53 protein-coding genes (2 of these 53 running past the window's edge) are annotated in these 57,671 nt (G+C 67.0%); 38 read left to right on the top strand and 15 right to left on the bottom strand.

Going from position 1 to position 57,671, the window contains the following annotated elements:
- On the bottom strand, positions 1 to 105 hold the 5' end (the start) of the coding sequence (locus tag ACZYZ7_RS00855; protein ID WP_450069245.1) for an aldo/keto reductase. It extends 723 nt beyond the left edge of the window; 105 of the gene's 828 nt are visible here — the first part of the coding sequence; its start codon is at positions 103 to 105; its stop codon lies off the left edge, out of view.
- A 13-nt stretch (positions 106 to 118) separates the two neighbouring features.
- On the opposite strand from ACZYZ7_RS00855, the gene ACZYZ7_RS00860 reads away from it, so the two are divergent.
- The 10 genes from ACZYZ7_RS00860 (at position 119) to mutM (ending at position 10,371) form a co-directional block, all read left to right on the top strand.
- Positions 119 to 1,255, top strand: coding sequence for an alpha/beta hydrolase (locus tag ACZYZ7_RS00860; protein WP_450068733.1), 1,137 nt, complete (start codon positions 119 to 121; stop codon positions 1,253 to 1,255).
- A gap of 27 nt (positions 1,256 to 1,282) precedes the next feature.
- On the top strand, positions 1,283 to 2,116 hold the full coding sequence (locus tag ACZYZ7_RS00865) for a DsbA family protein (protein ID WP_450068734.1): 834 nt from the start codon (positions 1,283 to 1,285) through the stop codon (positions 2,114 to 2,116).
- Positions 2,113 to 2,736: a vitamin K epoxide reductase family protein gene (locus ACZYZ7_RS00870; RefSeq protein WP_450068735.1), complete on the top strand. Its 624-nt coding sequence runs from the start codon at positions 2,113 to 2,115 to the stop codon at positions 2,734 to 2,736. The genes ACZYZ7_RS00865 and ACZYZ7_RS00870 overlap by 4 nt, the downstream gene beginning before the upstream one ends.
- Positions 2,737 to 2,770: 34 nt before the next feature.
- Entirely contained in the window at positions 2,771 to 6,190 is a 3,420-nt protein-coding gene (locus tag ACZYZ7_RS00875) for a pyruvate carboxylase (protein ID WP_450068736.1), read from the top strand.
- Positions 6,187 to 6,741, top strand: a complete 555-nt coding sequence (gene rsmD, locus ACZYZ7_RS00880; protein ID WP_450069246.1) for a 16S rRNA (guanine(966)-N(2))-methyltransferase RsmD — start codon at positions 6,187 to 6,189, stop codon at positions 6,739 to 6,741. Before ACZYZ7_RS00875 ends, rsmD begins: the two co-directional genes overlap by 4 nt.
- A gap of 38 nt (positions 6,742 to 6,779) precedes the next feature.
- Positions 6,780 to 7,256 (top strand): pantetheine-phosphate adenylyltransferase, encoded by a 477-nt coding sequence (gene coaD, locus ACZYZ7_RS00885; protein WP_135453603.1) that lies wholly within the window; start codon positions 6,780 to 6,782, stop codon positions 7,254 to 7,256.
- Positions 7,257 to 7,392: 136 nt separating this feature from the next.
- Positions 7,393 to 8,130, top strand: a complete 738-nt coding sequence (gene sepIVA, locus ACZYZ7_RS00890) for a cell division protein SepIVA (protein WP_135453604.1) — start codon at positions 7,393 to 7,395, stop codon at positions 8,128 to 8,130.
- A 67-nt stretch (positions 8,131 to 8,197) separates the two neighbouring features.
- Positions 8,198 to 8,809, top strand: a complete 612-nt coding sequence (locus tag ACZYZ7_RS00895; RefSeq protein WP_450068737.1) for a YceD family protein — start codon at positions 8,198 to 8,200, stop codon at positions 8,807 to 8,809.
- Positions 8,806 to 9,498 carry a ribonuclease III gene (gene rnc / locus ACZYZ7_RS00900; RefSeq protein WP_135453606.1) on the top strand — a complete coding sequence of 231 codons (693 nt, stop codon included), beginning with the start codon at positions 8,806 to 8,808 and terminating at the stop codon, positions 9,496 to 9,498. The genes ACZYZ7_RS00895 and rnc overlap by 4 nt, the downstream gene beginning before the upstream one ends.
- A gap of 6 nt (positions 9,499 to 9,504) precedes the next feature.
- Positions 9,505 to 10,371, top strand: a complete 867-nt coding sequence (mutM, locus tag ACZYZ7_RS00905; RefSeq protein ID WP_135453607.1) for a bifunctional DNA-formamidopyrimidine glycosylase/DNA-(apurinic or apyrimidinic site) lyase — start codon at positions 9,505 to 9,507, stop codon at positions 10,369 to 10,371.
- 10 nt (positions 10,372 to 10,381) lie between these two features.
- Here the strand turns inward: mutM and ACZYZ7_RS00910 are convergent, their stop codons facing one another.
- Positions 10,382 to 11,128 carry an Rv0361 family membrane protein gene (locus ACZYZ7_RS00910; RefSeq protein WP_463740037.1) on the bottom strand — a complete coding sequence of 249 codons (747 nt, stop codon included), beginning with the start codon at positions 11,126 to 11,128 and terminating at the stop codon, positions 10,382 to 10,384.
- Between the two features lie 214 nt (positions 11,129 to 11,342).
- On the opposite strand from ACZYZ7_RS00910, the gene ACZYZ7_RS00915 reads away from it, so the two are divergent.
- Genes ACZYZ7_RS00915 through smc form a run of 3 tightly spaced genes read left to right on the top strand, consistent with a single transcriptional unit; the run spans position 11,343 to position 15,669 of the window.
- Complete coding sequence (locus tag ACZYZ7_RS00915) at positions 11,343 to 11,750, top strand: OsmC family protein (protein WP_135453609.1); 408 nt, start codon at positions 11,343 to 11,345, stop codon at positions 11,748 to 11,750.
- The gene (locus ACZYZ7_RS00920; protein WP_135453610.1) at positions 11,747 to 12,055 is read left to right on the top strand and encodes an acylphosphatase; all 309 of its coding nucleotides are present in this window, start codon (positions 11,747 to 11,749) and stop codon (positions 12,053 to 12,055) included. Before ACZYZ7_RS00915 ends, ACZYZ7_RS00920 begins: the two co-directional genes overlap by 4 nt.
- Before the next feature lie 26 nt (positions 12,056 to 12,081).
- Positions 12,082 to 15,669, top strand: a complete 3,588-nt coding sequence (smc, locus tag ACZYZ7_RS00925) for a chromosome segregation protein SMC (RefSeq protein WP_135453611.1) — start codon at positions 12,082 to 12,084, stop codon at positions 15,667 to 15,669.
- An 8-nt stretch (positions 15,670 to 15,677) separates the two neighbouring features.
- Here smc and ACZYZ7_RS00930 read toward each other — a convergent pair whose 3' ends face one another.
- Both ACZYZ7_RS00930 and ACZYZ7_RS00935 read right to left on the bottom strand, forming a co-directional pair.
- Entirely contained in the window at positions 15,678 to 16,208 is a 531-nt protein-coding gene (locus tag ACZYZ7_RS00930) for a hypothetical protein (RefSeq protein WP_167857795.1), read from the bottom strand.
- 331 nt (positions 16,209 to 16,539) lie between these two features.
- On the bottom strand, positions 16,540 to 18,138 hold the full coding sequence (locus ACZYZ7_RS00935) for a PE-PPE domain-containing protein (RefSeq protein ID WP_463740038.1): 1,599 nt from the start codon (positions 18,136 to 18,138) through the stop codon (positions 16,540 to 16,542).
- A 401-nt stretch (positions 18,139 to 18,539) separates the two neighbouring features.
- Here ACZYZ7_RS00935 and ftsY point away from each other — a divergent pair, with 401 nt between their 5' ends.
- The 7 genes from ftsY to ACZYZ7_RS00970 all read left to right on the top strand — a co-directional run bounded on the left by ftsY (position 18,540) and on the right by ACZYZ7_RS00970 (position 27,751).
- The gene (gene ftsY, locus ACZYZ7_RS00940) at positions 18,540 to 19,895 is read left to right on the top strand and encodes a signal recognition particle-docking protein FtsY (RefSeq protein WP_463740039.1); all 1,356 of its coding nucleotides are present in this window, start codon (positions 18,540 to 18,542) and stop codon (positions 19,893 to 19,895) included.
- A 183-nt stretch (positions 19,896 to 20,078) separates the two neighbouring features.
- On the top strand, positions 20,079 to 21,434 hold the full coding sequence (locus ACZYZ7_RS00945; RefSeq protein ID WP_463740040.1) for an ammonium transporter: 1,356 nt from the start codon (positions 20,079 to 20,081) through the stop codon (positions 21,432 to 21,434).
- A gap of 6 nt (positions 21,435 to 21,440) precedes the next feature.
- Positions 21,441 to 21,779, top strand: coding sequence for a P-II family nitrogen regulator (locus tag ACZYZ7_RS00950; RefSeq protein ID WP_003881099.1), 339 nt, complete (start codon positions 21,441 to 21,443; stop codon positions 21,777 to 21,779).
- Positions 21,780 to 21,860: 81 nt separating this feature from the next.
- Entirely contained in the window at positions 21,861 to 24,359 is a 2,499-nt protein-coding gene (locus ACZYZ7_RS00955) for a [protein-PII] uridylyltransferase (RefSeq protein WP_463740041.1), read from the top strand.
- Positions 24,360 to 24,387: 28 nt separating this feature from the next.
- Complete coding sequence (locus ACZYZ7_RS00960) at positions 24,388 to 25,119, top strand: hypothetical protein (protein ID WP_463740042.1); 732 nt, start codon at positions 24,388 to 24,390, stop codon at positions 25,117 to 25,119.
- A 9-nt stretch (positions 25,120 to 25,128) separates the two neighbouring features.
- Entirely contained in the window at positions 25,129 to 26,682 is a 1,554-nt protein-coding gene (gene ffh / locus ACZYZ7_RS00965) for a signal recognition particle protein (protein WP_463740043.1), read from the top strand.
- Positions 26,683 to 26,686: 4 nt separating this feature from the next.
- Complete coding sequence (locus ACZYZ7_RS00970) at positions 26,687 to 27,751, top strand: metal-dependent hydrolase family protein (RefSeq protein WP_463740044.1); 1,065 nt, start codon at positions 26,687 to 26,689, stop codon at positions 27,749 to 27,751.
- 78 nt (positions 27,752 to 27,829) lie between these two features.
- Here ACZYZ7_RS00970 and ACZYZ7_RS00975 read toward each other — a convergent pair whose 3' ends face one another.
- The 3 genes from ACZYZ7_RS00975 to ACZYZ7_RS00985 form a co-directional block, all read right to left on the bottom strand.
- A complete protein-coding gene (locus tag ACZYZ7_RS00975) occupies positions 27,830 to 29,395 on the bottom strand; it encodes a diflavin oxidoreductase (protein WP_463740534.1) in 1,566 nt (521 codons plus the stop codon).
- Between the two features lie 89 nt (positions 29,396 to 29,484).
- Positions 29,485 to 30,312, bottom strand: a complete 828-nt coding sequence (locus ACZYZ7_RS00980) for a D-alanyl-D-alanine carboxypeptidase (protein WP_135453618.1) — start codon at positions 30,310 to 30,312, stop codon at positions 29,485 to 29,487.
- 78 nt (positions 30,313 to 30,390) lie between these two features.
- Positions 30,391 to 31,293 carry a D-alanyl-D-alanine carboxypeptidase family protein gene (locus ACZYZ7_RS00985; protein WP_463740045.1) on the bottom strand — a complete coding sequence of 301 codons (903 nt, stop codon included), beginning with the start codon at positions 31,291 to 31,293 and terminating at the stop codon, positions 30,391 to 30,393.
- 41 nt (positions 31,294 to 31,334) lie between these two features.
- Here ACZYZ7_RS00985 and ACZYZ7_RS00990 point away from each other — a divergent pair, with 41 nt between their 5' ends.
- The 5 genes from ACZYZ7_RS00990 (at position 31,335) to trmD (ending at position 33,915) form a co-directional block, all read left to right on the top strand.
- Positions 31,335 to 31,754: a nuclear transport factor 2 family protein gene (locus ACZYZ7_RS00990; RefSeq protein ID WP_450068757.1), complete on the top strand. Its 420-nt coding sequence runs from the start codon at positions 31,335 to 31,337 to the stop codon at positions 31,752 to 31,754.
- A gap of 195 nt (positions 31,755 to 31,949) precedes the next feature.
- Positions 31,950 to 32,429, top strand: a complete 480-nt coding sequence (gene rpsP / locus ACZYZ7_RS00995; protein WP_135453621.1) for a 30S ribosomal protein S16 — start codon at positions 31,950 to 31,952, stop codon at positions 32,427 to 32,429.
- 8 nt (positions 32,430 to 32,437) lie between these two features.
- Positions 32,438 to 32,680, top strand: a complete 243-nt coding sequence (locus tag ACZYZ7_RS01000; RefSeq protein WP_003881089.1) for an RNA-binding protein — start codon at positions 32,438 to 32,440, stop codon at positions 32,678 to 32,680.
- Positions 32,681 to 32,690: 10 nt separating this feature from the next.
- Positions 32,691 to 33,218: a ribosome maturation factor RimM gene (rimM, locus tag ACZYZ7_RS01005; RefSeq protein ID WP_135453622.1), complete on the top strand. Its 528-nt coding sequence runs from the start codon at positions 32,691 to 32,693 to the stop codon at positions 33,216 to 33,218.
- Positions 33,219 to 33,231: 13 nt separating this feature from the next.
- Positions 33,232 to 33,915: a tRNA (guanosine(37)-N1)-methyltransferase TrmD gene (gene trmD / locus ACZYZ7_RS01010; RefSeq protein ID WP_135453623.1), complete on the top strand. Its 684-nt coding sequence runs from the start codon at positions 33,232 to 33,234 to the stop codon at positions 33,913 to 33,915.
- Here the strand turns inward: trmD and ACZYZ7_RS01015 are convergent.
- Complete coding sequence (locus tag ACZYZ7_RS01015) at positions 33,912 to 34,868, bottom strand: serine hydrolase (protein ID WP_450068758.1); 957 nt, start codon at positions 34,866 to 34,868, stop codon at positions 33,912 to 33,914. The genes trmD and ACZYZ7_RS01015 overlap by 4 nt on opposite strands.
- A 325-nt stretch (positions 34,869 to 35,193) precedes the next feature.
- Here ACZYZ7_RS01015 and rplS point away from each other — a divergent pair, with 325 nt between their 5' ends.
- The 5 genes from rplS to ACZYZ7_RS01040 all read left to right on the top strand — a co-directional run bounded on the left by rplS (position 35,194) and on the right by ACZYZ7_RS01040 (position 38,848).
- On the top strand, positions 35,194 to 35,535 hold the full coding sequence (rplS, locus tag ACZYZ7_RS01020) for a 50S ribosomal protein L19 (RefSeq protein ID WP_029111328.1): 342 nt from the start codon (positions 35,194 to 35,196) through the stop codon (positions 35,533 to 35,535).
- Between the two features lie 67 nt (positions 35,536 to 35,602).
- Positions 35,603 to 36,463, top strand: coding sequence for a signal peptidase I (gene lepB / locus ACZYZ7_RS01025; RefSeq protein ID WP_450068759.1), 861 nt, complete (start codon positions 35,603 to 35,605; stop codon positions 36,461 to 36,463).
- 22 nt (positions 36,464 to 36,485) lie between these two features.
- Positions 36,486 to 37,271 carry a ribonuclease HII gene (locus ACZYZ7_RS01030; RefSeq protein ID WP_286175278.1) on the top strand — a complete coding sequence of 262 codons (786 nt, stop codon included), beginning with the start codon at positions 36,486 to 36,488 and terminating at the stop codon, positions 37,269 to 37,271.
- A complete protein-coding gene (locus ACZYZ7_RS01035) occupies positions 37,268 to 37,573 on the top strand; it encodes a DUF2469 domain-containing protein (protein ID WP_003881082.1) in 306 nt (101 codons plus the stop codon). Before ACZYZ7_RS01030 ends, ACZYZ7_RS01035 begins: the two co-directional genes overlap by 4 nt.
- A 72-nt stretch (positions 37,574 to 37,645) precedes the next feature.
- Complete coding sequence (locus tag ACZYZ7_RS01040; RefSeq protein WP_135459962.1) at positions 37,646 to 38,848, top strand: amidohydrolase; 1,203 nt, start codon at positions 37,646 to 37,648, stop codon at positions 38,846 to 38,848.
- On the opposite strand, the gene ACZYZ7_RS01045 is transcribed toward ACZYZ7_RS01040, so the two are convergent.
- The 4 genes from ACZYZ7_RS01045 to ACZYZ7_RS01060 are packed head-to-tail and all read right to left on the bottom strand — an operon-like array spanning position 38,835 to position 42,198.
- Positions 38,835 to 39,539, bottom strand: a complete 705-nt coding sequence (locus tag ACZYZ7_RS01045) for a dienelactone hydrolase family protein (protein ID WP_450068760.1) — start codon at positions 39,537 to 39,539, stop codon at positions 38,835 to 38,837. The two genes, ACZYZ7_RS01040 and ACZYZ7_RS01045, sit on opposite strands and share 14 nt — an antisense overlap.
- Positions 39,540 to 39,563: 24 nt before the next feature.
- Complete coding sequence (locus tag ACZYZ7_RS01050; protein ID WP_463740046.1) at positions 39,564 to 41,018, bottom strand: protein adenylyltransferase SelO; 1,455 nt, start codon at positions 41,016 to 41,018, stop codon at positions 39,564 to 39,566.
- A gap of 19 nt (positions 41,019 to 41,037) precedes the next feature.
- Positions 41,038 to 41,424 carry a DUF2237 family protein gene (locus ACZYZ7_RS01055; RefSeq protein WP_450068762.1) on the bottom strand — a complete coding sequence of 129 codons (387 nt, stop codon included), beginning with the start codon at positions 41,422 to 41,424 and terminating at the stop codon, positions 41,038 to 41,040.
- Between the two features lie 33 nt (positions 41,425 to 41,457).
- Complete coding sequence (locus tag ACZYZ7_RS01060; protein WP_463740047.1) at positions 41,458 to 42,198, bottom strand: IclR family transcriptional regulator; 741 nt, start codon at positions 42,196 to 42,198, stop codon at positions 41,458 to 41,460.
- 135 nt (positions 42,199 to 42,333) lie between these two features.
- Between ACZYZ7_RS01060 and ACZYZ7_RS01065 the strand changes: the two genes are divergently transcribed.
- Together ACZYZ7_RS01065 and ACZYZ7_RS01070 are read left to right on the top strand one after the other, a co-directional pair.
- Positions 42,334 to 43,686, top strand: a complete 1,353-nt coding sequence (locus ACZYZ7_RS01065) for an SLC13 family permease (protein WP_463740048.1) — start codon at positions 42,334 to 42,336, stop codon at positions 43,684 to 43,686.
- 36 nt (positions 43,687 to 43,722) lie between these two features.
- Complete coding sequence (locus ACZYZ7_RS01070) at positions 43,723 to 45,135, top strand: acyl-CoA synthetase (protein ID WP_463740049.1); 1,413 nt, start codon at positions 43,723 to 43,725, stop codon at positions 45,133 to 45,135.
- Between the two features lie 5 nt (positions 45,136 to 45,140).
- Here the strand turns inward: ACZYZ7_RS01070 and ACZYZ7_RS01075 are convergent, their stop codons facing one another.
- Positions 45,141 to 46,745, bottom strand: a complete 1,605-nt coding sequence (locus tag ACZYZ7_RS01075; RefSeq protein ID WP_450068765.1) for a PucR family transcriptional regulator — start codon at positions 46,743 to 46,745, stop codon at positions 45,141 to 45,143.
- Positions 46,746 to 46,858: 113 nt separating this feature from the next.
- Here ACZYZ7_RS01075 and ACZYZ7_RS01080 point away from each other — a divergent pair, with 113 nt between their 5' ends.
- The 6 genes from ACZYZ7_RS01080 (at position 46,859) to ACZYZ7_RS01105 (ending at position 54,869) form a co-directional block, all read left to right on the top strand.
- Complete coding sequence (locus ACZYZ7_RS01080) at positions 46,859 to 48,352, top strand: CoA-acylating methylmalonate-semialdehyde dehydrogenase (RefSeq protein WP_135453632.1); 1,494 nt, start codon at positions 46,859 to 46,861, stop codon at positions 48,350 to 48,352.
- Between the two features lie 13 nt (positions 48,353 to 48,365).
- Positions 48,366 to 49,751, top strand: a complete 1,386-nt coding sequence (locus ACZYZ7_RS01085; protein WP_450068766.1) for an aspartate aminotransferase family protein — start codon at positions 48,366 to 48,368, stop codon at positions 49,749 to 49,751.
- A gap of 144 nt (positions 49,752 to 49,895) precedes the next feature.
- Entirely contained in the window at positions 49,896 to 50,669 is a 774-nt protein-coding gene (locus ACZYZ7_RS01090; protein WP_135453634.1) for an HAD-IIA family hydrolase, read from the top strand.
- Between the two features lies 1 nt (position 50,670).
- Positions 50,671 to 52,818, top strand: coding sequence for a thiamine pyrophosphate-dependent enzyme (locus ACZYZ7_RS01095; protein WP_450068767.1), 2,148 nt, complete (start codon positions 50,671 to 50,673; stop codon positions 52,816 to 52,818).
- Positions 52,819 to 52,830: 12 nt separating this feature from the next.
- Positions 52,831 to 54,060: a CoA transferase gene (locus tag ACZYZ7_RS01100; protein WP_450068768.1), complete on the top strand. Its 1,230-nt coding sequence runs from the start codon at positions 52,831 to 52,833 to the stop codon at positions 54,058 to 54,060.
- On the top strand, positions 54,057 to 54,869 hold the full coding sequence (locus ACZYZ7_RS01105; protein ID WP_463740050.1) for an acyl-CoA thioesterase: 813 nt from the start codon (positions 54,057 to 54,059) through the stop codon (positions 54,867 to 54,869). The genes ACZYZ7_RS01100 and ACZYZ7_RS01105 overlap by 4 nt, the downstream gene beginning before the upstream one ends.
- On the opposite strand, the gene ACZYZ7_RS01110 is transcribed toward ACZYZ7_RS01105, so the two are convergent.
- Positions 54,753 to 57,314, bottom strand: coding sequence for an AMP-binding protein (locus ACZYZ7_RS01110; RefSeq protein WP_463740051.1), 2,562 nt, complete (start codon positions 57,312 to 57,314; stop codon positions 54,753 to 54,755). The two genes, ACZYZ7_RS01105 and ACZYZ7_RS01110, sit on opposite strands and share 117 nt — an antisense overlap.
- Positions 57,311 to 57,671, bottom strand: the 3' portion of a protein-coding gene (locus tag ACZYZ7_RS01115) for an ABC transporter ATP-binding protein (protein WP_463740052.1). The gene runs 698 nt beyond the window's last position; 361 of the gene's 1,059 nt are visible here — the last part of the coding sequence; its start codon lies off the right edge, out of view; it ends in the stop codon at positions 57,311 to 57,313. Before ACZYZ7_RS01115 ends, ACZYZ7_RS01110 begins: the two co-directional genes overlap by 4 nt.

Here is a 57,671-nt window from a genome sequence, read left to right on the forward strand (position 1 = left end):
GGCTGCGGTCACCGCGCGTTCGGTCTCCTCGGCAGGGGTCTGCCAAACCCCCAACCCGACCTGCGGTATCGAATTACCGTCGTTGAGCGTGACACGAGGACTCACAGAGGGAGCAGCCATGACTGAAAGTCTGCCAGGCGGACAAGCCGGAGGCGGACCTGACGGTCATCGCCGGGACACGGTCAAACACGTGCTGCTTGAGCGGGCGACCGGGTTGACCTTGGCCGCGATTCCCAGGATTTCGGATCGGACCAAGCGGCTGCTGCTCGGTGGGCGTTCGGTGACCGTCGACGGCAACACCCTGGACACCACCCTGCAATTCACCTTGGCGGCCGAACACGCGGCCGGAGTCGGCGGCCTGGTCGCCGATTACAGTCCGGAGTCCGGTGTCGCCGTCTCGCGGGCCGCGCTGCGAGCCACGGCGGCCATGATGAAGGCCCGGATCCGAGCGGATGTCACCGACATTTCGATTCCCGGGCCGGCCGGGCCGATCCCGGCGCGACGGTACGTCCCCGATGGGACCGGGTCCCCGGCGATCTCGGCGCTGCTGCTGTACTTCCACGGCGGCGGCTTCGTGATCGGTGACCTCGACACCCATGACAGCCTCTGCCGGCTGATCTGCCGGGACGGCGGAATCCAGGTGATCGCCGTCGACTATCGGCTCGCGCCCGAGCACAAGGCGCCGGCCGCAGTCGACGACGCCTACGCGGCCTACCGCTGGGCACTCGACCACGCCGCCGGCCTGGGGGCCACGCGCATCGTCGTCGGGGGAGACAGCGCGGGCGGCAACCTGGCCACCGTCGTGGCCCAACAGGCCCGTGACTCCGAACTGCCGCTGCCTGCGCTCCAGCTGCTGCTCTACCCGGTCACCGACTGGTCGAGTGAGACGCGATCCAAGACGCTGTTCTCCGACGGCTATTTCCTGGGGAAGCGTGACATGGACTGGTTTGCCGGGCACTACCTCGACGGCGCCGAGGTATCGGCCGAGGATCCGCTGGTGTCACCGTTGCTCAGTGAAGATCTCTCCGGCCTGCCGCCCGCGCTGGTGGTCACTGCCGGGTTCGATCCGTTGCGGGACGAGGGCAACCGATATGCCGGGGCGATGCGCGACGCCGGGGTGGTCGTGGACCTCCGGGAAGAGCGGTCGCTGATCCACGCGTTCGCCAACTTCTTCCCGCTGGGAGGCGGCAGCGCCGCCGCCACGGGCGCAATGATCTCTGCGCTGCGCGCACATCTCAGCCACGCCGAAAGTTGACCTGTCGACGCCGGTACGCTTGTCGACGTGGCCAAACCGAAGAAGACCGCGAAGTACGACCTCAAGGCGGCTGACCGCAAGCGCAACCTGTTCGTTCAGATCGGGCTGACAGCCGTTGTCGTGCTGTTCGCCGTCGGCCTGGTGCTCTACATCGTGACGACGGGCCACAAGCGGCCGGCCTCCGGGGAGGCCAGGGCGGTGCACGTCGCTGCGCCCGGTGTGATCACCAAAGAGGGCACCACTGAGCCCAAGGTGACGCTGAGCATGTACGAGGATTTCCTGTGCCCGGCGTGCGGTCATCTGGAACAGCAGTTCGGCCCGACGATCAACAAGCTGATCGACGCCGGCGCGGTGGCCGTCGACTACCACATGGTGGCGATCCTGGACAAGATGGGCAACGGCTACTCGTCGCGGGCCGGCGGCGCCGGCTACTGCGTCGCCGACGAGTCCGTCGAGGCGTTCCGGCGTTTCCACTCGGCGCTCTTCACGCCCGGAATCCAGCCTGCGGAAGGCGGCGGTGTCTACCCGGACAACGCCCGGATCATCGAACTTGCCCGCCAGGCCGGCGCTGCCGGTGAGGTGCCCGACTGCATCACCAAGAGCCGCTACGTGGAGATGGTGCAGGGCATGGCCGCGGCCACCGGAATCAACTCCACGCCGACCATGCGGTTCAACGGCGAGGAATACAGCCCGACCACTCCTGACGCGCTGATCGCGAAGGTCAAGGAGATCGTCGGCGACCTGCCCGCGCTGAAGGGCCCGGCCCCCGGCCCCGCTGCCCCCGCAGAGCCTGCCCCGGCGGCGCCTGCCGCGCCGGCCCCCGCACCTGCAGCACCCGCTCCGGCGCCGGCCAACCCATGAGCGACACCGCCGCCGAGCTGGACGAACTGGGGACCGAGGAGTCCCCGGGCGTAGCCGTCGGCAAGGCCAGTGCCGTCTGGATACTGATCGCAGGTGTCCTCGGTCTGGCGGCGTCGATGGCGCTCACGATCGAGAAGATCGAGCTGCTGATCGATCCGTCGTACGTTCCGACCTGCAGCCTGAACCCGGTGATCTCCTGCGGCTCGGTGATGACCCGCGAGCAGGCATCGGTCTTCGGATTTCCCAACTCGCTGATCGGACTGGTCGCCTTCACGGTCACCCTGGTCACCGGCGTGCTGGCCGTGGCAGGCGTTCGGCTGCCCCGGTGGTACTGGGCCGGGCTGGCGACGGGGACACTGCTCGGTGCCGTCATGGTGCACTGGCTGATCTTCCAGAGCCTCTACACCATCGGCGCCCTGTGCCCGTACTGCATGGTGGTGTGGTCGGTGACCATCCCGCTGCTGGTGGTGTCGAGTTCCATCGCGCTTCGACCGCTGCAAGCCAACGGGGTCGCCCGGGCGATCTACCAGTGGCGGTGGTCGCTCGTGGCGCTCTGGTTCACCTCACTCGTGCTGTTGATCTTGGTGCGTTTCTGGGAATACTGGTCAACGCTCCCGTAACACCCACGCAATAACTTGTCGGTTAGGTCTACCCGTGATTTCCAAGCTGTTAGTCGCCAATCGTGGCGAGATTGCAATCCGTGCATTTCGTGCTGCCTATGAGATGGGTATCGCGACGGTGGCTGTGTATCCGTATGAGGATCGCAATTCACTGCACCGTCTGAAGGCCGACGAGTCGTATCAGATCGGCGAGATCGGCCATCCGGTTCGGGCGTACCTGTCAGTCGAGGAGATCATCCGGGTCGCCAGGCACTCCGGCGCGGATGCGGTGTATCCGGGCTACGGGTTCTTGTCGGAGAACCCGGAATTGGCGTCGGCCTGCGCGGAGGCGGGAATCACCTTTGTGGGGCCCTCGGCGCACGTTCTGGAATTGACCGGCAACAAGGCGCGGGCGATCGCGGCGGCGAAGGCAGCTGGATTGCCGGTGCTGGCGTCCTCGGCGCCGTCGTCGTCGGTGGATGAATTGGTCGCTGCGGCACGGGATATGGAGTTCCCGTTGTTCGTCAAGGCGGTATCGGGTGGTGGTGGTCGCGGCATGCGCCGGGTGACCGATCCCGATGCGCTGCCCGAGGCGGTGGAGGCGGCGTCGCGTGAGGCGGAGTCGGCGTTCGGCGATCCGGCGGTGTATCTGGAGCAGGCCGTCATCAACCCGCGTCACATCGAGGTACAGATCCTCGCCGATACGCAGGGCAACGTGATGCACCTGTTCGAGCGCGATTGCAGTGTGCAGCGGCGCCACCAGAAGGTGATCGAGCTGGCGCCGGCGCCGAATCTGGATCCTGCGCTGCGCGAGAAGATCTGCTCGGATGCGGTGGCCCTGGCTCGCCAGATCGGCTACAGCTGTGCCGGCACGATCGAGTTCCTGCTCGACGAGCGCGGACATCACGTGTTCATCGAGTGCAATCCACGGATCCAGGTGGAGCACACGGTGACCGAGGAGATCACCGATGTGGACCTGGTGGGCTCACAGTTGCGGATCGCGGCCGGGGAGAGCCTGGCCGATCTGGGTTTGAGCCAGGACTCGTTGGTGATCCGCGGGGCGGCGATGCAGTGCCGGATCACGACCGAGGATCCGGCCAACGGATTCCGTCCGGACACCGGGCGGATCACCGCCTACCGGTCACCCGGCGGTGCCGGTATCCGCCTGGACGGCGGATCCAACCTGGGTGCGGAGATCTCCGCGCACTTCGATTCGATGCTGGTCAAGCTGACGTGCCGGGGACGGGACTTCTCCACGGCGGTGTCGCGGGCCCGGCGTGCGCTGGCGGAGTTCCGTATCCGGGGCGTGTCGACGAACATCCCGTTCCTGCAGGCGGTGATCGACGACCCGGACTTCCGTGCCGGACGGGTCACCACCTCGTTCATCGATGATCGCCCGCAGCTGCTGACCTCGCGGTCGCCTGCCGATCGCGGTACGAAGATCTTGAATTACCTGGCCGACATCACGGTGAACAAGCCGAACGGGGAGCGTCCGACTGGGGTGTATCCGCAGGACAAGCTGCCTGCGTTGGATCTGTCGACGGTACCGCCGGCGGGTTCCAAGCAACGTCTGGTCGAGCTGGGCCCCGAAGGGTTCGCGCGCTGGATGCGTGACAGCAAGGCCCTCGGGGTCACCGATACGACGTTCCGTGATGCCCATCAGTCCTTGTTGGCCACCCGCCTGCGTTCCACCGGCCTGCTCAAGGTGGCGCCGTATGTGGCTCGGACGATGCCGCAGTTGCTGTCCATCGAGTGTTGGGGTGGGGCGACTTACGATGTGGCGCTTCGGTTTTTGAAGGAAGATCCGTGGGAGCGGTTGGCCGCCCTGCGCGAGGCGGTCCCCAATATCTGCCTGCAGATGTTGTTGCGGGGCCGGAACACCGTGGGGTACACGCCCTATCCGGAACTGGTGACATCGGCATTCGTCGACGAGGCGACCCGCACCGGGATCGACATCTTCCGGATCTTCGACGCGCTGAACAATGTCGAGTCGATGCGTCCGGCGATCGATGCGGTCCGTGAGACGGGCACGGCGATCGCCGAAGTGGCGATGTCCTACACCGGGGATCTCAGTAACCCCAACGAGAACCTGTACACGCTGGACTACTACTTGAAGCTGGCCGAGCAGATCGTCGACGCCGGTGCGCATGTGCTGGCGATCAAGGACATGGCCGGGTTGTTGCGTCCGCATTCGGCGCACACCCTGGTGTCGGCGTTGCGGTCGCGGTTCGACCTGCCGGTGCATGTGCACACCCATGACACCCCGGGTGGACAGTTGGCGACGTACCTGGCCGCCTGGCAGGCCGGCGCGTCGGCGGTCGACGGCGCAGCCGCGCCCCTGGCCGGCACCACCAGTCAGCCGGCGTTGTCCTCGATCGTGGCCGCCGCCGCGCACACCGAGTACGACACCGGTCTGTCCCTGGATGCGGTCTGCGATCTGGAGCCCTACTGGGAGGCACTGCGGAAGGTTTATGCACCGTTCGAGTCGGGGCTGCCTGCGCCGACCGGGCGGGTGTACACCCACGAGATCCCCGGCGGGCAGTTGAGTAACCTGCGCCAGCAGGCCATCGCCTTGGGGCTGGGGGACCGGTTCGAGGAGATCGAATCCAACTACGCCGCGGCCGACCGGGTGCTGGGCCGGTTGGTGAAGGTGACCCCGTCGAGCAAGGTGGTCGGGGATCTGGCGCTCGCGTTGGTGGGCGCCGGGGTCAGCGCGCAGGAGTTCGCCGCCGATCCCGCCCGCTACGACATCCCCGACAGCGTGATCGGGTTCCTGCGTGGTGAACTCGGTGATCCTCCGGGCGGATGGCCGGAACCGTTGCGCACCAAGGCTCTTGAGGGCCGGGGGCCCGCCAAGCCGATCCAGGAGCTCTCGGCGGAGGACGAGGCGCTGCTGGCCGCGCCGGGGCCCAAACGTCAGGCGGCATTGAACCGGTTGCTGTTCCCGGCGCCGACCAAGGAGTTCGAGGCGCACCGCGAAACGTACGGCGACACGTCGAGTCTCAGTGCCAACCAGTTCTTCTACGGGCTGCGCTACGGCGAGGAGCATCGTGTCGAACTCGAGCGCGGTGTGCAGTTGCTCATCGGTCTTGAGGCGGTCTCCGACGCCGACGAGCGCGGGATGCGCACGGTGATGTGCATTCTCAACGGGCAGCTGCGTCCCATCACGGTACGTGACCGCAGCATCGCCAGTGAGGTCCCGGCGGCGGAGAAGGCTGACCGCAACAACCCGGCTCATGTCGCGGCGCCGTTCGCCGGTGTCGTCACCGTCGGTGTCGCGGTAGGGGACACGGTGGAGGCCGGCGCCACGATCGCCACCATCGAGGCGATGAAGATGGAAGCCGCGATCACCGCACCCAAGGCCGGCACCGTCGAACGTGTCGCGGTGGCTGCCACGGCCCAGGTCGAGGGCGGTGACCTCCTGGTGGTGGTCGGTTCGGCGGGCAGGAGCGAAGCGACCGGGGAATCAATCTGACCCGCATCATTGCGGGGACGCTCGGCGGCCGTCGGATTGCGGTGCCCCGCAGCGGTACCCGGCCGACGTCCGATCGGGTCAGGGAGGCCGTGTTCAACGCGTTGACGGCGCGGCTGGATTTCACCGGATTGTCGGTGCTGGATCTGTACGCCGGTTCGGGAGCGCTCGGCCTGGAAGCGCTTTCACGAGGTGCGACCTCGGCGACCTTTGTCGAGGCCGATGCTCGCGCGGCGGCGGTCATCGCCGAGAACATCGCCTCCCTCGGCGTCCGCGCCGCCACGGTGCGCCGCGGCAGTGTCGAGGTGGTGTTGGCCGGGGGTGCCACGCGGCCAGTGGATCTGGTGTTCGCAGACCCGCCGTACGACCTCGACGATGCCGCGGTCGATGCGATGCTCGTCGTGTTGGCCGAAGCGGGCTGGGTGACCGTCGGCAGCGTCGTCCTGGTGGAGCGGCGCTCGTCGAGTGGGCCGGTGAGTTGGCCGGCGGGCTGGGATGAGCTGAGTAGCCGACGCTACGGCGATACCCGGGTGGAACTCGCCGAAGTGGGCTGAAGCACCCGTCGATGCGGCGGCCTGTAGCGTCGTCACCCATGAGTGGCGCGGTATGCCCCGGCTCCTTCGACCCGGTGACCCTTGGCCATGTCGACGTATTCGAACGTGCGGCCGCGCAGTTCGATGAGGTCGTGGTGGCGGTTCTGGTGAATCCGAACAAGAAGGGCATGTTCGACCTCGACGAGCGCATGGCGATGATCGCCGAATCCACGACACACCTGCCGAATCTGCGGGTCGAGTCCGGTCAGGGCCTGGTGGTCGACTTCGTCAAGGCACGCGGTTTGACCGCGATCGTCAAGGGTCTGCGTACCGGCACCGACTTCGAGTACGAGCTGCAGATGGCACAGATGAACAAGCATGTGGCCGGCGTCGACACCTTCTTCGTAGCCACCACACCGCAGTATTCGTTCGTGTCGTCGTCGTTGGCCAAGGAGGTTGCGTCGTTGGGCGGCGACGTTTCGGAGTTGCTGCCCGAGCCGGTGAACCGCCGGCTGCAGGAGAAGCTGAGCGGCTAGCGCATCGGGTACCCGCGCTTCGGCGACCTCCGGACTCTCCGGCGGCTTGCGGGCGACACACCGATTGTGCTCCCAAGTCACAGGCGTAACACCAGGCACACTAGTCACTGACAACGACGACCTGGAGGGTTTTGCCGTGTACCGAGTTTTTGAAGCGCTCGACGAGCTCGGCGCGATCGTCGAAGAAGCGCGTGGTGTGCCGATGACCGCCGGTTGCGTGGTCCCGCGCGGTGACGTGCTGGAACTGATCGACGACATCAAGGACGCGATCCCCGGTGAGCTCGACGATGCGCAGGACGTGCTCGACGCACGCGATTCGCTGCTGCGCGAGGCCAAGGATCACTGCGAGTCGGTGATGTCGAAGTCCAACGCCGATGCCGACGGCATGCTCAATCACGCCAGAGGCGAGGCTGATCGCTTGCTCGCCGACGCCAAGGCGCAGGCCGACCGGATGGTCGCCGAGGCCCGTCAGCACAGTGAGCGCATGGTCGTCGAGGCTCGTGAAGAGGCGGCGCGGGTCGCGACCGCGGCGAAACGCGAGTACGACGCGACCACGGGCCGTGCCAAGGCCGAGGCCGATCGTCTGACCGAAAACGGCAACATCTCCTACGAGAAGGCCGTGCAAGAAGGCATCAAGGAACAGCAACGCCTGGTGTCGCAGACCGAGATCGTCTCGACGGCGACCGCCGAGGCCACCCGGCTCGTCGACGCGGCGCACGCCGAAGCCGACCGGTTGCGCGGCGAGTGCGACATCTACGTCGACAGCAAACTGGCGGAGTTCGAGGACTTCCTCAACGGCACGCTGCGCTCCGTCGGCCGCGGACGTCACCAGCTACGCACGACCGCCGGCACGCACGACTACGCCACCCGCTGACACCCCTGTGCAGTTCTCGGCGCGCACTGCGTCGTGGTGCGATCTGACGCCGCCGTAGGATCGATTCATGGCGACGCATGCAAGATCGGGCAGGCATGGCGCGGGACACGGTGATTCGCGATCGCCGCTGGTGATCGATGTCTCGCGACTGGGCCGGCGGCCGGGTTCGTTCCTGGCCCACCAGGAGACGGTGCCGAGTCCAGTGCGGATCGGGGCCGAGCTGGTCGCCATCGAGAAGGGCGCCCCACTGGAACTCGACCTGCAGTTGCAGTCGGTGTCGGAGGGTGTGCTGGTCAGTGGGACCGTATCGGCCCCCACAGCCGGCGAATGTGCGCGCTGCCTGACCGAACTCACCGGTGACGTCGAGATCGACCTCACCGAGCTGTACGCGTACCCGGACAGCACCACCGACGAGACCACCGAGGCCGACGAGATGGGTCGGGTCGGCGCCTCCGGCCAGGCCGACACGGTCGACCTGCAACAGCCGATCATCGACGCTGTCGGATTGGCATTGCCGTTCTCCCCGTTGTGCCGCCCGGATTGCCCGGGCCTGTGCCCCGAATGCGGAGTGGCGCTTGCTACCGCCGAGCCGGGACACCACCACGACAAGATCGATCCCCGCTGGGCCAAGCTGGCTGCGATGCTTCCCGACGACGAGCGGCCCAGGGGCGACGAGTGACCGACTCGCGTGAGGCGCTGCTGGACGCACTCGGCGTCGAACTTTCCGCCGAACTGCTCACCATCGCGTTGACACATCGCAGTTACTCCTACGAGAACGGCGGCGTGCCGACAAACGAGCGGCTGGAGTTTCTCGGCGATGCCGTGCTCGGGTTGACGATCACCGAGGAGCTCTATCACCGCCACCCCGAACGCTCGGAGGGTGACCTGGCGAAGCTTCGGGCCAGCATCGTCAACACCCAGGCGCTGGCCGATGTCGGCCGTGGCCTCACCGACGGCGGCCTCGGCAGTCACCTGCTGTTGGGCAAGGGCGAAGAGAACTCCGGTGGTGCCGACAAGTCCAGCATTCTCGCCGATGGTGTCGAATCCCTGCTCGGCGCAATCTATTTGCAGCACGGACTGACCACTTCGCGTGAGGTGATCCTGCGGTTGTTCGGTGAGCTGCTCGACACCGCGCCGACGCTGGGAGCCGGGCTGGACTGGAAGAGCAGCCTGCAGGAGCTGACCGCCTCCCGTGGGCTCGGCGCCCCCAGCTACGTGGTGACCTCCACCGGACCCGACCACGACAAGGAATTCTCGGCGGTCGTGGTGGTGGCCGATGTCGAGTACGGCAGAGGTGTGGGGCGCAACAAGAAAGAGGCCGAGCTCAAGGCTGCGGCCGCGGCCTGGAATGCACTCGACAATGCGTGAGGACCGATGCCCGAACTGCCCGAGGTAGAGGTAGTCCGCCGGGGCTTGCAGGAACACGTTGCGGGCAAGACGATTTCAGCGGTACGTGTGCATCATCCGCGTGCCGTACGCCGTCACGAGGCCGGTCCCGCCGATCTGACGGCGCGACTCCTGGGCGCCCGCATCACCGGAACCGGCCGCCGGGGTAAGTACCTCTGGCTGACGCTGGGGGAGGACGGCAGCGAGGACGCGACCGATGCCCTGGTGGTGCATCTGGGGATGAGCGGCCAGATGCTGTTGGGGCCGCTGCGCGACGACCGGCATCTGCGAATCGCCGCGCTTCTCGACGACGGGACGGCCCTGAGCTTCGTCGACCAACGGACGTTCGGGGGCTGGCAGTTGGCCGATCTGGTGACGGTCGACGGCGCCGCGTTGCCTCAGCCTGTCGCTCACATCGCGCGCGATCCGCTCGACCCGCTGTTCGATCGAGACAGCGTGGTTACCGTGCTGCGGCGCAAGCACTCTGAGATCAAGCGTCAGCTGCTCGACCAGACCGTGGTGTCCGGTATCGGCAACATCTACGCCGACGAGGCGCTGTGGCGGACCAAGATCAATGGCGCCAGGACCGCCGCGCTGCTGCCGCGCCGCCGACTGGCCGAGGTGCTCGACGCCGCCGCCGAGGTGATGACCGATGCGCTGAGCCAGGGCGGGACGTCATTTGATTCGCTGTATGTGAACGTCAACGGCGAATCCGGTTACTTCGAACGGTCTTTGGACGCCTATGGCCGCGAAGGGGAGCCGTGCGGGCGGTGCGGAGCGGTGATGCGCCGTGAGAAGTTCATGAACCGGTCGTCGTTCTACTGCCCGAAATGTCAGCCCCGCCCGCGGGGCTGACCGGAACCGATCACGGCATGCTGGGCATGCCCGGCATGTCGGACATGCAGATCTTCCACGATCCGCTTTCCTTGCGCAGGTACAACTTGCCGGGGCCCGCGCTGCTGGAGATGTCGACGACCGCCTTGCTGCCGTTCACCGTGATCTTGGTGATCTCCGCCGACCCGCTGGAGTTGGTGGTCTTCGGAATGTCGATCGCATCCAGCCCACCGATCTTGTCGAACAGATCCTGATCTGCCTGGCAGAAATAGGGCAGGGCTTCGCTGAGGTCGCTGGAGCTGGACATCACCTCATCGAGGAAGTCGCGGACTTCCTGCTCGGCATCGCTCCCGCTGGACTGCGAGGAGCCGGCGCTGGTGCGGCCGCCGTTCGATTTCGAATCGCCGCTCAATGCGAAGATGACGCCGCCACCGACCAGTGCCAGCACCACGATCACCGCAGCGGCGATCGCGAACCACTTGCCGTTGCCGCCTTTGGGTGGCTGCGGCGTGGGGTAGCCGTAGGGCTGCTGCGGCGCACCATACGGCTGCTGCGGCGCACCGTAGGGCTGCTGGACCCCGTAGGGCTGTTGCGGCGCTCCATACGGCGTGCCGTAGGGCTGCTGCTGAGGCTCACCGTAGGGCTGCTGAGGCGCTCCGTACGGGGATCCGTACGGCTGCTCGGCGTTCGGATACCCCTGAGGCCCGCCCGGCTGCTGGGGGTATGGCTGTTGCCAGGGGCCGGTGGGGCCCGTCGGCGGAATGGGCGGATACGTCACGGTGCTCCTCAAGCGAAGTCGGTTGCGCCGAGTCTATCCCCGGCACAACGGTGTGGGGCGGTGGCGAAACGGTCACCCGTGGGCGCATGCACTCATTTCCCAGGTCTGGCGGACATACAGACCTTCCACTCGTCACCCTCGTTGCGGAAGTAGAGGTCGCCGCCGGACGATTACCGCTGGAATAACCGTGTGCCGCGACGTGTAGAAATACCGCATGACCGAACTTTGGGTTGATCGCACCGGTGTGCGCAGGTATGTCGGGCGCAGTTCGCGCGGTGCAGAGGTACTCATCGGCAGTGAGGACGTCGAGGGCGTGTTCACCCCGGGGGAACTGATGAAGATCGCCCTCGCGGCGTGCAGTGGGATGTCCAGCGATCAGCCGCTGCGTCGCCGCCTGGGCGACGACTATCCGGCGACGATCCGGGTGTCAGGGCCGGCGGACCGGGAGCAGGAGCGTTACCCGCTGCTGGAGGAGAAACTCGAAATCGACGTGTCGGGCCTTTCGGAGGCCGAGGTGGCCAGGCTGTTGACCGTGGTCGAGCGCGCCATCGACCAGGTCTGCACAGTGGGCCGCACGCTGAAATCCGGCACCGAGGTGAAGTTCGAGGTCGCCACTCGATGACCGGACCGGAACTCCCCGCCGCCGGGCCCGAATCCGAGGTACGCCTGAGCGCCTGGGTACACGGTCAGGTACAGGGCGTGGGGTTCCGCTGGTGGACCCGGTCACGGGCGCTTGAGCTGGGTCTGGCCGGGTTTGCTTCCAATCGGCCCGACGGCCGGGTGCATGTCGTGGCGCAGGGCCCGCGGGATAAGTGCCAGCGATTGCTTGAGCTGTTGCAGAGCGGTCAGACCCCGGGGTCAGTCGATAACGTCGTCGCAGATTGGGCGGATGCCGACGCCCCGATGGCGGGGTTTCACGAACGGTAGCCGAGTCGGCGGTAGGGTAAGACGCCGTGCACCTCAAGAGTCTGACGCTGAAGGGCTTCAAGTCCTTCGCTTCGCCGACGACTCTGCGCTTCGAACCCGGCATCACCTGCGTCGTCGGCCCCAATGGGTCGGGCAAGTCGAACGTGGTCGACGCCCTGACCTGGGTCATGGGCGAGCAGGGCGCCAAGACGTTGCGCGGCGGCAAGATGGAGGATGTCATCTTCGCCGGCACGTCCTCGCGGGCGCCGCTGGGTCGCGCCGAGGTGACGCTGACCATCGACAACTCCGACAACGCACTGCCGATCGAGTACTCCGAGGTGTCGATCACCCGTCGGGTGTTCCGTGACGGCGCAGGCGAATACGAGATCAACGGCAGCAGCTGCCGACTGATGGACGTCCAGGAGCTGCTCAGCGACTCCGGTATCGGCCGGGAAATGCACGTCATCGTCGGCCAGGGCAAGCTCGCCGAGATCCTGGAGTCGCGCCCCGAGGATCGCCGCGCCTTCATCGAGGAGGCTGCCGGCGTTCTCAAGCACCGCAAGCGCAAGGAAAAGGCGGTGCGCAAGCTCGACTCGATGGCGGCGAACCTGGCCCGCCTGACCGACCTGACCACAGAGTTGCGGCGCCAGCTCAAACCGCTGGGCCGACAGGCCGAGATGGCCCGGCGCGCGGCGACGATCCAGGCCGATCTGCGCGACGCCCGTCTCCGGCTCGCCGCCGATGACCTGGTGAGACGGCAGGTCGAGTTCCACAACACCAACCAGGCCGAGACCACGCTGCGCCGCGAGCACGACGAGGCGACCGTTCGGCTGGAAACCTCGACTGTCGAACTGCAGGCACACGAGGCCGCGGTGGCCGAACTGACCCGCCGCGCCGAGGCGGCCCAGCAGACCTGGTTCCGGGCGTCGGCCCTGGCCGAACGGCTCAGCGCCACCGTGCGTATCGCGACCGACCGCGCGCAGCTGTTCGAGTCCCAGGCAGAGGTTTCCACCGGGCAGGACCCCGAGGCGCTGGAGGCCGAGGCCGACGAGGTTGCCGAGCTGGAGATGGAGCTGCTCGGCGAGCTCGAAGAGTCGCGCATCGTCTTGGAGAGCGCCCGCGCCGAGCTGGCCGAACGTGAACAGATCGCCGCTGAGGCCGAGCGGGCGCACCTGGCCGCGGCCAGGGCTGAGGCCGACCGTCGTGAAGGGCTGGCCCGGTTGGCCGGGCAGGTCGACACGATGCGTACCCGGGTCGAGTCGATCGACGACGGGGTCATGCGGATGTCGGTCAACATCGAGGAAGCCGCCGCCAAAGCCCAACTGACACAGGCCGAGTTCGAGACCGTGCAGAGCCGGGTCAGCGAACTCGACGCCGGAGAAGTGGGCCTGGACGAGCAGCACGACCGTTCGGTGGCGGCGCTGCGGCTCGCCGATGAGCGAGTGGCCGAACTGCAGTCGGCCGAGCGCGCCGCCGAACGGCAGGTGGCCTCGCTGCGGGCCCGCATCGAGGCCCTCTCCGTCAGTCTGGACCGACGAGACGGTGCCGCCTGGTTGCAGAAGAACCACAGTGGCCCAGGACTTTTCGGCACCATCGGGGAATACCTGAAAGTCCGGCCGGGTCATGAGGTGGCGGTGGCCACGGTGCTGGGTGCGGCTGCCGACGCGTTGGCCGCCGAGGATTTCGGTGTCGCTGCCGCCGCGGTGGCCGCGCTCAAGCAATCCGACGGTGGCCGGGCGGCGCTGTTGCTGGGGGACTGGAAGGTCAACGGCTCGGAACCATCGGGAGTACTGCCCGAAGGCGCGATCTGGGCCAACGAGGTGGTCTCCGTCCCGGACCGGCTGAGTGGGGCGATTACCGCGATGCTCGCCGGGGTGGCCGTGGTGACCGATCTACCCGCCGGGGTGCAACTGGTGACGGCACGACCGGACCTGCGTGCGGTGACCGCGGAAGGTGACCTGGTCGGTGCCGGCTGGATCAGTGGTGGGTCCGACCGCAAGCCCTCCACACTGGAGATCAGTTCCGAGATCGACAAGGCCCGACGCGAACTGGAAATCGTCGAGCGGCAGACCGGTGAGCTGGCGGCCGCATTGTCGGGTGCGTTGACCGAGCAGGCGGCCCGACAGGAGTCGGCCGAAGAGGCGATGGCCGCGCTCAACGAATCCGACGCCGCGATCTCGGCCATCTACGAGCAACTGGGCCGGCTGGGGCAGGATGCCCGTGGTGCCGGTGACGAGTGGAAGCGGCTGATCCGCCAACGCGACGAACTCGAGGCCGGGCGTACCTCGACGGTCGAGGAACTCACCGAACTTGAATCGCGGTTGCACAACGCCGAACAGCTTCCGATGTTCGAGGCCGAGCCGGTGGACCGTCAGGCCTCGATGGCTGCCGCGGAGGCGGCCCGTTCGGTCGAGGTGGAGGCCCGGCTGTCGGTGCGTACCGCCGAGGAACGAGCGAATGCGGTTCGCGGACGGGCTGATTCACTGCGCCGGGCCGCTGCTGCCGAGCGCGAGGCCCGGGTACGTGCACAACGGGCTCGCGAGGCCCGCGAACATGCGGCGCGGGTGGCCGCCGCGGTGTCCGAGTCGGGACGCATTGTGGCCCAACGGTTGAGCGCGGTCGTGTCGGTCGCCTCGCGGATGCGTGACGAGCTGGCCACCGAGCGTCAACTGCGTGCGACGGCGTTGTCACAGGTGCGTGAGGTGGTCACCGAACTCAACGCGAGGATCAACAAGCTCACCGATGCGCTGCACCGTGATGAGATGGCCAAAGCGCAAGCCTCACTTCGTATCGAGCAGCTCGAGGCGCAGGTGCTCGAGCAGTTCGGCATGCCCGCCGCCGACCTGATCGCCGAGTACGGTCCGCAGATTGCGTTGCCGCCCAGCGATTTGGAGATGGCGGAATACGAGCAGGCGCGTGAGCGGGGCGAGCAGGTTATGGCGCCCGCGCCGATGCCTTTCGACCGGCCGACCCAGGAGCGTCGGGCTAAGAAGGCCGAACGTGAGCTCTCAGAGTTGGGTCGGGTCAATCCGCTTGCGCTGGAAGAGTTTGCTGCCCTGGAGGAGCGCTACAACTTCCTGTCAACGCAACTTGAGGACGTCAAAGCCGCGCGCACCGATCTGCTCGATGTGATCGCCGATGTCGACACGCGCATCCTGCAGGTGTTCACCGAGGCCTATGTCGATGTCGAGCGCGAGTTCGAGCAGGTGTTTTCCACGCTGTTCCCCGGCGGCGAGGGCCGGCTGCTACTGACCAACCCCAGTGACATGCTGACCACCGGCATCGAGGTCGAGGCCAGGCCGCCGGGCAAGAAGATCAAGCGACTCTCGCTGCTGTCCGGCGGCGAGAAGTCCCTGACGGCGGTGGCCATGCTGGTGGCGATCTTCCGGGCTCGCCCGTCCCCGTTCTATGTGATGGACGAGGTCGAGGCGGCACTCGATGATGTGAACCTGCGCCGGCTGATCAGCCTGTTCGAGCAGCTGCGGGAACGTTCCCAGCTGATCGTGATCACCCACCAGAAACCCACCATGGAGGTCGCCGACGCGCTCTACGGTGTGACCATGCGCGGTGACGGCATCACCACCGTGATCTCGCAGCGGATGCGGGGACAGGAACTGGCGTCCAGTTCAGGCTGATTCGGGAGCTACTCCGATCGGTATACCGCGGGCGGTCCCCAGCCGGGCTCGGTGGTGCAAGCGGGGACGGAATTGGCGGGGCAACCGCTGCCCTGTCCCGGTTGTGGTGTCGGTGCCGGCTGTGATGGGTCGAGCTTGAACATGATGCGCGACGACTTCATGATCCCGCTGGATGTGAGGGGCCGCTCCCGGTAGAACGCCTTGACCTCGAATGGTTTCGGGATCTGCTGGTCGCTGGTGGCCACTACGTTCCATTTGCCGTCGGTGACATCCGTTTCGGCCGTCACGAGAGGTTCTTTGGCGTTCGGCGCGCTGACCTCTACCCGTACGGCCTCCACGGACGGACTCGCGGAACCCCAGAGTGCAAGCGCTTTTTGCGAGTCACTGAGTTTGGCATCTTCGACGGCAACGCGGTCGGAAGGTTGGGTCGCGGTGATGGGTGTCGACGGAATGCTGCCGGGCTTGTCGAAGAAATTCGGCAGCTGCGTGATCAACGCCGTGCCGAGGGTGCCGACCAGTCCGATGATGGCCGCGGTCATTGCGTTCGGCTTCTTGATGGTGCTTGAGCGGCGGCGTTTCGGGCGCGACTGCGTCGTGGTGCCGACGGCTGGTGAGTTCGTAGTCATGGCCGTGTGCCTTGTGTGTCGTTGAACCTGTCCGCCGACGGTTGTCGGTTCGGTACAGAAATGATCACGCCATGATCACGCGCAGCGCATGAGTAGTGGACTACTCGAATGTCCCGATCGCGCGCGGGATGTCAGAAGCCCGCGCGCTGGGATCACCGTCAGGAAAAACTGTGCCGAGTGTGCGGACAGGGCCCGGATTCCCCCGTGGATCCGGGCCCTGTCCGCATGCTCGACCGATGCGCCCCTATGCGGCGTCGGAGTGCCCGGAACGGGCTTGGGCGCGGCGGGGTTTGACTTGCGTGCCGCCGTCTTTGGTGTGCTTGGCGTCGGGTTTCGGCTGGGCCGAATCGTTCTGGCCGGAGCGGCGGATCGTGCGGGGAGGACGCGGGCCGTCTTGTGGCGCATCTGCTTTCGCCTGGAAGGCATCGTCAGACGGCTTGTCGGGCATGAGCGCCTGCCGGATTGACTGCCGGATGAGCTCAGGCTTGGACTTCGGCTGCCGCTCGGGCGGCGCTAGTTGCCGAGTCGTCGGCGACTCGGTTTTGGTCTTGGTGTCGGTCTCGGGTTGGGCCGTGGTGTCGGTCTCGGTCTCAGTCTTTATCTCGGGGTCCTGTGCCTTGGGACCGGACTGCGGGGTATCGGTGTCACGGGTGAGGGCGTCGGCCCCGGTTGCAGGGTGCATGCCGGCCAGTTCCGGACGAGTGTGTTCCAGCCGTGATCTGTCGGGCACCGAGGTGTCGAGCGCCACCTTTGTAGGAGCCGACTTATCAAGTGTGGCAATGGTTTCTGTGTGGCGGTCGGTAAGGTCGGCGGTCTTGATGCCCAAGCCGGCGAGCGCATTGCGCACGCCCTCCTCGGCCGCGGCCCTCAGATCCGACGCCAACTTGTCGAGGTCGATGTGGGGTATCAGCCCGGCACGGGTGGGGACACCCATGTTGGCCGGCGTGCGGTCGTAGGCGAGCTCGATCAGCACCCGCAGGGTGGGCTCAACCAGGTCGATCACCGGCGCCGGGATTCCGATGTCGCGGAACGGCTGCAGCAGCGGAAGGTGCTCGGTGTGCATCAGATAGTAGGTGGTGTTGCCGGAGGTATAGGACGAGTACTTACTCGGATCGTTCAGGTCGACCACCGATGACCCGTAGTTCGGATGCAGGTAGACGTAGCCCATCAGGGCGTTGAGATCGGCCAGCAGGTTGAGTGGATATTTGGGAAAGTCGGCGATCAGGTCGTACTGGCGGGCGACGTCGATCGTCTTGTATTCGTCATCGGGGGTGGCGCCGTCGAAGCTGACGCCGAGGATCGGGATGTAGAGGCCCTCGAACCGGGCCAGGATTCCACCGTTGGGCCGGTTGGGGTTGGCCACGAACACGAATGACAACTCGTCAGGGGAGGGCACCGGGGCGCCCTGGGCGCGAAGCTCGGCCAGATTGCGCTTCTCCCGGGTGGCGATGTTGGCACTCTGTGAGTAGCCGACGACGACTTTTTCTCCCGGTGTGTTCAGTACGGCGTTATTGAGGCTGAGGACGCCGCGGGCGACCGAGGTGTCGAAGCTGATGTCGGTCAGGCCGGTCGCGGGCCAGAACTGCTCCGGTGTCTGCACCCACTTCAGGTCGTCCTCGTCGAGGTGCCGGTCGGACAGATACGTGTTGTTCACCTGGTCCATATAGGTACCGGCACCCCATTGGTGCGGGTCGCCCAGTGCTTTCATCCCGGTTCCGCCCATGATGAGCGCCGTTGCCGCCAGCTGAACCAATGTGGTCATGCTTGCCGTCAGCACGAGTCCGACGGTGCCGACCAGGGCGACCAGCGTCAGTGCTGCCCCCCGAAGCACACGAATGTGCATCCTTGTCCTCCCTTTCGTGAAAATCCCAAGGGAAGGACCACACGCCGACCACACGCAGAAGTCATTCCCGACCCGTGTGGATCGTGGACCATCGCAATGCCGGTTGTCAGCGAATTGGTAAAACTGCGCAGAAATGTTCAAGGCCGCAGTTGAATCGCGATTTATCGCCGAAATATCGGCCAATGCAGCTAAGCCGTAGATGAAATCTACGGCTGGCGTCGGCGCGTTGGAGCGATGGTGCGGTGAGGAGGAAATACTGCTGTGGTACGTGAGTGTACCGCTATTCTGGGCGATCCGGAATGCCTATCTTTCCGGCCGAATCGGCATGTGCGGACCTCGCCGGACACGGGCCGGGAACGGGGCCGGTCGTTGCCGGTCCGCTGCCCTGCGACAATGACGGCGTGACAGAAGGTGCGTTGTTGGGTCTGTGGATCGCTATCGCGGTCGTCGCCGTTCTCGTTGTCGTCGCGCTCACCGTCGGATTGGTGCGTTACCGGCGGCGGCGGATCAACCTGTCCGAGCGTGACGCGACGAAACCGATCGACCGTTCCGGCGGCTACACGGCTTCCTCGGGCATCACGTTCAGCCAGTCGGGCACCGCGACGGTCGAGCGCATCGACACCAGTGGGCTGCCCGCGGTCGGTGATGACGCCACCATTCCCCGGGACGCACCCAAGCGCACCATCTCCGATGTTCAGCTGCCCGAACCTCCGGCCGAGCCGGCCGCGCCGCAGAAACCGGTCGAACCGGCCGAGCCGGAAGTGGTCGCCGAGCCGGAACCTGTCGTCGAACCGATCGATACCCCCGATCCGGTCGCCGCTGCTGTCGACGACATCGCCCCGGCCGAAGGCCGGATGGACCGGCTGCGCGGCCGCCTCGCCAAATCCCAGAACGCATTGGGCCGCAGCATGCTCGGGCTGCTCGGCGGCGGCGATCTCGACGAGGACTCATGGGAGGCCATCGAGGACACCCTGTTGATCGCCGACCTCGGCCCGGTGGTCACCGAATCCGTCGTCGCGGCATTGCGTGAGCGGATGGCCAGCAAGAGCGTGCGCAGCGAAGCGGATGCCCGTGCGGTGCTGCGCGAGGTGCTGATGTCCGAGCTGCGACCCGAGCTGGACCGTTCGATCAAGGCGCTGCCGCACGCCGACAAGCCGTCGGTGCTGTTGGTGGTCGGCGTGAACGGCACCGGTAAGACCACCACGGTGGGCAAGCTCGCGCGGGTGCTGGTGGCCGATGGTCGCCGCGTCGTGCTGGGTGCCGCCGACACGTTCCGCGCCGCGGCTGCCGACCAGTTGCAGACCTGGGCTGCCCGCGTGGGCGCCGACGTGGTGCGGGGAGCCGAAGGTGCCGACCCCGCATCGGTGGCATTCGACGCCGTCGACGAGGGGGTCAAGGTGGGGGCCGACGTCGTCGTGATCGACACCGCGGGCCGCCTGCACACCAAGACCGGCCTGATGGACGAACTCGGCAAGGTCAAGCGGGTGGTGGAGAAGCGTGCCGCCGTCGACGAGGTCCTGTTGGTGCTCGATGCCACCATCGGCCAGAACAGCCTGCCGCAGGCCAAGGTGTTCGCCGAGGTCGTCGACATCACCGGGGTGGTGCTGACCAAGCTCGACGGCACCGCGAAGGGCGGGATTGTGTTCCGGGTCCAGCAGGAACTCGGTGTCCCGGTCAAGCTCGTCGGTCTCGGCGAAGGACCCGATGACCTCGCGCCGTTCGAGCCCGGGGCCTTCGTCGACGCCCTTCTGGGCTGAAAAACCGGCTGAAAAACCCAGGGAAACGCACGGTGTAACACCGGCGAAACGCAGCCTGCCTATCCGTTCACACGAGCGAAACGCAACAGCGTCGTAGCTGAAACATCCACTCAGCATTGTCTTGGACCAGGTCAATGGTCGTAAATCCTTGCGGCCGTGGTGTGGTGAAGGAGGAAACTGCGAGTGAAGCAATTCCCGATACTGGGTGCGCCGGACACCGGTGACACGGCATGGATGCTGGCCAGTGCCGCACTTGTGCTGTTGATGACGCCGGGTCTGGCCTTCTTCTACGGCGGCATGGTGCGTGCCAAAGGCGTGCTCAACATGATCATGATGAGCATCAGTGCGATGGGTGTCGTGACCGTGCTGTGGTCGCTGTACGGCTATTCGATGGCCTTCGGTGACAACACCGCCGGCGTGGTCGGCAATCCGGCACAGTTCTTCGGACTCAAGGGGCTGATCGGGGCGAACGGCTCGGCCGATGCACCTATCGCGCTCGCGGGGACGATCCCGGCCAGCGTGTTCGTCGGCTTCCAGCTGATGTTCGCGATCATCACCGTCGCACTGATTTCCGGCGCGGTCGCCGACCGCATCAAGTTCGGCGGCTGGCTGCTGTTCGCCGCGCTGTGGGCGACCGTTGTCTACTTCCCGGTCGCGCACTGGGTCTTCGACTTCGACGTCAAGGGTTCCGACGGCGAGACCGTTATTCACCATGGCGGTTGGATTGCCAACCAGCTCAAGGCAATTGACTTCGCCGGCGGCACCGCGGTGCACATCAACGCGGGCACCGCGGGTCTGGTCCTGGCGATCATCCTCGGCAAGCGGATCGGCTGGCCCAGCACGCCTATGCGACCACACAATCTGCCGTTCGTGATGCTCGGCGCGGGCCTGCTGTGGTTCGGCTGGTACGGCTTCAACGCGGGTTCTGCGGTGTCGGCGAACGGAACTGCCGGTTCGACATTCATCACGACCACGGTGGCGACCGCGACGGCGATGCTGGCCTGGCTGCTCACCGAGCGCATTCGCGACGGACACGCCACTTCCCTTGGTGCCGCATCGGGCATCGTTGCGGGACTGGTGGCCATCACGCCGTCCTGCTCCTCGGTGAATGTGGTGGGCGCATTGGCGATCGGTGCATCTGCCGGTGTGCTGTGTGCACTGGCTGTCGGGCTCAAATTCAGGTTCGGCTTCGACGATTCGCTCGACGTCGTGGGCGTACACCTGGTCGGCGGCATCGTGGGCACGTTGATGGTCGGCCTCGTGGCGACCAAGGAAGCGCCTGCCGCGGTTGCCGGTCTGCTCTACGGCGGCGGCTTCGATCAGCTGTGGCGACAGGCGATCGGGGCCGTTGCTGTTCTGCTCTATTCGGCGGTGGGTACCGCTATCTTGGCGTTGATTGTCAAATACACCGTGGGCCTGCGCCTGGACAAAGAAGAGGAAGCATCCGGTATCGACGAGTCCGAGCACGCAGAGAGCGCTTACGACTTCGTCGCTGTCGGAACCGGTTCTGTTCTTGGTCGTCACGGCGGGGAGGAATAAGGAAATATGAAGCTGATCACTGCGATCGTCAAGCCGTTCACGCTGGAAGACGTCAAGACAGGTCTGGAGCAAACCGGCATTCTCGGAATGACGGTCAGCGAGGTCCAGGGTTATGGCCGTCAGAAGGGGCACACCGAGGTCTACCGCGGTGCTGAGTACTCCGTCGATTTCGTGCCGAAGGTCCGGGTGGAGGTCGTTGTCGACGATTCCGCGGTCGACAAGGTCGTGGACGTCATCGTGCAGGCCGCACGTACCGGCAAGATCGGCGACGGAAAGGTATGGGTCAGCCCGGTCGACACCGTGGTTCGGGTGCGTACCGGTGAGCGGGGAGCTGACGCGCTGTAGTCGGAGCGTCCAGCGAGACGTCTTCTCCCCGGCCAGCAATCGCGTGAGCACTACCCGGTGATCGGCCGGGGAGGAGTCGAAATGACAGAGAACAGCCCAGAATCCGCCGGGGCCTCTCCTCGGGAGGCACCGGCGGCGCCGTCACGGCCCGCCAGCGATCTGGCCGCGGCCACCCAACAGTTGCTCTCCGGAGGATCGCGTCAGCTCGATGCTGCCGCACTGCGGAACGCATTGCTCGATCTGCACGAATTCTGGCTCGCCACAAAGGCTACCGAGATCGGCATCACGGCCACCAGCGGATTTTCGATCGTCGCCACAGGTGGTCTGGGCCGCGGCGAGATGCTGCCGTATTCCGACCTCGATCTCACGTTGCTGCATGACAACATGCCCGCCGAACTCGTCTCCGAGGTCGCAGAGAAACTCTGGTATCCCTTGTGGGACGCCAATATTCGTATCGATCACAGTGTGCGTACCGTGCCCGAAGCGCTCAAGGTGGCCGGCGAAGACATCGCGGTGGGTCTGGCGATGCTCGACGCGCGTCATATCGCCGGCGATGCCGACCTGTCGGCGCTCCTGGTCGGCGGGGGGCGCCGGCAATGGCGGATCGGAATCGCCTCGCGGTTCGACGAACTCGTCGAGCATGCGCAGGCGCGGTGGGAGCGCAGCGGCCAGATCGCGCACCGTGCCGAACCGGACCTGAAGTCGGGACGGGGTGGCCTGCGGGACGTTCAACTGCTCAACGCGCTCGCGATCGCGCAACTGGCCGACGTGTATCCGAGTCGGGCGCTGGCCTCGCCGACCGGCACCCTGGGCGATGCGCACCTGGCGCTGCTGAACGTCCGGACCGAGCTGCACCGGGTCTCCGGTCGGGGCCGGGAACTGCTGTTGGCCCAGCATGCAGACGAGATCGGTGCGGCCTTGCGGATCGGGGACCGATTCGACCTGGCCCGCACGCTCTCTGATGCCGCGCGCACGGTCAGCTACTACGTCGATTCCGGGATTCGTACCGCCGCCAACGCCCTGCCGCGGCGCGGCTTTGCCGCTCTGCGCCGTCCCGTGCGCCGCCCGCTCGACGAAGGCGTGATCGAGTACGCCGGCGAGGTGATCCTGGCCCGCGATGCCCGGCCGGAACGTGATCCCGGCCTGATCCTGCGGGTCGCGGCCGCGTCGGCCAGTACCGGGCTGCCGATGGCGGTGTCCACCTTGAGCAGACTGGCCGAAACCGCACCGGAACTGCGTACGCCGTGGCCGCATGAGGCGCTCAAGGACCTACTGGTGCTGCTCGCGTCCGGACCCGCGGCGGTCGCCACCATCGAGGCTCTGGACCGTACCGGCCTGTGGGGCCGACTGTTCCCGGAGTGGGGTGCGGTGCGAGACCTGCCTCCGCGGGATGTGGTGCACACCTGGACAGTCGACCGCCACCTCGTTGAAACCGTCTCGCGGGCAGGTGCTTTCACCACGCGGGTGTCACGTCCGGATCTGTTGCTGCTGGGCGCGCTGTGCCACGACATCGGCAAGGGCCGCGGCGGTGACCACAGCGTGATCGGTGCAGAGCTGGCGACGCAGATCGGCACCCGGCTGGGTCTGTGGCCGTCCGACATCGAGGTGCTGTCGAAGATCGTCCGCTACCACCTGCTGCTCCCCAACACCGCGACGCGACGAGATCTGCAGGACCCCAAGACCATTGACGCGGTGGCCGACGCTCTCGGCGGGGACATGGTGCTGCTGGAGCTGCTCGACGTCCTCGCCGAGGCCGATTCACTGGCAACGGGACCGGGGGTGTGGGGAGATTGGAAGGCATCGCTGATCGGTGACCTGGTCAGGCGGTGCCGGCTGGTGATGGCGGGCGAACCGCTGCCGCAGCCCGATCCCATCGAGCCGCGGTTCATGGAACTGGCGGCGGACGCGGGTATCCATGTCGAACTCACGCCGGGCGACGGCCCGCACATCTACAACGTGACGATGATCGCCCCGGACCGGCGCGGCCTGCTGTCCAAGGCGGCCGGCGTACTGGCGTTGAATACCCTGCGGGTCCATTCGGCATCGGTCAACAGCCACGAGGGCTCGGCGATCAACACGTTCGCGGTGTCCCCGCACTTCGGTGCGCCACCAGCTGCCGAACTGCTGCGTCAGCAGTTCATCCTGGCGCTTGAGGGCGAACTGGACGTGATCGGTGCGCTGGAGCGGCGCGACCAGGAGGCTGCCCAGCATCCGACCACCCGGGCCGGCGAGATCCTGGCCTCGGTGCCTGCCAACCACGTGCCCGCCCCGCCGCGCATCCTGTGGTCGCCCGGCACCGCGCCAGAAGACCTGATCGTCCAGATCCGCACGATCGACCGGGCCGGCCTGTTGGCGCGGCTGACCGCGGTGTTCGAGCGGGACGGCGTGGATATCTCCTGGGCGAAGGTGACCACGCTGGGCTCCTCGGTGGTCGACGTGTTCTGCATCACCGCACCGGCGCTGGCCGCCGACGAGGCGAGACGGGCCGCGTTCCGCGAGGAACTGGAGCGCGACATGTTCGCGATCCTGCCCGCGCCGCCGCCGGCCAAGCCGGCCAAACCAGCTGAGCACGCCAGCTGATCCACGCCGATAGGTCATGATTGCCGGCGTGACGAATTACGGGGGGTACGGAGACGGGTTCGGCGCGCCACCTCAGTACGGATACGGCCCGCCACCTCAGTACGGATACGGTGCTCCCGGACCGATCCCGACTTCACCACCAACGGCGGAGCGGATCCCTCCCGGCGGGCAGATCCTCATCAGCGCTCTGCTGCTGCTTGTGGGGATCGCATTGTTCTTCGTGACCTCGCGTGTGGCCAGTGCGGAATGGTTTTACGAGCGGCCCACCAAGCAAGTGAAGCCGCAGTTGTTGGCGATCAGCACCGTGCTGCCGCTGTACTACGTGGTTGTCGTCGCACTCTGGGCTCGGCGCGGCCGCCGGGTGGCTGCGGCCGCGATCGCCTTGGTCACGGCGTTGTTCGACACAGCGCTGTTCGGCGCATCTCTCTACCTCCTCCGAGACATGCCCGGGAAGGGGGTGTGGATAGAGATCGTCGGCTCGGTGCTGGTCCTGGTGGGCTACGTGGCGGGGTGGGGAATCGCCCGCCGGCGCGGCGGTATCTGGGCCGTCGGGCTGATCGCGACGGTGGTGTGCGGCGGTGCGCTGCGGTGGATCGTCGAAGTGGAGTTTGGCGAGATCTACGGGGAACGCTTCGGCTGGATCTACGCGTGGCCGTACTACGTCGGCGCCTTCGTGCTGTCCTGCCTGATCTGCTGGGCCGTGGACGCCACGAGTTCCAACTCGCGGCGCGCAACCACGCCACAGTTTCCGCACCGCTAGGCTTACCACGTGTTTGAGAGCCTGTCTGACCGGTTGACCGGAGCCCTGCAGGGCCTGCGCGGCAAGGGTCGGTTGACCGACGCCGATATCGACGCCACGGCGCGCGAGATCCGGTTGGCCCTGCTGGAGGCCGACGTCTCGTTGCCGGTGGTGCGTGCCTTCGTCGCGCGCATCAAGGATCGCGCCAAGGGTGCCGAGGTGTCGGCTGCGCTGAATCCCGCGCAGCAGGTGGTCAAGATCGTCAACGAGGAGCTCATCGGCATCCTCGGCGGCGAGACGCGTCAGCTGGCGTTCGCCAAGAACCCGCCGACGGTGATCATGCTGGCCGGCCTGCAAGGCGCCGGTAAGACCACGCTGGCCGGCAAGCTGGCGAAATGGCTTAAGGGACTGGGTCATACCCCGTTGCTGGTGGCCTGTGACCTGCAGCGTCCCGGTGCGGTCAACCAGCTGCAGATCGTCGCCGAGCGCGCGGGGGTGGCTTCCTTCGCCCCGCACCCGGGCACCTCGCCCGACGGCCTGGAGATCGGTGGCCACGGCGATCCGGTGGCGGTCGCGTCAGCCGGTATGGCCGAGGCCCGGGCCAAGCACTTCGACGTCGTCATCGTCGATACCGCGGGCCGGCTGGGCATCGACGACGAGCTGATGGGCCAGGCCGCGGCCATCCGGGACGCCGTGCAGCCCGACGAGACCCTGTTCGTGCTCGACGCCATGATCGGTCAGGACGCCGTCGCCACGGCCGAGGCATTCCGTGAGGGCGTCGGCTTCACCGGTGTCGTGCTGACCAAACTCGACGGCGACGCCCGCGGTGGTGCGGCCCTTTCGGTCCGCGAGATCACCGGCGTGCCGATCCTGTTCGCCTCCGCGGGGGAGAAGCTCGAAGACTTCGACGTCTTCCACCCCGACCGGATGGCCAGCCGCATCCTGGGGATGGGCGACGTGCTCACCCTCATCGAGCAGGCCGAGCAGGTCTTCGACCAGCAGAAAGCCGAGGAGGCCGCCGCCAAGATCGGCTCCGGTGAACTGACGCTGGAGGACTTCCTCGAGCAGATGCTGGCGATCCGCAAGATGGGTCCGATCGGCAACCTGCTGGGCATGCTGCCCGGGGCGGGCCAGATGAAGGACGCGCTGGCCGCGGTCGACGACAAGCAGCTGGATCGGGTGCAGGCCATCATCCGCGGCATGACCCCGGCCGAGCGGGCCGATCCGAAGATCATCAACGCCTCGCGTCGGCTGCGCATCGCCAACGGCTCCGGTGTGACCGTCTCGGAGGTCAATTCTCTGGTCGACCGGTTCTTCGACGCGCGCAAGATGATGTCGTCGATGGCCGGCCAGATGGGGATGCCGTTCGGCCGCAAGAATTCGCCACGCAAGGCTGCCAAGGGCAAGAACAAGCAGGCCGGCAAGAAGAAGGGGCGTGGACCGACCCCACCGAGGAACCCGATGGGTGCCGGGATGCCGGCCGGCTTCCCGGACCTGTCCAACATGCCCAAGGGACTGGACGAGTTGCCGCCCGGTCTGGCCGATTTCGACCTGTCGAAGCTGAAGTTCCCCGGCCAGAAGTAGTTCGGTGCACGCGCTCCACGTCCGGGGACGCGGCCTGCCCGACGGCGAACCCGTCGAGTGGTGGGTGGACCGGGGCGTGCTGTCGGCAGAGCCGATTGCCAACGCCGACACCGTGTTTGACGGCGGCTGGATCATCCCCGGCCTCGTCGACGCGCACTGTCATGTGGGGCTGGGGCCCGGTGGCGCGGTGTCACTGGACGAGTCGGTGGCACAGGCCGAGACCGAACGCGATGCCGGCGCACTGTTGTTGCGGGATGCCGGCTCACCGGTGGACACCCGGAGCTTCGACGAGCGCGACGACTTGCCACGCATCATCCGGGCCGGCCGGCATATCGCCCGGCCTAAGCGTTACGGGCACGGAATCGCCTTCGATGTCGAGGACGAGTCGCAGCTGCCCGACGCGGTGGCCCAGCAGGCCCGCTGGGGCGACGGCTGGGTGAAGCTGGTCGGCGACTGGATCGACCGGGGGATCGGCGACCTGGCCCCGCTGTGGTCTGACGACATTCTCAAGGCCGCGATCGACGCGGCCCACGCCGAGGGCGCCCGGGTCACGGCGCACGTGTTCGGCGAGGATGCCCTGCCCGGGCTCATCAAGGCCGGCATCGACTGCATCGAGCACGGCACCGGGATCACCGACGACACCATCGAATTGATGCTCGAACACGGCACCGCGCTGGTGCCCACCCTGATCAACATCGAGAACTTTCCCGGTATCGCCGACAGCGCCGGCAAGTACCCGGCGTACGCCAAGCACATGCGCGATCTCTACGCGTCCTGCCGGAGCCGGGTCGGCGCGGCCCACGAGGCGGGCGTGCCGATCTTCGCGGGCACCGACGCCGGCGGGATGATCGCCCACGGCCGCATCGCCGACGAGGTCGAGGCACTCAAAGGCATCGGGATGAGTCCCACCGCCGCGTTGGGGGCGGCCAGCTGGGATGCCCGGGCCTGGCTCGGCCGGCCCGCGCTGGAGCACGGGGCGTCAGCGGACCTGGTCTGCTACAGCGAGGATCCACGTCACGGTGGGGTCAGCCACCCGGATCTGGTGATCCTGCGCGGCCGCGTCTACTGACCGGCCGCGGCCCCGGTGATTTGTGCACCTCCCGTAACGCCCACCGTTACCCGAGGTGCACACATCGCGCGGAGAGCCCTAGTAGACGTCCCGCAGGTAGCGGTGGGTCTTGATTAGGTCATTGACGTAGGCGTGCGCGGCGTCGGCATCCATACCGCCGCTCTCGGCGACGATCTCGTGCAGGGCGGCATCGACATCCTTGGCCATGCGGTCGGCGTCACCACACACATAGAGGTGGGCACCGTCCTGTAGCCACGCGAACAGCTCGGCTGAATTCTCCCGCATGCGTTGCTGCACATATACTTTCGCGTCCTGATCGCGGGATAATGCCACGTCGAGCCGGGTCAGTGCGCCGGACTCGACGAATCCCGTCAGCTCCTCACCGTAGAGGAAGTCGGTGGCCCGGCGCCGATCCCCGAAGAACAGCCAGGACCGGCCCGATGCGGCGGCGGCCTGCCGTTCCTGCAGGAAGGCGCGGAACGGTGCGATACCGGTGCCCGGCCCGATCATGATGATCGGCACCTCGGCGGCAGGCAGCCGGAAATGATGGTTGGGGCGCAGGTGTACCCGAACGGTCGGGGTGCGCTCGGCCAGGTAGGTCGACGCCACGCCCCCGTGTCGGCGGTCGCCTGCGGGGTAGCGCACCGTGGCCACGGTCAGGTGCACGCGATCGGGGTGCACCAGGGGGCTTGAGGCGATCGAGTAGTCGCGGAACTGCAACGGGCGCAACGTATCGACGACCTCATCGACGGTGAGGTCGGCGCGCCTGATGAGATCGAGGACATCCTCGCCGTAGGCGGCGGGGCCCGCCAACTCCTGCAGTGCGCGTGAGGGTGTGCGGATCTCGAGCTGCTCGGTGAGCAGAACCCCCAATGTGTCATCGGTTCCGGCGACGCGGTGCTCGGGGCCCACTTTGAGTTCGGTCAGGATCGCCGCGACCAGATCAGGATCATTGACTGCGTGGACGGCCAGCGAATCGCCGGCCTGGTAGGCGATCCCGGAACCGGTGAGGTCGAGCTCGTAGTGGCGAACCTCCTTGTCGGATTCCGTCGAGGTGAGCAGTCGATTGACCGTCAGGGGTGCCGCGAAGGGGTGGTTGCGCTCCTGGCCGCGGTGCGGGGGATCGGCCGGGGGGTTTTCGGCGACGGTGACGGCTGTGGTGCCGGGTCCGGTCTGGGCGGCGGTGAGCTGCTTGACGAGGTCGGTGGTCCAGGCAGCGGCGGGTTCTTCGTAGTACCCGTCGACGTCGACCCGGTCGGTCAGTCGGGTTGCGCCGAGCTCTTCCAGCCGCGCGTCGAGGAGTTTCCCTGCGTTGCAGAACAATTCGTAGGACGTGTCGCCGAGGGCGAGCACTGCGAAACTCATGTGCTCCAGCCGCTCGGCCGAGCCGCTGATCGCCTCCCAGAACAACGTGGCCGTGTCAGGGAACTCGCCGTCGCCGAAGGTCGACGTCACCACGATGAAATGCGTTGTGGTCGTGAGATGGCCGAGTTCAACCTGGTTGAGTTCGACGGCCTCGGCGGGGATTCCGGCGGCCGTGGTGGCTTCGGCGAACGACATGGCAGCGTCCTCGGCGTTGCCCATGTCGGTGCCATAGGCGACCACCAACGAGAACTCACGGTCGGACACATCGGCTCCCCTCATCGCGCGCGGGCACACCACGCGAATTTAGGGTTACCTTAGTTTGGTGTGAGTCCCGGTGGGGCCCTACCTTTTACCGCCGGCGTCCGCGGTCAGTGCGAGAAGCCGTAGTCGAACAAGTCGGTCGCCTGGCCGTACAGATCGCCGGTGCCGTACATCTGGACCACGACCAGACGTCGGTTACCGCGTTGGGCTGCACCGACATACGTTTTGCGGGCGAGATCGGTGTACCCGGTCTTGCCGGCGATGTCGCCGGGATAGCGCGCCAGTAGCTCGTTCTGGTTGGTCAGGGTCTTACCCGGGAACTGGGCCGACGGTTGGCGCATGATCTGTGCGATCAGCGGGTAGTTCAGCGCCGCCCGCAGGATCACCGCGAGGTCGTGCGGGGTGGTGACGGTTTCCCAGCCGGGGCCGTCGAGGCCCGACGGCGAGGAGGCCCGGGTGTTGCGGGCGCCGACGCTGGCCGCCTTGCGCGTCATCGCCGCCACCGTTGCGGGCTGACCGCCGAGCATGTCGGCGAGCATGTTCGCCGCATCGTTGCCCGACACCATGAGCAGCGCCTCGAGCAGTTGGCGGGTGGTGTACGGCTGGCCCGGTTTGAGGCCCACGCATGAGCATTCGACCTTGGTGTGCGACTCGTTGGCCCGCGCGAAGTTATCGGGCCGAAGGTGGTCGAGCACGACCATCGCCAACAGCGGCTTGATGGTGCTGGCCGGGGCGTACGAGCCGTTGGGATCTTTGGACGCCAGGACCTGGCCGGTGTCCATGTCGGCGACCAGCCAGGCCTTGGCCGGTCCGTCGGGAATCTGGGCGCCTGCCGGCTGAACACTCGGCTGCGCGGTGACCGGCGGGGCCCAGACGGTGGCAGCGGTCATCGCCGTACCGAGGGCGAGCACCGCCGTCACGAACAGTCTTCGCACGAGCGCCGACGCTACGCAGCGTTGGACTCGGTGCGCGCACGGTCAGGTTTCCTTCAGATATCGGACCGGTACGCAGCGCTACAGCGACCCGATGCTGGCCGAATGGTCCTGAGCGAAACCCCAGTCCAGCAGTGTCGAGGCCTGATCCCAATAGGTGGGGCCGCCCTCCTTGACCAGCCCGTACATCATCGCGACCACCAAACGCCGGCCGTCGCGCTGAGCGGCGCCGACGAAGGTCTTCCGGGCGATGTCGGTGAAGCCCGTCTTGCCGCCGATGGCGCCGGGGTAGCGCTGCAGCAGTTCGTCCTGGTTGACCAGGACCCGATCGCCGGTCTTGGTCGGGAACTTGGTCGAGGGCATTGCGGTGATCTGCGCGAAGACCGGGTTGGCCATCGCCCCGCGGAAGATGGTCGCCATGTCGTGCGGCGTCGACCAGAACGGCATGCCCGGCCCGTCCAGGCCCGACGGCGTCGCCACATTGGTGCTGTTCGCCCCCAGTGCCGCCGCCTTGGCGTTCATCTTGGTCACGGCCGCTTCGGGGCCGCCGACCATTCGCGCCAGGGTGGTGGCGGCGTCATTGCCCGATGCCAGCAGTGCCGCCTCCAGCAATTGGCGCGCCGTGTAGGTCTGTCCAGGCGCGACGCCGGCGCAGTTGCACTCGACCCGGGTATCGGCGTCGTCGGCGACGATCGTGGAGTCCAGCGGCACCTCATCGAGCACCACCTGGGCCAGCAGCGTCTTGATCGTGCTCGCCGGCGCGTAACGGGCGTTCTCGTTGCGGGCGGCCAGCACCTGGCCGGTGTCGAGATCGGCGACCACCCAGCCTTGCGCGGGACCGTCCGGGATGGGTGCGGATCCGACCTGCTGCACTTCGATATCGGCTCTGGCCGTGGGCGCGGCGCCGATCACGGACGAGAGCGGGATCAGCGCGGCGGCAATTGCGACCGTCGCTCCAACAGAGAACCTGACGAACCTCCCCATGGCGGGCCAGCCTAGTCGCCTTGATCGTGTTGAATCGAGACATGTTGAGCCTGGCCGAGATTTCGGATCGCTTGGAGATCCAGCAGTTGTTGATTGACTACTCCACGGCGATAGACCGTCGACTGTTCGATGACCTCGATGCGGTGTTCACTTCTGATGCCTACATCGACTACCGGGCAATGGGCGGTATCGACGGCCAGTTTCCGGAGGTCAAGGCGTGGTTGGCCGAGGTGCTGCCGAACTTCCCGGCCTACGCGCACATGCTCGGCAACTTCGATGTGCGCATCGACGGGGACAAAGCCTCGTCCCGCACCATCTGCTTCAACCCGATGGTGCTGCCGGGGTTGGAGCAACAGGTGTTGTTCTGCGGGCTCTGGTACGAGGACGAGTTCGTCCGGACTGCCGACGGCTGGCGGATGAGTCGCCGCGTCGAGACCAAGTGTTTCGACAAGGTGGTTTGAGTCGCCTCCGGCGACGTGTCGTCTGAACCGGCGCGATTTTGGCCAATACTGCCTGCTCTGGCACAATTGGCGGCTGTCTGCCGCGCGACTCGTTCAATGCGCTGTGCGGCGGTCACACACGTAAGGCAAAACCGGATCGGGCAATTCCGCCCGCATCGCCGAATTGCAGCGTGACATAGAGGAGAAGTCTCAAACATGGCTGTCAAGATCAAGCTCACCCGGCTTGGCAAGATCCGCAACCCCCAGTACCGCATCGCTGTCGCCGACGCGCGCACCCGCCGCGAAGGCCGCGCCATCGAGGTCATCGGCCGCTACCACCCCAAGGAAGAGCCGAGCCTGATCGAGATCGATTCGGAGCGCGCGCAGTACTGGCTGGGTGTCGGCGCCCAGCCCACCGAGCCGGTGCTGGCCCTGCTGAAGATCACCGGTGACTGGCAGAAGTTCAAGGGCCTGCCGGGTGCCGAGGGCACGCTGAAGGTCAAGGAGCCCAAGCCGTCCAAGCTCGAGCTGTTCAACGCGGCACTGGCCGAGGCGGAGAGCGGCACCGGTGCTGCGGCCGTCACGCCCAAGAAGAAGAAGGCCCCTAAGAAGGATCAGCAGGACGAGGCCACCGGCGCCGAGGCTGAGGCACCTGCCGCCGAGGCCGCTGCCGGCGAAGCCGCAAGCGAGAGCTGAGTAACGCAGTGAGTTCTGTCGTGGTCGACGCCGTCGAGCACCTGGTCCGCGGCATCGTGGACAATCCCGACGACGTACGCGTCGATATGGTCACCAGCCGCCGTGGGCGGACCGTCGAGGTGCACGTGCACCCCGATGACCTGGGTAAGGTCATCGGCCGCGGTGGCCGCACCGCCACTGCACTGCGGACCCTGGTCGCAGGCATCGGTGGGCGCGGTATCCGCGTCGACGTGGTGGACACCGACCAGTAGCGTCGGATCCATGGACCTGGTTGTCGGGCGGGTTGTCAAAGCTCACGGCATTTCCGGTGAGGTTGTCGTCGAGGTCCGTACCGACGACCCCGACGCGCGGTTCATCCCTGGCGTGGCCCTTCGGGGCCGCGCCAAGGGAGGTGCCGAGCGTACTTTCTCAGTCGAGTCCGTGCGTGATCACGCCGGTCGGCTGCTGATTCGTCTGGCCGGTGTCGCCGATCGCAATGCGGCCGACGAGCTGCGTGGCACGGTGTTCATTGTCGACACCGCCGATCTGCCCGCGATCGACGATCCCGACGAGTTCTACGACCACGAACTCGAAGGCCTGCGGGTCGTCACGGCTGACGGCACCGCGGTGGGCGCGGTCCGCGAGGTACTGCACACCGCGGCCGGCGAGCTGCTGGCGGTCAAGGCCGATGCTGACGGCCGCGAAGTGTTGATTCCGTTCGTCAGTGCCATCGTCATCTCGGTATCCCGGGAAACCGGAACCGTCGTCATCGATCCTCCAGACGGTCTGCTGAACCTGGACCTGGTCTAGAAGGTGCGCAACTGTGCGTATTGATGTCGTCACGATTTTCCCGGCCTACCTCGATCCCATCCGGCAGTCGTTGCCGGGCAAGGCGATCGACGCCGGAATCCTCAGCGTGGCCGTACATGACCTGCGGAACTGGACCCACGATGTGCACAGGTCGGTGGATGACTCACCGTACGGCGGGGGTCCTGGAATGGTCATGAAAGCGCCGGTGTGGGGTGAGGCGCTCGACGAAATTTGTTCCGAGGAGACACTTCTGGTCGTACCGACCCCGGCGGGGCGTCCGTTCACCCAGGCTGTCGCCGAACGCTGGAGTACGGAATCTCACCTGGTGTTCGCCTGCGGACGATACGAGGGGATCGACCAGCGGGTGGCCGACGACGCGGCCCGCCGGATGCGGGTCGAAGAGGTTTCCATCGGCGACTACGTCCTCAACGGCGGCGAGTCGGCGGCCTTGGTGATGATCGAGGCGGTGGTCCGGCTGATGCCCGACGTGTTGGGCAATCCCGCATCCCACCAACAGGATTCGCATTCCGACGGCCTGCTTGAGGGGCCGAGCTACACCCGGCCGCAGACCTGGCGTGAGCTCGACGTGCCCGATGTACTGCTGTCGGGGGACCACGCCAAGGTGGCGGCGTGGCGCCATGAGCAATCGCTGCAACGCACCCGCGAGCGCCGGCCGGATTTGCTCGAGGAGTCCTAGATCCGCCCGCCGGGGAACATTGTCTTCACGGCGTCGGTGATGGTGTCGCGCGCGGTGGCGGCGTCCGTAGGCTGCAGTGAGCCGATCACCATGATGAAGCGGCGGTCGGGGCCGATCACGCCGGTCGACAGGTGCATCCAATCCGAACCGATACAACACATCCAGCCCTGCTTGACCGCGACCGGCTCGGCGTAAAGGCCTTCGGGGATGCCGAATCGCTGGGGGTAGACCCCGCCCGGTTGCATGCCGTCGATGGCGTTCGGAGTGGACTGAGCCAGGTTGGACAGGATGACATTGGCCTGCTCTGCGGGAAGACCGCCGCTGCCGTTCATCAACATGTCGTAGTAGCGCACCAGATCAGCCGCGGTGCTGATGGTGTTCCACCACCGCCCGTCGTTCGGCGGCCGGGTCGATTCCAGGCCGTAGCGGGCGGTCACCCGGTTGACGATCGCGCTTCCGCCACTGCGGTTCCAGAAGACCTCGGCGGCGCTGTCGTCGGAGGATCTCAGCATCACGTCGAGGTTCTCGCGGTCCTCGGGGCTGAGGACGGTCTGTCCCTTGGCTTCCTGCAGAAGCAGATCATCGGCGATGAACAACTTGGCCACCGACGCGATGGCGATGGTGGTCTCATTTCCGTTGGACACCAGCTGGCCGGTGTTGCGGTCGAGCACCAGCAGGGTGATCTCGGCGCCGGCGTCCGCGGCGGTGTCGGTGGCCAGTTGCGCGCGGTCCGCGAGCCCCATGAATGCGGCGGTGGGTTCGCCGGGCGGCGCCTCGGGCAGCGGAGCCATGCTGCCCTGCGGGACGACGACGGTCAGCTGCGGCGCGCCGGCGGGGGCCGGGGGAGTCCCGTAGACCCGGGCCTCGCAGCCGACCGTTACGACAGCCATCGCGACCACTGCCGTCACGCCGGCTGCGCTCGCCATCCTGAGCTTCGACGGCCGCCGTCGCATGGTCCTCCTTGAACCGTCAACAAAATCCGATGGGCTCTGCAGGACCGGCACATCGGTGGGTGAAGCCTAACCGTTCGCCTCGTGGCTCGCGTGCGTAGTCGTGCTCGAAGTATGCTGCCGGAGTCGGTGCTGATGGGGGGCTGCGACTCGCCGGATTTCACGGTATGGGGACCCATCTGGCACAATTGAGCAGTTGTCTGCGCAGGACTGGGCCGGCTTGTCCGCGTTCCGCTGCGAGATACACCCCGATACACCCGAAAATAGCTTCGGCTGCGCGCCATGTGCACGCTCGTCCGGAGCCGCGAACAACAAGGAAGTGTCACCGATGAACACGCTGGACTTCGTCGATCAGGCGTCGCTGCGCGACGACATCCCGACCTTCAGCCCCGGCGACACCGTCAACGTGCATGTGAAGGTGATCGAGGGCTCGAAGGAGCGCATCCAGGTCTTCAAGGGTGTCGTGATCCGTCGCCAGGGCGGCGGTATCCGCGAGACCTTCACCGTGCGGAAGGAGAGCTACGGCGTCGGCGTCGAGCGGACCTTCCCGGTGCATTCGCCCAACATCGATCACCTCGATGTCGTGACCCGCGGTGACGTGCGTCGCGCCAAGCTCTACTACCTGCGCGAACTGCGTGGCAAGAAGGCGAAGATCAAGGAAAAGCGCTGAGCGCGCTGCTCCGCCTGACGAAGCTCTCGTCGCGGGACCGGTCACGACGCTCGCTACTGTGGTGCCTGTGACCGGACCCACCGACTCTGCCGATGCGCGCGCGGGGGACGACCTCGAAACCGACTCGGATCCAGATTCCGTTTCAGATTCGGCGGAGTCCGCTGCCGGCGAAACGCCGGACGAGTCACCCAAGCCCAAGCATTCCACGGCGCGCGAGGTTGCCATTCTGGCCACCATCGCCTTGGTGCTTTATTACGTCACGCTGACGTTCATTGCGCGGCCCTATCTGATTCCTTCGGAATCCATGGAGCCGACGCTGCACGGCTGCGCCGGCTGCGTGGGTGACCGCATCATGGTCGATAAGGTCACCTACCGGTTCTCGAAGCCGGAGCCCGGTGATGTGGTGGTCTTCAAGGGGCCGCCGTCGTGGAACATCGGCTACAAGTCGATCCGTTCGGACAACACCGCCATCCGCTGGGTGCAGAATGCCCTCTCGTTTGTGGGGTTTGTGCCGCCGGACGAGAACGACCTGGTCAAGCGGGTGATCGCGGTCGGCGGTCAGACAGTGCAGTGCCGTGCCGACACCGGGCTGACAGTCGACGGCAAGCGGCTGAACGAGCCCTACCTGGATCCGGCCACCATGATGGCCGACCCGAGCATCTATCCGTGTCTGGGCAATGAGTTCGGTCCGGTCACCGTCCCGCCTGATCGGCTGTGGGTGATGGGTGACAATCGGACCCACTCGGCCGACTCACGGGTGCACTGCAGCAATTTGCCCGCCGACGCACGGGAAGGTCTGTTGTGCACGGGCGATCCGATGGCCGGCACCGTTCCGGTGGAGAATGTAATCGGAAAGGCACGGTTCATCGCCTGGCCGCCATCGCGCTGGGGCGGTATCACTGGCGGGGACCCGCAGACCGACTCCTAGGAGCTGCCCTGTGCCTCCAGCGGTGAAAGCGTCGTGGCCGCCTCGGACGGTGATCCGGCGGTCATCCGGTCTGCGCACCCTGGAATCCGCGTTGTATCGCAACGGTCTCGGCCCGGTCGCCGGGGTGGACGAGGTGGGCCGCGGGGCCTGCGCGGGACCGTTGGTCGTGGCGGCCTGCGTACTGGGTCCCAACCGGATGGACAGCCTGGCCTCTCTCGACGATTCCAAGAAGCTGGGTGAGCGGGAGCGGGAGCGGTTGTTTCCCCTGATCCGCCGGTATGCGCTGGCGTATCACGTGGTGTTCATCCCGTCGGATGAGGTGGACCGCCTCGGTGTTCACGTGGCCAATATCGAGGGCATGCGGCGTGCCGTGGCGGGGTTGTCGCTGCGGCCCGGGTACGTGCTGTCCGACGGGTTCCGGGTTCCGGGACTGGCGGTGCCTTCCTTACCGGTGATCGGGGGAGACGCCGCGGCCGCCTGCATCGCCGCGGCCAGCGTGCTGGCAAAGGTCAGCCGGGATCGGTTGATGGTCGAGATGGAGCAGCACCATCCCGGCTACGGGTTCGCCGAGCACAAGGGGTACAGCACTGCGGCGCACTCCGCGGCGTTGACGGAGTTGGGGCCGTGTGCGGAGCACCGCTACTCGTATGTGAACGTGCGGCGGGCCGCAGAGATCACCGGCGTGCGGCGGGCCGCCGAGATGGCGGACGTGCGGCGGGATATGGCACCAATGCGGCATGCTGAAGCGGCGTACGCAAAGATGGTCGACAGGGCATCAGCACAACCAGAAGGACAGCACACCAGATGAGCGCCGAGGATCTCGAGAAGTATGAAACCGAGATGGAGCTCTCGCTTTACCGCGAATACAAGGACATCGTCGGGCAGTTCAGCTACGTCGTCGAGACGGAGCGCCGGTTCTACCTGGCCAACAGTGTGGAGCTGATTCCGCGTAACTCCGAGGGCGAAGTCTATTTCGAGTTGAGGCTCGCCGACGCCTGGGTGTGGGACATGTACCGCCCGGCCCGGTTCGTCAAACAGGTGCGGGTCATCACGTTCAAGGACGTGAACATCGAAGAGGTCGAAAAGCCCGAGTTGCGGTTGCCGGAGTAACAGCGGTCAGGGGGCGAGGCGATGGCGACGGTCGGTACCGGACCTGACGATGTTCGCCGCCGCGCCGAGGCCGTGCTGGCGCACCTGCCTGAGGTGCGCGCATGGCAGGAGCCGCTCTACCGGGACCTGCATCAGCATCCCGAACTCTCACATCAGGAACGGCGTACCGCGGGTGTCGTGGCTGCGCGCCTGCGGGAGTCTGGGTTGGCCGTCCATGAAGGTGTCGGGGGAACCGGTGTGGTCGGGGTGCTGGGTAACGGCGACGGTCCCCGGGTGCTGTTGCGTGCGGACATGGATGCGCTGCCGGTGACCGAGGCGACGGGTCTGCCGTATGCGAGTGACGAGCCCGGCGTGATGCATGCCTGTGGCCATGACGTACACGTCACGTGTCTACTGGGCGCGGCCGAATTGTTCGCCCGGGCGACGGATCACTGGCGCGGCACCATGATTGCGGTTTTCCAGCCGGCCGAGGAGGTCGGCGACGGGGCGCGCGGGATGGCCGATGACGGCCTGGCCGATCTCGTCGGCCCGGTCGATGTGGCGTTGGCCCAGCACGTGTTTCCGGCCCCGGCCGGGCAGCTGCGTACCCGCAGCGGTCCGGTGTTGTCTGCGGCCGACAGCCTGCGCATCACGGTCTACGGCCGTGGTGGGCACGGTTCGATGCCCCAGACCACGGTGGATCCGGTGGTGCTGGCGTCGATGATCGTCATCCGCTTGCAGACGATCGTGTCGCGCGAGGTCGATCCGAGCCAGACCGTCGTGCTGACCGTCGGCAGCATTCAGTCGGGGATCAAGAGCAACGTCATCGGCGACCATGCGGTGCTCGAACTCAACCTGCGCACCTTCGACGAATCGGTGCGCACCGCGGTACTCGCGGCGATCCGGCGCGTGGTCATCGCCGAGTGCCGGGCATCCGACTCGCCCCGCGAGCCCGAAATCGAGTTGTACGAGAGTTTTCCGCTGACCGTCAACGACGGTGCGGTGACGGCGCGCGTCGAGGCCGCGTTCGGCGAGTACTTCGGCGACCGGGTGCAGTCCATGCCGGCCGGGTCGGCCAGTGAGGACTTCGGTGACATCCCGGCTGCCCTCGGCGCGCCCTACACCTATTGGGGCTTCGGCGGCGTCGACGAGCAGGCCTTCCGTGCGGCGGTGGCCGCTGATCGTGTGGGCGCCGATATTCCGATGAACCATTCACCGCGGTTCGCCCCGGTGCTCCAGCCGACGTTGGACACCGGAACAGAGGCGCTGGTGGTGGCCGGGCTCAGTTGGCTTTAGCCGTCAGGTGCTCGTCGAAGAACGCGAACACCCGCGACCAGGCGTCGGCGGTGGCGGCCTCGTTGTAGCCGAAGCCGGCGATGCGCAGAAAGGCCTGCCCGGGCAGTTGATTGGCGAAGCTGTGCCCGGCTTCGGGGTAGACCTTGATGTCGGCCGGGATGTTCTTGTCGCCGACGATGCGCTGTAACCGGTCTGCGGCACCGATGCCCATCGGGTCGCGGCGGCCGAAGCTGGCCACCACCGGGCACGAGGCGTCCAACGTCTGGTCGAGCCGCTTGGGCAGCGGGGTCCCATAGAACGGCGCTGAGGCGCCAAATCCTTTGGGGCCCATGATCAGCGCGAACTGGCCGCCCATGCAGAACCCCGCGATGCCGATGATCCCGTTGCATTGCGGGTGCGCGCGCAGATGGTCGCGGGCGGCCAGGATGTCGTCGAGCGCCCGGCCGCGCTGGGTCAGCAGTTCACGGAACACCCGGGTGATGCAGCGGGCCCGGCCGCCACGGGAGTAGAGATTCGGCGTGAGCGCGAGATAGCCGGCGCCCGCAACGCGTTCCGAGATCGCCTCGTTGTCCGGTCCATAGCCGATCGCGTCATGGATGATCACCACCCCGGGCCGCGGTCCTTCGCCGCCGGGGAGGCTGAGCAGAGCGTCGATCGGGCCGGCCGGGGTGTCCATCGTGATCGTCGTCACCCGACCCACGGTAGCGCCTGGTCCTCAGGTTCCGCAGAACGTGCGGTAGGCGCCGAAGTCGGCAGGCGCCGGAGCGGCATACCGTTCGAGCCCGGGGCGGTCGTCGTAAGGCGCCGCGAGGGCGGTCATGAGGTGCTCGACGGGTTCCATGTCGCCGTTCATCGCCGCGTTCAGTGCTTCCTCGACGAGGTGATTGCGCGGGATGTAGACGGGATTGACCCGGTCCATCGCGGCGGTGTCGGGGCCAAGGGCGCGCCACCGCGCCAGCCATTCGTCGAATCCGGCGGCGATCGTGCCTTCTCCGCGCGGGGCACGGCCGAGGTCACGAAAGAACGACGTGTAGTCAGTTCGGTTCTGTTGCAACAGCACAATCAGGTCGTGGATCAGGGTGCGTGCCACCTCGCCGTCGACATCGGCGGACAGTCCGAGCTTGGCGCGCATGCCGGCCGACCACGCCGCGTCGAATTGGGGGCCGAAGCCGTGCAGCGCTTGGGTGGCGATCTCGACGGCGTGCTCGCCGTCGTCGTCGAGCAGGGGGAGCAGGGTTTCGGCGAAACGGGCCAGGTTCCACGCGGCCACTGTCGGCTGGTTGCCGTAGGCGTACCGGCCGCCATGGTCGATCGAGCTGAATACCGTTGCGGGATCATAGGTTTCCATGAACGCGCACGGCCCGTAGTCGATGGTCTCGCCCGAGATGGTCATGTTGTCGGTGTTCATCACACCGTGCACGAACCCGACCAGCATCCACCGCGCCAGCAGTGAGGCCTGCGCCGAGATGACCGCCTCATACAGTGCCAGGTACGGGTTGGTGGCGTCGGCCGCTCCGGGATGGTGGCGGGCGATGGCGTGGTCGGCCAGCCGGCGCAGCAACCCGATGTCTCCGACGGCCTGCGCATGCGCGACGGCGTACTGGAAACTGCCGACCCGTAGATGGCTGCCGGCGACCCTGGCCAGCACCGCCCCGGGCACCAGGGTTTCGCGGCGGACGTCGCGACCGGTGGCGACGACAGCCAGTGCCCGCGTCGTGGGAATGCCCATGGCATGCATGGCCTCGCTCACGATGTACTCGCGCAGCATCGGCCCTACGACGGCCAGGCCGTCGCCGCCGCGGGCGAAAGGCGTGCGTCCCGATCCTTTGAGATGCAGGTCACGGGGACGGTCATCGGCATCGACGAATTCGCCGAGCAGCAGCGCACGGCCATCGCCCAGGCGAGGGACGTACCCGCCGAACTGGTGCCCGGCGTAGGCCTGCGCGACCGGGGTGGCGCCGTCGGGCACGACGGTGCCCGACAGCAGGCCGAGCCCGTCGGGGCTGCGCAGCCAGGAGACGTCGAGGCCGAGCTCGTCCGCCAGTGGCTCGTTGAGCACGAGTAGTCGTAGAGCCGGGGCCGCCTCGGCCCGCCATGCGACCGCCATCTCGGGCAGGGCGCGGGCGAAGCGGTTGTCCAGAACAACGGTCGGCTCGGATGCGACGCTCACGCCTTGAGCCTACGGAGCCTCAGAGGCTGCCCAGGTCGTCGGGCACATCGACGGCGTACTGCTGAAGGACGTCGAGGGGCACGAGTTCGAGGGTGCGTTCATGGGTGGCCGCCAGCACCACCGGGGCCGCCTTGCCGTCATTGTGTGCGCGCAGCCAGTTGACGGCGGTGACACACCAGCGGTCCCCGGGCGTCAGGCCGGGAAACCGGTACTGCGGGGCCGGTGTCGACAGGTCGTTGCCGATGGACTGCTGGTGTTCGAGGAACTCGGCGGTCACCACCGCACAGATGGTGTGCCGGCCCGCATCGGCGTCGCCGGTCGAGCAGCACCCGTCGCGGTAGAAGCCGGTGAGCGGGTCGGTGCCGCACTCCGCCAGCGGGCCACCCAGCACGTTGCGATCAGCCATCTCGGTATCGCCTCTCCAGAGTTCTGCGCGAGTTCACAGTGCCGCGGAGATTCGGTGCGCGGTCTCGCGCACCGCACTTCCGAACCTGGCGAACTTGTCGGCCGTAATCCTGCTGCTCGGTCCCGATATCGAGACCGAGCCGATGGGTTCGCGCTGTGCGTTGACGATACTGGCGCCGAGTGCGGTGATGCCGGCGTTCAGGCCCTGCTCGTTCACCGAGTATCCCCGCGTCCGCACCAATTCGATGGTCTCGCGCAACCGGTCCGGATCGGTGATCGTGTGTTCGGTCTGCGGCGCGAGGTGGTGCGAAAGGTACTGCGCAACGTAATCGTCGGTGCTGGCAGCGAGAAACGCGATCCCGGTTGCGGAGGCGTGCAACGGAATTCGCGATCCCAACGGCATGAAGGCGCGCAGCGGATGTGGGGTGTCCAAGCGCTCGATGAGCACCAACTCCGGCCCGTCGGGTGCGGCCAGGTGAATAGTCTCAGTGGTATCGAGCTGCAGCTCGTTGAGGAACGGGAGCGCGGTTTCGCGCATCAGCTGATGATCGCCGGCCCGGCTGCCGACGGAAAACGCCCGGTACGTCAGGTTCCATCGGGTGGGTTGCGCGGACGTCGGTCGCAGCCAGCCGATCTCGTGCAGCGTGAGCAAACACCTCTGCACCGTGCTCTTGGGTAGGCCGACCGCGCGCGTGAGCTCGGACAGGCCCACCGGTTGCAGCCTTGCGACGGATTCCAACACCTGAAACGCGGACACCACGCTGTTCGTCGACACGCGCCCTCCTCGGCGACCCACATTGACCCGTGGCGCAGATGTGAGCTAGCTTACCCGCACCGGTTCATACAGTAGACCACTGTGCCACACAGTGGACCAATTGGGAAGCGGGTCCAACGTTTCGAAAGGCGAGGAATGACAATTCAGCTGCTGGCGCTGGCGATCTTTGTCGGCGTCTTCGCGGTTTCGGCATGGCGCAACGCCCACCTGGGCGTGTTGATGTTCGCCGCGGCATGCGGGGTGGGGCTCGGGTTGGCGGGCATGCCGATCGACGACATCGTCGACGGCTTCCCGATCGACATCCTGGTGCTGCTGGTCGGGGTGACGTACTTCTTCGGGATCGCTCACGCCAACGGCACCATCGACCGGATCATCGAGGTCACCCTGGCCAAGGTCGGGCATCGGACAGTGCTGCTGCCATTGGTGTTCTTCCTGCTGACCGCGGCAATCTCGGCGATGGGCTCCCCGCTGGGTGGGTTGGTGATGGCGCCGATCGGCATGATGGTGGCAGACAAGCGCGCGATCGATCCGATGCTGATGGCATTGTCGATCGGCACCGGCCTGAGCGCCGGGGCGTTCGCGCCCACCAGCCTGTTCGGCATCGTCACCTACGGCACCGCACATCAGGCCGGCATCGACCTCAACCCGTTCGTGCTGTTCTTCGTGGCGCTCATGGTCAACCTGGCGCTGCTGACGGCCGCGTACGTCCTGTTCGGCGGACTCAAGCTGCTGCGCCGAAATGTGGCAGCAGCTCCGGCGGTATCCCTGTCGGTGGATGACCGACTGGTCGCCGTCGGCGGCGGTGCGCGGGGTGTCCCGCTGGGCGCCGCGTCGAGCCCGGACCTGCCATCCGGTCCGGAACGAAACCCTTTCACCCGCAATCAGATCGCCACCGTGATGGCCATGGTCGGCTTGATCGGTGCGGTCATCGGAATGTCGCTGGCAGGCATGGATCCCGATATCGGCGTCTTGGCCTTCGCGCTCGGCGCGGTGCTCACCCTCACGGACCCGCGATCGGGAAACAAGGCGATTCCCCGTATCGACTGGTCGACAGTTCTGCTGGTGGGCGGCATCATCACGTTCGTCGGCGTGCTCGACAAGCTGGGGGCGGTCGATCTGCTCGGTGAGTTCGCCGGCCACATCGGTGTTCCGCTGCTGGCCGCACTGTTCATATGCCTTGTGGCAGGTCTTGTTTCGGCGTTCGCCTCGACCACCGGCATGCTGGCGGCTCTGGTTCCGCTCGCGTTGCCTCTGGTGGCCGCCGGCGGCATCCCCGGCTGGGCGTTGATGTGTGCGCTCGGTGTGTGCGCGTCGATCGTCGACGTCTCGCCTTTCTCCACGGTGGGCGCGACGTTGGTCGCCACCACCGTCGACGAAGCGCAACGACCCCGGATGACCAGGCTGCTGATGCGCTGGGGGTTGTCGATGGTGGTGATCGGCCCGGTTCTGCTCGTCGGGACCCTCGTCCTCCCGGGCACGGTGTTCTGAGTGTCAGCCACCAGCAATGAAAGGACCTGTCCGCCCATGCTTTTGACGTCTCTTGACCCTGCCGGGAGCGACTCAGTCGACACCGCCGCCGCGATCTCGGTCGGTGCCCGGAGTATGTCGCGGGCGCAGCTGTTCGATGCTGCCTGCGCGCTTGCCGGCGCATTGCCCGACGGGGGACCGGTCGCGGTGTGTGCCCAACCGACGCTGGAGACGGTCGTCGCTGTGGTCGGCTGCCTGTTGGCCGGCGTCCCAGTAGTTCCGATTCCACCCGACTCCGGCTCTGCTGAGCTGCGGCACATGCTCACCGACGCCCGCGTCACGTGCTGGGCGGGACCGCCGCATCGGGACTCGGAACTTCCCGTGATAGCGGCAACCGTCCAGGGCCGTGGGAGTGGCGAATTGCCAGACGCACCGTCACCCGACGCGGTCGCGATGATTCTGTACACGTCGGGGACCACCGGTGCACCCAAGGGGGTCAACCTCAGTCATCGGGCGTTGGCGGCCGGCATCGACGCCGTGGCCGACGCCTGGCAATGGACCCGCGACGACACGGTGGTGCACGGTCTGCCGTTGTTCCACCTGCACGGACTGATGCTCGGTGTGCTCGCCTCGCTGCGCATCGGCTCCCAGGTGGTCCATACCGTCAAACCGCGACCGGAGCGCTATGCCGCCGCGGCCGGCACGATGTACTTCGGCGTGCCCACGGTGTGGTCGCGCATCGCCGCCGACGAAGCATCGGCGCGGGCGCTACGTGGTGCCCGCCTGCTGGTATCGGGTAGCGCGCCGTTGGTGACCCCGGTTTTCCACCGCATCACCGAGCTGACCGGTTGCACGCCGATCGAGCGTTACGGGATGAGCGAGACCATGATCACCTTGTCCACCCGCGCGGACGGGGAACGCCGGCCCGGCTCGGTCGGTCAACCCGTCCTCGGCGTCGATACCCGGCTGCGCACCGAAGACGGTCAGGTTGTTCCCGACGACGGCAGCAGCATCGGACGGCTCCAGGTGCGCGGCCCGATGCTGTTCGACGGCTACCTCAACCGGCCCGAAGCCACCGCGGACGCCTGGACCGACGACGGCTGGTTCATCACCGGAGACGTCGCCACCCGCGACACGGACGGGTTCCACCGAATCGTCGGGCGGGAATCGGTGGATCTGATCAAGTCGGGCGGATACCGAATCGGCGCCGGCGAGGTCGAAACCGCACTGCTCGCCCATCCGTCGGTGCGTGAGGCAGCCGTTGTCGGGCGTGCTGACCCCGACTTGGGACAGCGGGTCGTGGCATACGTGGTGACCGATGACGGGAACCGGCCTCAGCTCGCCGACGGTCTCATCGAATTCGTGGCCCAGACCCTGTCGCAGCACAAGCGGCCGCGTGAAGTCGTCTTCGTCGGCGAGCTGCCCAGAAACGCCATGGGCAAGGTGCAGAAGAAGCTCCTGATCGACTGAGCGGATCAGGGTGTCGGCTGCGGACTGGCGCTGCCCTGCGCGTCGAGCACGAGCAGCGCCACGTGCAGTGAGGTCATCGATTCACCGTCATCGAGGTTGACGCCGAGGCGGCGTTCGATCGAGGCCAGCCGGTTGTAGAGCGCGGGACGGCTCATGTGCAGGCGTTTGGCCAGTGCGGACTTGTTGGCTGCCAGTTCCAGGTAACCCCGCAGCACCTCCATGTCGTCACTGCCCCGCTCGGCGTCGTGGATCAACAGGGCCTTGAGTTCGGTCTCGGCGAACATCTGGACCCGGGGATCATCGAGCAGCAGGGTGATCAGTCCACGCAGGCGGACGTCGGAGGCGCGTACGAACGGGCGTGGCAGGTCCGACATCGACGCCGCGACCTCGGCGACGTGGGTTGCCTCGCGCAGGCCGTGTACGGCATCGGCGAACGCACCGGCGTTGCCGCCGACGGCGATGATGACCTTGTCGGCGTCGCCGCCGCGGGCGACCGCCTCGCGCCAGCCCTCGGCCAGGCGGCTGAGTGTGGCATCGGCGCTCACCCCACGTCGCGGGTTGAGAGCAAGCACCAGGCCGATCTCACCGTCGCGCCGGATGGAGCAGATCGCGCTGTGCCCTTGGGATTTCACGCCGTGGGTGACCGCGTCGAGGATGCGGAGGTTGCGGCGTTGGGTGCCGACGGGGTCGAGCCGGTCCGCCGGCGCGCCCACCCGGACGGTGGTCGGCAGGTAGGGCCCCGAGGCGCGCAGGCCGAGGCCCAGGGCGCGGGCGTCGGCCTCACGGTCGTCGGCGATCCGCCCGCCAAGGACGTCGTCGATCAACCCGCTCTGGGCCTGATGCTCGAGGCCGGTCCGTCCGCGTTCGGCCATCCGGTGCAGGGCCAGTGCCTGTGCGGCCCGTTCCAGGACCATCTTGGTCTTGGCCGGGGCGGCAGGGGCGTGCGGCACGATGAGCCGGCCCCACTCCTCGGTGCGAGGTCCGACGGCGGTGGTCGCCCAGGGTTCGGTCATCGCCCGGGATCTGCGCTGCCAGTCGGTGAGCACGGTGGTGGCCGGCTCATGGCGGGGGGAGATCGCCAGTACCTGGCGGGACAAGTCCTCCAACACCACCGATTCGTCGATCATCTCGGCCGTCGCCCGCACGATGTCCGCCATCGACGGGCGTTTCATGCTGAGCTCGGTGAACGTCTGGTGGGTGCGGTGGGCGAACTCGAGCTCCTCGTACTGGTCGGCGACGATGAGCCGGTGCACCGCCTCGGTCACCTCGACGAACTTGGTCTGCTGGTGCAGCACCACCAGCGCCAGGCCGAGGGTCTGTGCCATTTCGCCGACGCTGGTGGGCAGCGATTCGATACGGGTGCCCAGTTCGACGACGACGCCGACGACGCCGGCCCGCTGCATCCGTCGCAGGTAGTCGCGCGGCGCATCGCGCAGTGCCGCGCCGGTGGTCAGCACCAGCTCGCCGCCCTGCAGCAGCCCGGCCAGGTCGGGCATATCGCTCACGTGAACCCAGCGCACCGGGCGGTCCAGTTGTTGTGCGCTGAGGACCTCGGGCTCGCCGGCCTGCACCACCGGGAGTCCCACGATGTCGCGCACGGTTGGGATCATTTTACAAAGTGTAATGAACTAATCGGCCAGACTTACAAGATGATGGCTTCGACGGAGCCGATGGTGACCCAGAGTAATACCTGTACTTACCGCCACAGGAAGGGTCGGAATCCATGAGCAATGTCATCCAGCACTGGCGCGACGGCAAGGTATTTGCCGGCGCTTCGGCGGCCACGGCCCCGGTTACCAATCCGGCGACAGGCGAGGTCACCGGCGAGGTCGCGCTGGCCAGCGTGGATGACGCGCGTGCGGTGATCGATGCCGCGGTTGCGGCGTTCCCGGCCTGGCGTGACGCGTCGCTGACCAAGCGCACCTCGGTGCTGTTCGCGTTCCGCGAGCTGCTCAACGCCCGCAAGGAAGAACTCGCCGCGATCATCACCAGCGAGCACGGCAAGGTGCTCTCCGATGCGCTCGGCGAGGTGAGCCGCGGTCTGGAGGTCGTCGAGTTCGCTTGCGGTATCCCGAATCTGCTCAAGGGCGGGTTCACCGAGAACGCCTCGACCAACGTCGACGTGCATTCCGTGCTGCAGCCGCTGGGCCCGGTCGGCATCATCTCGCCGTTCAACTTCCCGGCCATGGTGCCGATGTGGTTCTTCCCGATCGCCATCGCTGCGGGCAACACCGTGGTGCTCAAGCCCTCGGAGAAGGATCCCAGCGCCGCGCTGTGGATGGCCCGGTTGTGGGCCGAGGCCGGCCTGCCCGAGGGCGTGTTCAACGTGCTGCAGGGCGACAAGACCGCGGTCGACGAGCTGCTGACCAACCCCAAGATCAAGGCGATCTCCTTCGTTGGGTCCACCCCGATCGCCCAGTACGTCTACGCCACCGCCACCGCGGCCGGCAAGCGCGTACAGGCCCTGGGCGGGGCCAAGAACCACGCGGTGATCCTGCCCGACGCCGATCTGGACCTGGCCGCCGACGCCATGGTCAACGCGGGCTTCGGTTCTGCCGGTGAGCGCTGCATGGCCATCTCGGCCGCCGTCGCCGTCGGCCCGATCGCCGACGAGCTGGTCGCCAAGATCGCCGAGCGCGCCAGCACCATCAAAACCGGTGACGGAACCAAGGATTCGGACATGGGTCCGCTGGTCACCAAGGTTCACCGGGACAAGGTGGCCTCCTACATCGACGCCGGCGAGGCCGACGGTGCCAAGGTCGTGGTTGACGGCCGCACCGTGATCGCCAACGGCGGGGCCGACGGATTCTGGTTGGGCCCGACCCTGCTGGACAACGTCACCCCCGAGATGAGCGTCTACACCGACGAGATCTTCGGCCCGGTGCTGTCGGTGCTGCGGGTGGAGACCTACGACGAGGCTCTTGCGTTGATCAACAACAACCCCTACGGCAACGGCACCGCGATCTTCACCAACGACGGCGGCGCCGCACGGCGCTTCCAGAACGAGGTCGAGGTGGGCATGGTCGGCATCAACGTGCCGATCCCGGTTCCGATGTCCTACTACAGCTTTGGCGGCTGGAAGGCTTCGCTGTTCGGTGACAGCCACGCACACGGCGCCGAAGGCGTGCACTTCTTCACTCGCACCAAGGCCATCACCACCCGCTGGCTTGACCCCAGCCACGGTGGCATCAACCTCGGCTTCCCCGAGAACAAGTGAGAGAATTTCAGCCATGACTGTGACTCAAGAGTCCGCCGTGCTGCCCAACGGGTTGACCGTGGAGGCGGCGAAGGCCGAGGCCGCGCGGGCCTATGAACTCGACCGCGCACACGTGTTCCACTCCTGGTCGGCGCAGGAGGAGATCTCGCCGATGACGATCACCGCCGCGCAGGGCTCCTACGTGTGGGACGGTGACGGCAACCGCTTGCTGGACTTCTCCTGCCAGTTGGTCAACACCAACATCGGCCACCAGCACCCGAAAGTTGTTGCCGCCATTGCCGAGCAGGCCGCCAAGCTGTGCACGGTGGCCCCGCAGTACGCCAATGCGGCCCGCTCGGAGGCGGCCCGGCTGATCGCCGAGCGCACCCCCGGCGATCTGAACAAGGTGTTCTTCACCAACGGCGGCGCCGACGCGGTCGAGCATGCGGTGCGCATGGCCCGTCTGCACACCGGCCGCTACAAGGTGCTGTCGCGGTACCGCGCCTACCACGGCGGCACCGACACCGCGATCAACCTGACCGGTGATCCGCGGCGCTGGCCCAACGACCGCGGCAACGCCGGCGTCGTGCACTTCAACGGGCCGTTCCTGTATCGCTCGTCGTTCTACGCCGAGACCGAGGAACAGGAATCCCAGCGCGCGCTGGAGTACCTCGACAAGCTGATCCAGATGGAGGGCCCGTCCACCATCGCCGCGATCATCCTGGAGTCGATCCCGGGTACTGCCGGCATCATGGTGCCCCCGCCCGGATACATGGCCGGGGTGCGCGAGATCTGCGATCGCTACGGCATCGTGTTCATCGCCGATGAGGTGATGGCGGGATTCGGCCGCAGCGGAAAGTGGTTCTCCATCGACCACTTCGACGTGGTGCCCGATCTGCTCACCTTCGCCAAGGGCGTGAACTCCGGTTACGTGCCGCTCGGTGGTGTGGCGATCAGCCCGGCCATCTACGAGACGTTCGCGCATCGTTCCTACCCGGGTGGGCTGACCTACTCCGGTCATCCGCTGGCCACCGCGGCCGCCGTGGCGACCATCAACGCGATGGCCGACGAGGGCATGGTCGAGAACGCGGCCAAGATCGGTGCCGAGGTGCTGGCGCCGGGCCTGGCCGAGCTGGCCGCCAAGCACCGCAGCGTCGGCGAGGTGCGCGGCGCCGGTGTGTTCTGGGCCGTCGAACTGGTCGCGGATCAGCAGACCCGGGAGCCGTTGGCGCCCTACGGTGGCTCCAGCCCGGCGATGAACGCCGTGATCGGCGCGTGCAAGGCCAACGGCCTGCTGCCGTTCGCCAACTTCAACCGCGTCCACGTGGTGCCGCCGTGCAACGTCTCGGAGCAGGAGGCGCGCGAGGGTCTGGCGATCCTGGACAAGGCGCTCGACGTCGCCGATCAGCACACGAACTGATCTCTGGGGCTGCCCTTCACTGAGACTGCGCTCAGGGACAAGAATCGCGAAAAATCTGTCCCTGAGTGCAGTCTCGGTGTGCGTTTTACACCGCTATTGCCCGGTTGAGCCCTGATCTGTAGCGCGAATTGGGACACTGGACCCGTGCGTTCACCTGCCCAGTGCTGGCTAACCGACATGGACGGCGTCCTGGTGCGCGAAGAATATGCGCTGCCGGGTGCCGCCGAATTCCTGCAGACATTGGCCGACAAGCAGCGGCCGTTTCTGGTGCTGACCAACAACTCGATCTTCACGCCGCGTGATTTGGCCGCCCGTTTGGCGCGCTCGGGCTTGATCGTCCCCGAGGCGTCGATCTGGACGTCGGCCCTGGCGACGGCCGCGTTCCTCGATGATCAGCTGCCGGGCGGCTCGGCCTATGTGATCGGTGAGGCCGGGCTGACCACCGCCCTGCACGAGGCCGGTTACACCCTGACCGACATCGATCCGGACTACGTGGTGTTGGGGGAGACCCGCACGTATTCGTTCGAGGCGATCACCAAAGCCGTCCGGCTGATCCTCGGCGGTGCCCGGTTCATTGCCACGAACCCTGACGTCAGCGGCCCGTCGGCGGAGGGGCCGCTGCCCGCGACCGGGTCGGTGGCCGCGATGATCACCAAGGCCACCGGCCGCGACCCCTACTTCGTCGGCAAGCCCAACCCGATGATGTTCCGCAGCGCGCTCAATCGGATCGAGGCACACTCGGAGAACACCGTGATGGTGGGAGACCGGATGGACACCGATGTGGTGGCCGGGATCGAGGCGGGGCTGGACACCATCTTGGTGCTCACCGGTTCGACGTCGGTCGAGGACATCGAGCGTTATCCGTTCCGGCCCAGCCGGGTGCTGCCGTCGATCGCCGAGGCGATCGAGCTGATCTGAGATGACAATCGAGCCCATCGACTCGTACTTCACCGCGACCGTATCGGCGCTCAGCGCGCCGGGCCCCGGGGGAGTGTCGTCGCTGAACGTGCGGAATCCCTTGGAGCTCTTCGATGCTCAGCTGGGCAGCAGGCACCTGGACCTGGCCGCGCGTTGGCTGCGCTCACAGGGGCAGGGCTTCTACACCATCGGATCCTCCGGGCACGAGGGCAACGCCGCCGTCGCCGCGGCACTGCGCCCCAGCGATCCGGCGCTGCTGCACTACCGGTCGGGCGGCTTCTACCTGGCCCGCGCCGCGCAGGTCGACGGCTCTGATCCACTGCGTGACGTGCTGCTCGGGTTGGTGGCGGCCACCGCCGAACCGATCTCCGGTGGGCGGCACAAGGTGTTCGGCCGTCACGACCTGAACATCATTCCGCAGACCTCCACCATTGCCTCACATCTGCCACGGTCGGTCGGGGTGGCGTTCTCGATCGCCCGCACCCGCAAGCTCGGTGTGACCTGCCCATGGCCGGAGGATGCGGTCACGGTGTGCAGCTTCGGGGACGCCTCGGCCAATCACTCGACGACTGTCGGCGCTGTCAACGCGGCCCTGCACGCCGCTTACCAGGGCCTGCCGATGCCGCTGCTGTTCGTCTGTGAGGACAACGGCATCGGGATCAGCACGCCGACGCCGCGCGGCTGGATCGCCCGCGCCTATGGGGACCGTGCGGGACTGAGGTACTTCGCGGCCGACGGCAGCGACCTTGTCGATGCGTTCGATACCGCACGCGCCGCGGCCGGTTGGGTCCGCCGCGAGCGCAAGCCTGCGTTCCTGCATCTGCGTACGGTGCGATTGATGGGACATGCCGGCACCGACTACGAACAGGCCTACCGGCGGCCCGCCGACATCGTTGCCGACTATGAGCGTGACCCGGTACTCAATACCGCGAGAACACTTGTGGCCCATGGCATCCTGACGCCAGAACAGGTGCTGCGACGCTACGAGGCCAAACGCGCCGAGGTGATCGACCTGGCGGGGGAGCTCTGCCGGTCTGCGCAGCTCGACAGCGCGACGGCGGTGATGCAACCGCTGCGCGAAACGCTCGACGACGCCCGGGCGGTGTCCGTCGCCGCCCCGGGAGAGCCCGGTGGGCCGCCACTGACCCTGGCTCTCGCCATCAACCGGGCCCTCAAGGATGTGCTGGCGCAGCACCCGGAGGCGATCGCGTTCGGTGAGGACATCGCCCGCAAGGGTGGGGTCTACGGGGTGACCCGCGGCCTGCAGGCTGCTGCCGGACCCGCGCGGGTATTCGACACCCTGCTTGACGAACAAACGATTCTCGGCCTGGCCTTGGGAGCGGGTGTCTCGGGCCTGCTGCCGATCCCGGAGATCCAGTACCTGGCCTATCTGCACAACGCCGCCGACCAGATCCGCGGCGAGGGAGCCACGCTGCAGTTCTTCTCCAACCGGCAGTACCGCAACCCGATGGTGGTGCGGATCGCGGGCTACGGCTACCAGAAGGGATTCGGCGGTCATTTCCACAACGACGACTCGATCGCGGCGATCCGCGACATCCCCGGAGTGGTGATCGCCTCGCCGGCCCGGCCCGACGATGCCGCGGCGATGCTGCACACGTGTGTTGCCGCAGCGAAAAGTGCTGGCGTGGTGTGTATTTACCTCGAACCGATCGCGCTGTATCACACCAAGGACCTCTACGAGGACGGCGATCAGCAGTGGCCGGCGCCCTACCCTGGGGAGCCGGTACAAATCGGCCGGGCCCGCACCTACGGCGACGGCACCGATCTGACCATCCTGACGTTCGGGAACGGACTGTGGATGAGCCTTCGGGTGGCCCGTCGGTTGGCCGAGGCCGGCATCGCGGCCCGTGTGGTCGACTTGCGTTGGCTGTCGCCGCTGCCGGTCGAGGACATGCTGCGCGAGGCGGACACGACCGGCCGGGTGCTCATCGTCGATGAGACCCGCCGTACCGGGGGTGTGGGTGAAGGGGTGCTGGCCGAACTGGTCGACCACGGCTTCACCGGCCGGGTGCAGCGGGTGGCCAGTGCCGACAGCTTCATCCCACTGGGCGATGCCGCACTGGAGGTGCTGTTGTCCGAGGACACCATCGAGGGCGCCGCGGTGAAACTGGTCGGTGAACGGGCTTGATAGCTTGACCGAATGGCAGAACCTGTGACGCCGGATCAGACCCGTCCGCTGGCCGGGGTGCGCATCATCGAGATCTCCAGCTTCGTCGCCGTGCCGCTGGCCGGCATGACCCTTGCCCAGTTGGGTGCCGAGGTAGTGCGGGTGGATCCCATCGGGGGAGCTGCCGACTATCACCGCTGGCCGCTCACCGATGGCGGCGACAGCATCTACTGGGCCGGCCTGAACAAGGGCAAGCGCTCGCTGGCCGCCGATATGCGCTCACCTGAGGGACAGCAGCTGGTGCAGCGGCTGATCGCCGAGGCCGGCGTACTCATCACGAATGTGGCTGGACGGCAATGGCATTCGTACGATGTCCTGTCCGCGTTACGCCCCGACCTGATCCACGTCGAGGTGTCGGGGCGCGCCGACGGCGGCACCGGGGTGGATTACACGGTCAACGCCGGGTTGGGCTTCCCGATGGTCACGGGGCCTGCGCAGTTGGCCACCCCGGTCAACCATGTGCTGCCGGCCTGGGATGTGAGCTGCGGGTTGTATGTGGCGCTGGCAGTCAGTGCCGCACTGCGCCACCGCGATTCCACTGGTGCGGGCGCACGGATCAGCATTCCCCTGGAGAACGTCGCACTCGCCACGGCGGGCAATCTCGGATTCCTGACCGAGGTGATGATCAACGGCACCGGCCGCGAACGGCTCGGCAACACCCTGTACGGCACCTACGGGCAGAACTTCACCAGCAGCGACGGCGTCGGCTTCATGCTCGTGGCGCTGACCGGCCGGCATTTCCGCGACCTCACCGAGGTCACCGGGACCACCAAAGCCGTTGCCGCCCTTGCCGAGGCATTCGGGGCCGACTTCAGCGACGAAGGTCAGCGCTACACCCACCGCGACGCCCTGACCGGCCTATTTACTCTCTGGTTCAGCGAGCGCACCGCCGAGGAGATCAGCGCGGCGCTCTCGGGTACCTCGGTGCTGTGGGAGCGGTACCGCAGCTTCGCCGAAGTTGCCGTCAACGAGCGGGTGGTCGCCAACCCGCTGTTCACCCCACTGGAGCAACCCCGCATCGGTACGTACCTGGCACCGGGTCTGCCCGTATCGATCGGTGGGATATACCCGCCCGCGGTCCCCGCGCCCGCACTCGGGGATGACACCACCGCCGTACTGGCCGAACACCTCGGGCTCGGTGCCGACGAGATCGTGGCACTGACCGAATCCGGTACCGTCGCAACGGGTGCCGACGAGCGGTGAGCACCCTGCTGACGCTGTTGGACGTCCGGCCAGATGCTGCCGCCGACGGGGAGGCTTTCACGGGGCAGGCCAGCGGTCCGGCCGGCAAGCGGGCCTACGGCGGTCTGATGGCCGCGCAGAGCCTGGCGGCCGCCTGTCGGACGGTGGGTGATGACCGGGCGCCGACCAACATGCACCTGCAGTTCCTGCGCGGCGGGGACGCCGGAGAAGCCGCCGAGTATCGCGTGCAGCACGTGTACGACGGGCGCACCACCTCGGCCCGGCGCGTCGAATCGTATGAGCACGGCCGCATGCTGACGACGGCGACGGTGTCGTTCGCGACGGCGCTCGCCGGGCCCGAGCACGGGTTGAGTGCGATGCCGCACGATCCTGAGGTGCTGCCGTGTACCGGCCCGCCCGGCCCGGCGCCGTCCCTGCCGCTCGACGAGTTCGACATCCGCATCGCCGACGACGGGGAGGGCGACGAGTTCGTACGCCGGATGTGGTGGCGTGTCACCACCGACCTGCCCGAGGATCCGTTGGTGCACACGCTCATCGCGGTCTACATCACCGACCTGTACGGGATCGATCCGGCATTGGCCGTGCACGGGCACAGCATGCGGTCGCGCAGTCACCGCAGTGGCACGACGGACTCGTCGATCTGGTTTCACCGTCCGGTGCGGGCCGGGGAGTGGAATCTGCTGGAGTCGCGCTCACCGGCTGCCGCGCGGGGCCGCGGCCTGATCACGTCGAGCCTGTTGCGCTCCGACGGTGCAGTCGCCGCCACCCTGGTGCAGGAGGGGCTGGTTGCCGAGCGCGATCCGGCGTGAGTTTCTGCCCGCCAACTGCTTCCGCGTCACGTTCACGAGGTATGTGAGCGCCACGCCCACGATTAGTGCGGCCAGCACCCCGATCACCCGGTGGTCACCGAACAGCGGGTAGATCTGATAGTGGGTGAGGTAGATGTACAGCGACGCCTCGGCCAGCAACCCGCAGCCTGCCGCCACCACGGCGGGACAGCGCACCGCGGGCAGCCAGATCAGCAGCACGAACCCCGCCAGCACCAGGGTTTCTCGGCCACTGTTGCCGAAGTAGCCGTGCAACCCGATCGCGAGCACCACCGTGACGATCATCCGCTGCCAGGTGGCTGTGGCCTTGGCCGCCGCCCATCCGGCCGCGAAGAACCAGAACGCCAGCACCGTGAACCAGGCCTCGCGACCAAACCCGAAACCGGGTAGGTCGTAACGCAATACCAGCCCCACCGCCAGGAACGCCGCGGCGAAGGCGAATGGGCGGCGTCGCTCCAGCCGGTCGGCTCCCGGCAGCGCGCACACCACGGTCAGCGCCACCAGGATCCAGAACAGCACCTCGACGAACCACAACCGCCCGGCGGTCATGCTGTCGTGTGGCCCGAGGAACTTGTTGGCCAGCAACAGGTTCGACGCGTGGTAGTCGTCGGTGAGGATCAGCGCGACGGCGACCCACACGATCGAGGGCGCCGCGATCCAGGCGATCGTGTTGCGCAGGTGACGCAACCGGGTCGACCGTGGCACCGGTGTCAGGCAGAACCGGCCGAAGTTGTAGCCGGCCACCCCCAGCAGAATGTGCGCACCGCCCCACAGCGCGAACAACTCGGCGTGCGAGCCGACGATGAGAACGATGGCCGCAGCCCGTAGGGCGACGCTGGTTTCCACGGTCGCCCATCGGCGCAGACGCGGTGGGCCGCTGCGCTCCAGTTCCCGCAGCGGAATCCGGTGCCAGTCCTTCGGCAACCCTCCCAGGGCGCGTTCCAGCCGAACCGACATCGTCACATAGGACAGTGAGTTACCGCCGAGGTCGACGAAGCTGGCGTTGCGGTCGATGGATTCGGCAGGGATGTGCAGAACCGCGGCGAACAGTCTCCGCAGATCCGTGGCCTCGGCGACGGGTGGCCCGGCGGCCAACGTGCGCACCGCGGCGTAATCGGGCTTGCCCGAGACCAACCGGGGCAGCTCGGCGACGAGCGCAGCGCGCACCGCTCCGGCCGGCACACCCGCCAGGGTGGCGGTCAACTGCTGAACGTCGTAGGCGGTGGCCGTACCGGTGCCGACGGCTGCCACCGCGAGAGTCTCGCCCTCTTCCGTGCACAACGCCGTCACTCCGTGCTCGGCCAGGGTGGTTTGCAGACGGTCCAGGTCGATGCGCAGTCCGAACAGTTTCACGAACCGGCTACTGCGGCCGATGATCTCATAGTGGCCGTCAGGTGTGCACCGCGCGATGTCGCCGGTGCGCAGCTCTTCGACGGTGGCGCCCAGGGCCAGATCCTCGGGCCGCTGCGCGTACCCGAGCATCACATTGGTGCCGCGGTAGACCAGTTCGCCGGTACCGTCTGGCCATGCGGCGCCGGGGCGGATGGACAGGCTGCCGCCGGGGATCGCACGGCCGATGGATTCAGGATGTGACAGGGCCAATTCCGGTGGCAGATAGGCCATCCGGGCGGTCGCCTCGGTGGCCCCGTACATCACGAACAGCTGCCAGCCGCGGCGGCGTCCCAGCGCTGCGTAACGACGCACCCGATCGGGTGCCATCTGTCCGCCCGCCTGGGTGATGTACCGCAGGTGGGGTAGGTCCATGCTGTCGAAGCCGATCCGGTCGAGCAGCTCGAACGTGTGGGGCACCCCCGCGAAGGTGGTGGCACGGTGGCGGGTGAACTGGTCCCAGAACTCGTCGTCGACCACCGAGCGATCCGTGAGGATCAGGCCCGCACCGCGCAGCAGATGGCTGTTGACCACCGAAAGGCCGTAACAGTAGGACAGCGGCAATGTGGTTGCGGCCCGGTCAGTTTCACTGATGTCGAGGTACTCGGCGATGGCGGCGGCATTGCCGCCCAGGTTGGTGTGGGACAGTCGGACCAGCTTCGGTGACCCGGTGCTGCCCGAAGTCGACATCAGCAGCGCAAGGTCGTCGTGCAGCCGGTGTGTGCTGTGGGTGCGCCGGTGGTGGATGCCCCCGGCGTCGATCACGGTGTCGGGGGAGTAGGTCCGCAGGATCTCGCGGTGATCGCCGCCGGTGGGTACCGGCAGGGCTACGTGGCCGCCGGCGAGTGCGCCCAGGTAGTGCACGAGGGTGGGCAGGTCGTTGCGTGCTTCGAGTAGCACAAGCCGACGTTCGCGGCCCAGCGCCGCCGAGGCCTGCGACACCAGATCGGCAAGAGTCGCGTAGTCGACCTGTTGGGTCTCGGTCACCACCGCGATCCGGTCACCGTGGGCCGCCAACGCCCCGACGATGTGCCTCAAGGCAACGCCGTCCCCGTGCCCCGCACGTCGATACGGACCTTGGTGTCACGTGCCGGCGGATTCAGGCTGTGCTGACGCACGACGATGGACTCACCGGCTGCCGGGGGCTCGATGGTGAGCAGCACGTCGTGGCCGAGGAACTCGGTGGCCACCACCGTCCCCACGGTGGCTGCCGCTTCGAGATCATCCGCGCTGTCCGAGATCGCGGTGGCGACAAGCTGTTCGGGTCGCAGCACCACCGTGCACGGACCGTCGGCGGCGCCGGGTTGAACCGGGATGCGGCCCAGCTCGCTGTCGGCCCACCCTGAGGTGACGGTGCCGGGCACCGTGATGCAATCCCCGAGGAACTCGGCGGTG

This window comes from Mycobacterium sp. IDUB_17 (assembly GCF_055419465.1).

What these genes read in the sequence shown, in the direction of transcription:
- ACZYZ7_RS00870 (WP_450068735.1), top strand. Translation starts at nt 2,113, where the DNA reads ATGAGCGACACCGCCGCCGAGCTGGACGAACTGGGGACCGAGGAGTCC.
- ACZYZ7_RS00895 (WP_450068737.1), top strand. Translation starts at nt 8,198, where the DNA reads ATGGCGACGCATGCAAGATCGGGCAGGCATGGCGCGGGACACGGTGAT.
- rpsP (WP_135453621.1), top strand. Translation starts at nt 31,950, where the DNA reads ATGGCTGTCAAGATCAAGCTCACCCGGCTTGGCAAGATCCGCAACCCC.
- ACZYZ7_RS01055 (WP_450068762.1), bottom strand. Translation starts at nt 41,424, where the DNA reads ATGGCTGATCGCAACGTGCTGGGTGGCCCGCTGGCGGAGTGCGGCACC.
- coaD (WP_135453603.1), top strand. Translation starts at nt 6,780, where the DNA reads ATGAGTGGCGCGGTATGCCCCGGCTCCTTCGACCCGGTGACCCTTGGC.
- ACZYZ7_RS00985 (WP_463740045.1), bottom strand. Translation starts at nt 31,293, where the DNA reads ATGGGGAGGTTCGTCAGGTTCTCTGTTGGAGCGACGGTCGCAATTGCC.
- ACZYZ7_RS01080 (WP_135453632.1), top strand. Translation starts at nt 46,859, where the DNA reads ATGAGCAATGTCATCCAGCACTGGCGCGACGGCAAGGTATTTGCCGGC.
- ACZYZ7_RS00950 (WP_003881099.1), top strand. Translation starts at nt 21,441, where the DNA reads ATGAAGCTGATCACTGCGATCGTCAAGCCGTTCACGCTGGAAGACGTC.
- ACZYZ7_RS01085 (WP_450068766.1), top strand. Translation starts at nt 48,366, where the DNA reads ATGACTGTGACTCAAGAGTCCGCCGTGCTGCCCAACGGGTTGACCGTG.
- ACZYZ7_RS00935 (WP_463740038.1), bottom strand. Translation starts at nt 18,138, where the DNA reads ATGCACATTCGTGTGCTTCGGGGGGCAGCACTGACGCTGGTCGCCCTG.
- mutM (WP_135453607.1), top strand. Translation starts at nt 9,505, where the DNA reads ATGCCCGAACTGCCCGAGGTAGAGGTAGTCCGCCGGGGCTTGCAGGAA.
- ACZYZ7_RS00920 (WP_135453610.1), top strand. Translation starts at nt 11,747, where the DNA reads ATGACCGGACCGGAACTCCCCGCCGCCGGGCCCGAATCCGAGGTACGC.
- ACZYZ7_RS00975 (WP_463740534.1), bottom strand. Translation starts at nt 29,395, where the DNA reads ATGAGGGGAGCCGATGTGTCCGACCGTGAGTTCTCGTTGGTGGTCGCC.
- ACZYZ7_RS00990 (WP_450068757.1), top strand. Translation starts at nt 31,335, where the DNA reads ATGTTGAGCCTGGCCGAGATTTCGGATCGCTTGGAGATCCAGCAGTTG.
- ACZYZ7_RS01035 (WP_003881082.1), top strand. Translation starts at nt 37,268, where the DNA reads ATGAGCGCCGAGGATCTCGAGAAGTATGAAACCGAGATGGAGCTCTCG.
- ACZYZ7_RS01070 (WP_463740049.1), top strand. Translation starts at nt 43,723, where the DNA reads ATGCTTTTGACGTCTCTTGACCCTGCCGGGAGCGACTCAGTCGACACC.
- ACZYZ7_RS01100 (WP_450068768.1), top strand. Translation starts at nt 52,831, where the DNA reads ATGGCAGAACCTGTGACGCCGGATCAGACCCGTCCGCTGGCCGGGGTG.
- ACZYZ7_RS01075 (WP_450068765.1), bottom strand. Translation starts at nt 46,745, where the DNA reads ATGATCCCAACCGTGCGCGACATCGTGGGACTCCCGGTGGTGCAGGCC.
- ACZYZ7_RS01065 (WP_463740048.1), top strand. Translation starts at nt 42,334, where the DNA reads ATGACAATTCAGCTGCTGGCGCTGGCGATCTTTGTCGGCGTCTTCGCG.
- rimM (WP_135453622.1), top strand. Translation starts at nt 32,691, where the DNA reads ATGGACCTGGTTGTCGGGCGGGTTGTCAAAGCTCACGGCATTTCCGGT.
- ACZYZ7_RS00955 (WP_463740041.1), top strand. Translation starts at nt 21,861, where the DNA reads ATGACAGAGAACAGCCCAGAATCCGCCGGGGCCTCTCCTCGGGAGGCA.
- rplS (WP_029111328.1), top strand. Translation starts at nt 35,194, where the DNA reads ATGAACACGCTGGACTTCGTCGATCAGGCGTCGCTGCGCGACGACATC.
- ACZYZ7_RS00860 (WP_450068733.1), top strand. Translation starts at nt 119, where the DNA reads ATGACTGAAAGTCTGCCAGGCGGACAAGCCGGAGGCGGACCTGACGGT.
- ACZYZ7_RS01095 (WP_450068767.1), top strand. Translation starts at nt 50,671, where the DNA reads ATGACAATCGAGCCCATCGACTCGTACTTCACCGCGACCGTATCGGCG.
- ACZYZ7_RS00930 (WP_167857795.1), bottom strand. Translation starts at nt 16,208, where the DNA reads ATGACCGCGGCCATCATCGGACTGGTCGGCACCCTCGGCACGGCGTTG.
- ACZYZ7_RS01015 (WP_450068758.1), bottom strand. Translation starts at nt 34,868, where the DNA reads ATGCGACGGCGGCCGTCGAAGCTCAGGATGGCGAGCGCAGCCGGCGTG.
- ACZYZ7_RS00915 (WP_135453609.1), top strand. Translation starts at nt 11,343, where the DNA reads ATGACCGAACTTTGGGTTGATCGCACCGGTGTGCGCAGGTATGTCGGG.